Source organism: Vagococcus allomyrinae, from assembly GCF_017829975.1.
Taxonomy (GTDB): Bacteria; Bacillota; Bacilli; order Lactobacillales; family Vagococcaceae; genus Vagococcus_D; species Vagococcus_D allomyrinae.
In genome coordinates this window covers 287,487-332,405 of sequence record NZ_JAEEGA010000003.1, presented here as the reverse complement: position 1 = coordinate 332,405, position 44,919 = coordinate 287,487, and the positions used below count along the sequence as shown (strand labels likewise).

Below are 44,919 nucleotides of genomic sequence, written 5' to 3'. Positions count from 1 at the left end.
GATCTACATCAAGAACAAATTGAGTTTGAAAATACAGAAGAATTCAAAGAATTAGCTAAAAATCGCTATATGATTGAAGCGAAAAATAGTGAGATAAAAAACCGGCATGGATACGCGACCAGTCAAAATGATGGTCTATTTGGCATGACCGTTCAGGCAGCCACGACGTTGTTTGTAACGAATTTAAAAAGAATCATGACTCTGATGAATGAATAAAAGAGAATAAAATAAGGTTCCAATCCCAAAATCAGGGATTGGACCCTTATTATTTTATCTCTAAAGATTAAAACGAAAGAAATCTATTCGTTTTTCAGCAGCTTAAATTTTTCGGCTTTTTTTTTATTGACAATGTGATCGGAAAAGGTTATATTTTAATTATGAATAAAAATAAAAAAATATTCACAGAAGAGGTGAACAAATGACAAAAGGACCAAAAGGTTTTTCTGAAGCAGAAAAAGTGGACTTGCGGGGCAAGCTTCAGTTTGAATGTGAACAAAGTTGGGCACTATATGGTTATAAGAAGACGAGTATCAGTAAGCTAACTGCTAGTATTGGCATTTCAACGGGCGCCTTTTATTTATTGTACCCGTCAAAAGAGTCGTTGTTTTGTGAAACTCTGGCGAGTGTTCAAAAGTCATTGACGGAAACGATCAGACAAAATATTTTAGATATTGGTGGTATGGAGGGCTTTCGTCAGGCACTGATTAGTCACTTTGATGAGTATGATAAACGTCCCTTTTTGTACGATGTTACTTCGGTCGATTTCTTAGCATTTATCAATAAGCTACCACAAGAAAAAATTGAACAACTTAAATTTGACAGTGTGGCTTCGTTTGAAGAGCTGGTAAAGCTAACGGGTCTCCCACTGGCTGTCAGTCAGGAAAAAGCGTTTGCTGTGACTAGTTCTCTTTTGTATACCGTGACAAACAAAGAGCGAGTGGCATATGATCATCGAGAAGTCTTCATGTTTTTATTAGACGGAATTTTGCCTCAATTATTTAAATGAGGTTTCCTAACACCAAACTAAACGAGTTTTATTAGTAGAAAGAAGGATAAGTAAATGAGTATTTATGGCGAAGTTATGACATTTTTGTCAAGGGTAGCCCCTTTTTCGATGATTGTAAATATTATTTTGGGAGTGATACTACTCCTTGTTGGTAGTTTATTATTGTCGTTTAAGCAAAAGACAAAAGGAAGAAAAATTGGTGGGGTGACGTGTGTAACGCTAGCCATTTTAGCTTTTCTAGGATCAGCGTCTACGTGGTTTGTGTCAACTTTTATTATTTAGAAAGAGGAGGAACACGATGATTAACACAATGTATTCAGTAATAGACGGCGTTTGTCAGGTGACAGGTGAGTTAACAGGGGTAAAAATAAGTATTCCGAGGCCCAGTAAGAGGGCATTAACAACCAGTTATATTGCAAATGGGGTAACGGGTACCAGTCTCGTTTTATTCGGGCTATTAACACCTCATAAATGGGCCATTATTTTAGGCGGGACGGGTATAGCAGCTAGTCTGGCGATGAAGGCAGAAATTAAAAAAATGGGATAAGAAGCAAGCTGTAGTGCCTCGATTACTCTTCGGGAAGCACTACAGCTTTTTCTTATGGCAAAATAGCAAAGGCGCGAGCAGTAAAGCCCGGTGCGTCTTTAATCTTAGGGACACTGGTGATGATGATGGCGCCTTTGGAAGGCAATTGTGTTAAATTAGTCATGACTTCAACTTGATAGACATCTTGGGAAAGGACGTAATACTCTGCTTCAAGAGTGCCGTTTTTTTGGTAGTCAAGGGCACAATCTGTGTCTAATGTTTCATGACCAATGGCATCAATCTGTCGTTCTTCACAAAGAAATCTCAGTGCCTCTAGGGACCAACCAGGTGTGTGATTGTTTCCATCGTGGTCTTTATTGTCAAAGGCCGCTTGATCGGGCCAACGCTGACTCCAGCCGCTGGCTAAGGCCACAAAGCTATGAGGGGGAATGTCGCCGTGTTCGGCTTCAAAGGCCAAAATATCCTCTTTAGTCACAGCATAGTCATGATTAGCAGCGACTTTATCTTCCACATGTAGGACGACTAAAGGCAAGATCATCTCTTTTAGAGTCAATTCATGAAGTAGTCGTTTGCCTTCAACAAAGTGAGCAGGGGCATCCACGTGAGTACCATATTGCGTAGGAAGGGTGTATTCTTTGGCATAAAAACCATCTTGATAACCGAATAAGGTTTTTTCTTGAGAGGCGTTAAAGGCCGAAAATCTCGGGATGGTGGCAGTTACATCATGTGTTAAGTCAACCCATTCTTTTTCTTTTAGTTGAGTTAGTAAGTCGGTAAGTTCCATGGTCAATCCTCCAGTATTTTTTATCATTGTTTCCACAGTATAATCTAATCATATCGTTATTATTCGTTCAGTCAAGTTAAAAATGATTTTTTATTCAAAGGTTAAATCTAGTATTATTTTTTGAAATAGTTATAATGAAAAGTAGATAGGTTTAAAAAGGGGGGATCGGGAACTAGTATGGTTACGTTAACAGATGTAGCTAAAAAAGCGAATGTCTCGAAAATGACAGTCTCGCGGGTGATTAACCACCCGGAGCAAGTGACAGATGAATTAAAGGAGTTAGTCTTTCAAGCCATGAAAGATTTGGACTACAAACCTAATGTGGCGGCCAAGGCTTTGGCAAATAATCGAACTCAAGTGGTTAAGATGTTCATTTTAGAAGAAATGGATACGACAGAACCTTATTACATGAATTTATTGATGGGGATTTCAATGGAGTTAGACAAGCATCAGTATTCCTTGCAATTGGTGACGGAAAATAGTTTTGACGTTGGCTTATCAGACGGCTATATCATCACTGGGATGAGAGACAAAGACTATGAGTGGATTGGTCGAATTGAAAAACCAGTGATCCTTTTCGGGGAAAATCGTTATGGCTATGATTTTGTTGATACCGATAATAAACAAGGAACAACTTTATCCACTGAGCACGCCATTAAGATGGGGTATGAACGAATCGTCTTTATTGGGATTGATGTCAAGGAGACCTTTGAGTTTTCTCGCGAAGCAGGTTATATCAATACGATGCAGAAACATCAACTTCTCCCTGAGATTCACCGCTTTGATAACCGATCCCGTTATTCAGCCGCGTTTATTGAAGAAAATTTTTATGAGTTTAACAAAAGAACCGCCTTTGTCTGTAGTTCAGATCGATTAGCGATTGGAATAGAGCGCGGGCTATTAAACATGAAGGCTAAAATACCCATTGATTATGGGGTCATTGGATTTGACGGTGTGTTCCTTGATCAAATCGCTTATCCGAGATTGACGACAGTCAAGCAGTCAGTGATTGAAATGGGACAAGCATGTGCCAGAATGCTATTAAACAAAATTGAGCAAAAAGGGGCCCCTCAAGGCAATGAGTTTTTTGAACCTGAGCTAATCGTTAGAGAAAGCACACAAAAAAGTGACTAGACATATGACAATCAGTTTCCTAATCAGGAGGCTGATTTTTTTGATCTTGTTACCGGTAACAGGCTTTCTGTGGTTGCTGTTACCTGTAACATTTCGTATGCTTGTGTTGACTATGAAGGAGGGGACTGCATGGCAACTAAATGGTGGCAAGAAGCAATCATTTATCAAATTTATCCTAAAAGTTTTAAAGACAGCAATAACGATAGTGTTGGTGATATTCCAGGGATTACCAGCCAGCTGGATTATATTAAAAGCATTGGCGTCAACACCCTGTGGCTAAACCCGATTTTCATTTCACCACAAGTCGATAATGGCTACGATATTTCAAATTATTATGCGATTGATCCACTATTTGGAACAGAGGATCAATTGTCAGAGTTTATTGAGGAAGCTCATAAACGACAGTTAAAAATTGTCTTTGATTTGGTGCTCAATCACACCTCCACTCAACATCCGTGGTTTTATGAAGCTTCTAAAAGCCCAGATAACATTTATCGTGATTATTACATTTGGAAAAAGGGGCGAGGAACATTGCCACCTAACAATTGGGCGTCATTTTTTGGTGGCTCAGTTTGGGAAAAAGACAAGCAGTCAGACGATTATTACTTTCATCTTTTTGATAAGGAAATGCCTGATTTAAATTGGCAAAATCCAGAAGTTCGTCATGCCATGCTTGACATTGCAAAGTACTGGCTAACGAAAGGGATTGATGGGTTTCGTTTTGACGCTTTTATTCACTTAGAGAAAGCGGACTTTTCGCTGCAAGTACCTGATATTCCAGAGGGGCAAGTAGCCATTGCAGAAGAGTATTACGCGAATTTGCCCAAAGTAAGGGACTATCTCTCTGCTTTTATTGGCGAGTTGCGAGCCATTAAACCTGATCTCTTTATTTTAGGAGAGGCTGCTTCAGCAAATGAAAGTTTAGCCAGACAATATACGGATCCAGCCAATCATCAATGTGATACGGTTGTCAGTTTCCGCTACTTCCCTGAGGAGTTCAGTGAAATTACCGATCAGTTACCTGAAGGGTTACAACAGAAACGACTAGCGGTGAAAGAGTTTAAGGCGACCATGGCTTCTTGGCAAGCCCAATTAAATGGGGAACGTTTTCCAACGCTTTATTGGAACAATCACGATATGCCACGTTTAGTGTCCCGTTTTGGCGATGACCAAAAGTTTCGAGATGAGAGCGCCAAAATGTTGGCCACCTTGATGTACTTACAACGTGGATTGCCGATTATTTTGTACGGTGAGGAGCTGGGGATGAAAAACGTGGTGATCGATGATGTTGATGTTTTTCAGGACCCAGCCGCAAAAGACTACTTTAATGAAATGTTAGCTAAAGGGATGGCGCAACAAGATGCCTTGGCAGTGATTGCTAGCGTGAACAAAGAAGCCAGTCGAGGGGCTATGCAGTGGAATGCTGAGGCGTATGCTGGTTTTTCTGAAGTAGAACCCTGGAGTGATGTCAATATTGAAGCGGTCTACAATGTAGCGGATCAGGAAGCATTGAGCGAGAGCGTTTTGCATTACTATCAAGCTCTTTTGGCTTTAAAGCAGCAACCACTCTTTGGTGAAGCCGCATTTGAACTTTTGGAAACCGGTGATGATACCTATGTTTACCAGCGAGAGCTGGCGGATCAGTTGGCGCTAGTTGCCTGTAATTTAAGCAAAAAACCAGTGATAATCGAGGTGCCGGACGAGCTAACTGGTGGTCAAGTCGTTCTTCATGGGACACCTTATGTTCTGACAAAAAATCAATTAGAGTTGCCACCATATGGGGCAGTTGTCATCATTAATTAATGAAAGTAGGAAGTTAACAATGGAAAAATCAGCATTATTGCACCGACCGGACAGTGAGTACGCTTATTTATATGAGCAGGATGAATTTCATATCCGTTTAAGAACTAAAAAAGGCGACGTCACGTCGGTCAATGTCATTAAAGGGGATCCTTATTTAATCGGTGAGGATCGGTGGTATTTAGATTCTGAACCGATGACGTTACTAACTAGCACAGAACAATTTGACTATTGGTTGATTAAAACTACTGCCGCTTTTCGCCGCTTACAGTATGGCTTTCATGTTGTCGGACATGATCAAGAAGTTTTTTATGGTGATCGTGGGATTTTTGACTACGATTCGGAAGTGATTGCCAAAGCAGAAAATTATTTTAGAATGCCATATTTTCAGGAAATGGATCGCTTTAAAGCACCACAATGGGTTAAGGAAACTGTGTGGTATCAAATTTTTCCAGAGCGTTTTGCTAATGGGGATCCAAGCAATGATCCGAAAGGCACGTTGCCATGGTCCAGCAAGGAACACCCTGGTCGAGAAGATTTTTTTGGTGGCGATTTACAAGGGGTAATCGACCATTTAGATTATTTAGTGGATTTAGGGATTAATGGTATTTATTTCTGTCCAATCTTTAAAGCTCACTCCAATCACAAATACGACACGATTGATTACTTTGAGATTGATCCAGATTTTGGAGATAAGGCCACCTTTAAAACGTTGGTGGATGAAGCCCATAAACGAGGCATCAAAATTATGTTGGACGCGGTGTTTAACCATATGGGGTATCACTCTCCTCAATGGCAAGATGTCATAAAAAATGAAGGTCAATCCCAGTATGCTGATTGGTTTCACATTCACAGTTATCCAGTGGAGTTTGGGACTAATGGTAATCAAGAAGGGGCTAAAACCGTGTCTTATGATACCTTTGCTTTTACGCCAAGAATGCCTAAGTTAAATACGGCAAATCCAGAAGTACAAGCTTATTTACTGGAAATTGCTACCTATTGGATTGAAGAATTCGACATTGACGCTTGGCGGTTAGATGTGGCGAATGAAGTGGATCATCATTTCTGGAAAAAATTCTATAGTGAAACAGTCGCTATTAAAGAGGACTTTTATATTCTAGGTGAAATTTGGCATTCCTCACAAAGCTGGTTAAATGGTGATGAGTTCCACGCTGTCATGAATTATGCCTACACTGAGACCATTGCTAATTTCTTTGTGGCGCAATCGATCTCAGCTTCAAAACTGGTCAGTGGCCTCAATGAACAGTTGATGTTGTATCGCCAACAAACCAATGAAGTAATGTTTAACATGCTGGATTCTCATGATACGGCTCGTCTATTGACCATTGCAGATGAAGACAAAGCGGTTGCTCAGATGACTTTGGCCTTTACATTTTTACAACACGGCTCACCGTGCATTTACTACGGGACGGAAGTTGGCATGACTGGTGAAAATGACCCGGATTGCCGCAAGACGATGGTTTGGGAGCAAGAACGGCAAGATCAGCAGTTCCTAGCGTTTACCAAAGAATTGATTCAGCTGCGAAAAGATTATCAACCTGTTTTGTCGTTGGGGACGCTTGACTTCATCTTGGCAGATGATACCCACCAGGTCGTTGGCTTTAAGCGTGAAACGGATTCCCAAATCTTAACGGCTTACTTTAACAGAGGGACCGACAGTCAAAGCTATCAGAAAACAGCTGATCAGAAAGTGGTGATGAGTCGCCTAGCAGATACATTGATTCAGCCAAAAGGCTTTGTTGTCCTAGTCCAAGCCAAATAAAAAACCGTTGTGATTCTTGTTAACGGTAACAGCTGTAAAGCGATTGCAATGGTACACGTAACAGATAATAATAAGGGTGTAAGCGAAAACAAAAAAATGCAGGGGGTATTCGTAATGAAGAAGAGTTTTAAAAAAGTTGGCTTAGGGTTATTAGTAGCCGGTATTGCTTTAAGTTTGGCAGCTTGTGGTGGAGCGAAAGAGAAGGCTAAAGAAGAAGCCAGTCAATCAGATGGCAAAACGTTAAACGTTTCCGTTGATAAAGGGTATATCAAATATCTTGAAGCGATTAAAGGTGACTTTGAAAAAGAGCATGACGTGACGGTTAAATTAACTGAGCGAGATATGTTTGAACAGTTAGAAGCATTACCTTTAGATGGACCAGCTGGTAAAGCACCAGACGTGATGATGTCTGCTTATGACCGTTTGGGACCTTTGGGACAACAAGGACATTTGGCTGAAGTGACGCTAGGCAATGAAGCAGATTACAATGACACTGATAGATCTCAAGTCACTGTTGACGGCAAATTCTTCGGTGAGCCAGCGATAATTGAAACATTAGTTCTTTATTACAATAAAGACTTAATCGATACGGTTCCCGCAACCTTTAAAGATTTGGAAGAAATCGCTAAAGATCCTAAATTTGATTTTACTGCTGAAAAAGGCACCAATGTTGGCTTCCTTGCTAAATGGACTGACTTTTACTCAGCTTATGGTTTATTAGCTGGTTATGGCGGTTATGTCTTTGGCAATGATGGCACTGATCCGACTGACGTTGGCTTGAATTCGCCGGGAGCGGTTGAAGGAATTGAATATGCTAATACATGGTTCCAAAAAACATGGCCTAAAGGAATGCAAGATGTTAAGAGTGCTGGTGATTTCATTACCGATCAGTTTGTTAATGGTAAAACAGCAGCTATCATCGATGGTCCGTGGGCAGCAGCTAACTATAAAGAAGCCGGTGTTAACTTTGGTGTTGCCAAGATTCCAACTCTAAATAACGGCAATGCTTATGAAGCCTTTGGTGGTGGTAAAGCATGGGTAGTTAGTAACTATTCTAAAAACAAAGAAGTGGGTCAAAAATTTATTGATTTTCTAACAACAGAAGCTAATCAAACTAAATTATATGACGTAACAAATGAAGTTCCTGCCAACAACAAATCACGTGAATTGGCTGCTTCAGGTGATGATCAAATTACATCAGCTGTTATCGCCCAATATGCGGATGCTGATCCAATGCCAAACATTCCTGAAATGGGTGAAGTATGGGCTGGTGGTGAAAACTTAATGTTTGATGCGGCTTCAGGCAAACAAACAGCTCAAGAAGCAGCAGATGCAGCGGTTAAAGTCATTAATGACGCAATCGCCCAAAAATACACGAAATAAAGTTAACTGGTTTTCGGCAGGGTTCGCTCTGCCGAAATTCGTTTAAAGAGGAGAATCAAGATGACTACTGCAATCAACAAAAAAAATGTTAAACGAGCAACTCTCTTATCTCTTATCCCAGGATTAGGCCAATTTTATAATGAACAGAAATTTAAAGGATTTATCTTTTTAGGTGTGTTTCTCTTATTTCTATTTGAAATGGCCACATTTGGGATTGGGGCGTTACACGGTTTTATTACCCTTGGAAGTGTGCCAATCGAAGATCATTCGCTCTTTTTAATGATTGAAGGAACTTTACAAATTATCATTACGGTTATCTTTTTAATTTTTTATGCCATCAATCTTCGTGATGCCCGCATGGTAGCGAAACAATGGAATTCAGGAATGAAAGTAAATGTGACTGCAAAAGAAATTATTCATAATATGTTTGACAATGGTTTCCCCTATGTTCTAACATTACCGGCTTATATTGTAATGACATTTGCTATTATTTTCCCTGTCCTGGTGACCTTGTTTATGGCCTTTACAAACTACGATTTTTACCATATTCCACCAGCTAATCTGATTGATTGGGTCGGCTTTAAGAACTTTTTTAGTATTTTCTTTTTAAGTTCATATCGTGACACGTTTGGTTCAGTGCTTTCGTGGACGTTGATTTGGACCATGTGTGCGTCGACTTTACAAATCACGCTCGGTGTTTTTACTGCGGTGGTGGCTAATCAGGAATTTATCAAGGGGCGTCGTCTGTTTGGCGTAATCTTCTTATTGCCGTGGGCCGTCCCCGCTTTTATTACTATTTTAAGTTTTTCCAATATTTTTAATGACAGTATCGGCGCGATTAATGCGCAGGTGATTCCTTTTCTTAATCATTTACCTTTTGTTGATATTAGTGCGATTGCATGGAAGACCGATCCGTTTTGGACCAAAGTGGCGATCATCATGATTCAAGGCTGGTTAGGTTTCCCCTATATCTATGTTATGGTAACAGGCATCTTGCAATCAATTCCAGCAGATTTGTATGAAGCGGCTAAGATTGATGGCGCGAATGCGATTCAACGTTTTAGTCAAATCACCATGCCGATGATTTTATATGTGGCGGCGCCGATTTTCGTCACTCAATACACTGGGAATTTTAATAATTTCTCGATGATCTATCTCTTTAATATGGGGGGGCCTGGTAGTGTTGGTGGTGGCGCAGGTTCAACGGATATCTTGATCTCCTGGATCTATAAATTGACAACTGGGACATCTCCACAATATTCTGTGGCAGCAGCTGTGACACTGATGATTTCAGCGATTGTGATTACGGTGTCGTTAATTGTCTTTAAACGTACCAAAGCATTTGATATGGAGGGAATGTAATGAAAAATAAACTTCATTCACAGAAGACAGCCCAGTTTTGGACGAAGTTCTTCACCTATTTGTTTATGGTTATTCTGTCCATCATTATTATCTACCCATTGTTAATTACCATTAGTTCTGCCTTTAAGGCTGGGAATGTCAATGCCTTTAGCTTAAGTCTGAACGGCAAATGGACCTTGAATAACTTTCAACGTCTGTTCACGGAAACCTTGTACGGTAGTTGGTATAAAAACACCTTAATCATTGCGTTCTTCACGATGGTTTGTCAAGTGGTGATTGTGACCCTGGCTGGTTATACCTATAGCCGTTATCGCTTTGTCGGGCGCAAAAGCAGTTTGAAATTCTTTTTAATTGTGCAAATGGTGCCGACGATGGCTGCTTTAACAGCCTTTTATGTTATGGCGTTTCTATTGGATGCTTTAGATCAGTATTGGTTCCTGACGATGATTTACATCGGCGGCGGGATTCCGATGAATACTTGGTTAATGAAGGGGTACTTTGATACCGTGCCGATTGATTTGGATGAAAGTGCCAAACTTGATGGGGCAGGACATTTTAGAATTTTTTGGCAAATTGTGTTGCCGCTGGTTCGCCCAATGCTAGCAGTACAAGCGTTATGGGCCTTTATGGGACCTTTTGGTGACTTTATGCTAGCTCGTTTCTTATTGCGAACACAAGAAAAATTAACAGTAGCCGTCGGGTTACAATCATTTATCAGCAATACTAAAGACCAAAAGATTGCCTTGTTTGCGGCAGGCGCCATCTTGATTGCTGTGCCGATTACAACATTGTTCTTCTTTTTACAGAAGCACTTTGTATCCGGCTTGGTAGCTGGGGGAACCAAAGGCTAGATCGGTCCCTTACTAAGGATTGAGTATGTTACAACAAAGGATGAGAAAACTATGACTAAACTACCATTTCCATTTAGCTATTTTGCTAATATCGTCACACCTAGGCGCGTTTTTTTAGGTCGGAAGTCTTTAACTAAGTTCCAGCTAGTGGTGATTTTTATCTTCATTACTGCCTTGGCGTTAATTCCTGTGACAGTCAATATGGCACGGTCAACCAACTTTCAATTGGCTGAAATTATGCCAGATATGTTTAAACAGGTGGATCACGACACGCTTATGACAATTCAGGCGGCTGGTTTTAAAGATGGTCAGCTTGCTGTTGAAGGCAGCCAAATGATTAACAGCCGAGGCACAATTGGGGTTAATTTAAGCGAGGATCAGTTTAAAAGCGTGAAAAGTGGCATTAGTTTTGGTGAAACGGCCATGATCTTAAAAGACGCATCCGGCTATGAGTTTAAGGTGAGTTATACCAAAGACTTTAATCCACAGGATTTTACCACTGTCGAAGAACTGAAACAAGGGATTAGTTCTCAGTGGCTAAAACAGAATAAAGCATTTGTTGCCTTTACCATGATGCTGATGAGTGCCTCACTGATTTTAGTTAGTAACGTCATATTAATTGTTGGCGGAGGGTTCTTTGTTTGGTTGACGAAAAAGAATCATCTATCATCAATTAAGACGTACCAAGAGTCTCTGAATCTGGTTCTAAACGGATTAGGATTAAGCACCATGTTGGGAATGGTAGTCGGATTAATCAGTTTTGATATGACGCTTGTGCTCAGTATCCAATCATTTGGGTTAGTTCTGATGCTGCTTGGCGTTTTTGTCACAACGCGTTTTAATGACAGCTATGCTAAAAGTAAAGTCAGCAAACTACAGAGAGCTTAGGATCTGCGGAGTTAGCAGTGGCCAGAGAGGGCAAGCTTACAAAGAAAAGGAGATTTACTATGTTTAAACGATTATTTGAAATTGACCCATGGAAGATTAAGACAACTCAGTTAGACGTTGAAAATAAACGACTGCAAGAGAGTTTAACATCAATTGGAAATGGTTATATGGGCATGCGCGGTAACTTTGAAGAAGGGTACTCAGGTGACAGCCATCAAGGTACGTATATTGCTGGTGTTTGGTACCCAGACAAAACACGAGTTGGTTGGTGGAAAAATGGTTATCCTGAATACTTTGGTAAAGTGATCAATGCGACTAACTTTATTGGGGTGGATGTTACGATTGATGGGCAGGTGATTGATTTAGCTGCTAGCAATTATCATGATTTTTATTTGGAATTGGATATGAAATCAGGTATTTTAAGACGACATTATACCGTTGAGTTAGCTGGAGTGGCGGCTCAAGTTCGTTTTGAACGTTTTGTCAGTATTTCAACTCAGGAATTGTCTCTAGTCAAAGTAGCAGTGGAGCTCTTAAAAGGCCAAGGCATAGTTGAATTAACCCCTAAATTAGATGGGAATGTCACAAATGAAGACAGTAACTATGAAGAAGTTTTCTGGCTAGAAAAAGCGCGACAAGTCGGCGATTTTTCAGCGTTAACATTGGAAACTATTGAGAATCCATTTGGAACTCCTCGCTTTAGTGTGACCACTGGCATGAAAAATTGGGCATCCACAACGGAAGTCAGCCAACATGAATCAGCTAAATACGTGGCAGAAACATACACATATAATTTGACTGAAGGACAGACTGCTCAGCTGGAAAAATACGTGGCAGTTGTCACAAGCCGTGACGTATCCGAGGTGGATCAACTAGCTAAAGCAGAGGCCATCACGACGAAAGCACTTGAAACAGGCTGGGATACCTTAAAAGCGGCCCATAGTGAAGGGTGGCGTCAGCGTTGGGAAAAGGCTGATGTGGTGATTGATGGAGATGATGAAGCTCAGCAAGGCATGCGCTTTAATATCTTCCAATTATTTTCTACCTATTACGGCGAAGATGCCCGACTAAATGTTGGACCCAAAGGCTTTACTGGTGAAAAATATGGTGGCGCAACATACTGGGACACAGAAGCTTACATCGTGCCGATGTATTTGTCTGTGGCCGGCAAAGAAGTTAGTGAGCAGTTGTTAAAATACCGTCATCAACAATTACCTGGTGCGTTTCATAATGCTAAACAACAAGGCTTAAAAGGGGCACTTTATCCGATGGTAACCTTTACGGGTGTTGAATGTCATAATGAGTGGGAAATTACCTTTGAAGAGATTCATCGCAATGGAGCCATCGCCCACGCTATTTTTAACTACACATCCTATACAGGAGATGACACATACTTAATAAATGAAGGAATCGATGTTTTAGTAGGGATTTCTCGTTTCTGGGAAGATCGGGTTCACTATTCGAAACGAAAAGATCAATATATGATTCACGGTGTCACAGGCCCTAATGAATACGAGAATAATGTTAATAATAATTGGTATACGAACACCATCGCCACATGGGTCTTGCGCTATACTTTGGAAAGTTTGCAAAAAGTGACAGCTGAAAAGACCTCAGCTTTAGGAATAACTGAGGGTGAAACAAGCAAATGGCAAGAGATTATCGACAAAATGTATTTCCCAACTGATGAGGAATTAGGGATTTTTGTTCAACATGATACCTTCTTAGATAAAGATCTTCAACCTGTTTCTTCGTTACGCAAAGAAGATTTACCGTTGAATCAAAATTGGTCATGGGATAAAGTGTTGCGCTCGCCATTTATCAAACAAGCCGATGTTTTACAAGGGTTGTATTTCTTGAATCATGAATACACTGCAGCAGAAAAGCAGCGCAATTTTGATTTTTATGAACCGATGACGGTTCATGAATCCTCATTGTCCGCATGTGTTCACAGTATTTTGGCAGCAGAACTTGGAATGGAAGAAAAAGCTGTCGAACTATATGCTCGAACTGCCCGCTTAGATTTAGATAACTATAATAATGATACGGAAGATGGCTTACACATCACCTCCATGAGTGGTGGCTGGTTATCTTTAGTTCACGGATTTGCTGGGATGCGTACCTTGGATGGGAACTTAAGTTTTAGCCCATTTACACCAAAAGATTGGCAAGGGTATTCCTTTAAAGTGACCTATCAAGAGCATTTGTTACAGGTAACAGTTAACCATGAAGCAGTCCGCTTGGCAATTTTACAAGGAGCACCTTTAGAGCTAAGTCTTTTTGGTGAGACAGTGATAGTTGCTGATGAGTATGTTCATCAGGTAAAATAGAGATAGTCCAAAAAAGCAATCAGTTAGTTGGTTGCTTTTTTGAAAGGAGACAATAAGATGACAATTAAAGGCTTTATATTTGATTTAGATGGGGTTATTACTGATACTGCTGAATATCATTACCATGCGTGGAAAAATCTTGGTAAAAAAATGGGAATTGAAATTGACCGTGAGTTTAATGAAAAACTCAAGGGAATTTCGCGAATGGATTCTTTAGAGCGGATTTTGGCTTACGGTGGTAAAGCTGATCGTTATACGGATTCAGAGAAGGAATTACTGGCAGCGGATAAAAATGGAGAGTATGTTAAACTGATTGAAGATATTACTCCAGCCGATCTATTGCCTGGTATTCCTCAGCTGTTGCTGGATCTAAAAGCGTCCGGTATTAAACTTGCTCTGGCGTCTGCTAGTAAGAATGGGCCGGTTATTTTAGATCGTTTAGGCATTACCGCTGATTTTGACGAAATTGTTGATCCTAGTTTACTGACGAAGGGAAAACCTGATCCGGAAATCTTTGTTAAAGGGGCTCAACAATTAGGGTTAGAGGCGTCTGAGTGTATCGGTGTTGAAGATGCTGAAGCTGGAATTGCTGCCATTAATGGGGCGCACATGTTTTCTGTTGGGGTGGGCGATCCCGAATCAATGAAAGAAGCTGATTATCGAGTGGCTAATACTAGTGAATTGTCTTTGCAAAAAATCTTAGAAGCCGCAGGGGAATAAATAGGGATTAGTTATAACAAGCACCGACGAACTTGAAAAAGGGGGTCGGTGCTTTTTGCTGCCTTTAAGACTATCTTTTATTATTAATCAAGTAATAATAAAAGATATGTGATTATTTGACAGATATCACGACGTTTGATTGACATTAAGCAAGGCTTTTAGTAAAATAAAAACCGACTGTTCGTTTTGTTTTTTTATGATGAATGAAAGAAGGTGCAAGATGGCAAAAGCTGAAGAAAAACGACGCCATATTTTGCAAAGCGCTGAGCAATTGTTGGCAAGCCGTGGCTTGGCCGATATAACCTTAGATGAGGTAGCGAAACAAGCTGGGTATAGTAAAGGTGGCGTGACTCATTACTTCCCGAATAAGAATGTGTTGCTCTTAAGCTTAGCTGATATGTTAAATCAAGATTATCTGGATCGCATTGAAGCGAGACGGTCAAAAGAGCAAATTGAGATTGGCAGTTGGTCAAGAGGGATGGTCGATGTTTCGGATCATGATTTACACTCGTCATCAGTTGTAAATGTGGCGTTAGTAGCAGGTGCTTTAGCAAGTAAAGAAGTCAGCGAGTCAGTTTCAGATAGCTTTAGGCTGATTCAACAGAAAATGACCTCTGATGGCTATGATCCTGTTTTGGCCACGATTATTCGCTTAGCAATTGATGGCTTATATTACTCTGAGTTGTTTAACGCTTCCCCTTTAGATGATGAACTGCGTGGGGCAGTGCTGGAAAGAGTGCGATCGTGGACGTTTCAACCGATGGAGTAGAATAATTAATTAAGAGGTGACGTATGACGAAGGAATGGTTAAAGGTATTATTTGCTTCAATTTTTGAACTTGTTTGGGTTAGCGGGTTAGGTCATGCTGAAACGATTCTTCAGTGGTTATTAACTGGGGCCGGTGTGGTGATCAGCTTTGTTCTATTAACTAAAGCTGCCAAGACCTTGCCAATCGGCACGGTTTACGCTGTGTTTGCGGGTATTGGTTCAGTTGGTAGCATTATTGTAGGAGTCGTCTTTTTTGGTGAACAGATTAGCTTCTTAAAGCTGGTTTTTATGGGAACGTTAATCATGGGGATAGTCGGCTTGAAGCTGATTGAAACACCTGCAAAGGAGGAAGGCTAAAATGGAATGGTTAGCGTTGATTGGTGCTGGGTTAATGGAAATTATCGGCGTCTGGAACATTAAGCGCTTGGCTGAAGGAAATCGGCGAGCGATTATTCTCGCCTTTATAACGATGGGCAGTAGCTTATGGATGTTATCTTTTGCTTTGCAAGTGATCCCCATGGGAACCGGCTATGCGATTTGGACGGGAATTGGAACGGTGGGAACTGCGATAGTCGGCATCGTTTTATTTAAAGATTCCACAGATATTAAACGACTGTTATGTATTGCGGTGATCTTAGCCTCGACGATTGCCTTAAAGTTATTGACATAGAGAACTGAGCAAGGGGGAACCTCTCTTGCTGTTTTTTTTATAGAAACCGTTTTTTTAAGGCGCAGAATGACTATCACTTTTAATGGGCGTTTAGTAAAATGAAGTCAACTAAAAAAATTAGGAGGCGTTATCCATGAAAGTAATTGCCAAAAAAGATGTTGAAGCGATGAGTCAGGGGTTAGCTCAAATGATCATTCCTTACTTGACGACAGATCAGAAAATGAACCTCTCGTTAACAGCAGGTTCAACCCCTTTGCGTGCGTATGAAATTATTAAAGAGTTACTGGTAGCTAGTGATAGTCGGGTATCGGAGACGGTTCATTTCTTTCAACAGGACAATCTCTATTTAAGTACGAAACCATTGGAATACAAGCGTTTTGAGTACATCAATGAAAGTTTCTTTAAAGCTAATCAAATTGAGGATGAGCAAATCACCTATTTAACTGAGGAAACGTATCCCAAAATCGAAGCACTTATCGAAGAAGCTGGCGGCCTTGATTTCGCGATAATGGGGATCGGTGCTGATGGCCATATTGCGGCTAATATGCCTGGGACCCCCTTTGAGAACCAAGGCTATCGGGTATTACTGGATGATAAATTTAAGGCGATGTTAGCAGAATCGGATGAATTTAAAGAAGAGATCGATTGTTATGTCTCGATCGGGATGAAAACATTGATGAAAACGAAAAAAATCATTGTGATTGCCAGTGGGCAGGGGAAAGCCGAGATTTTGGCTAAAGCGTTTAATGGGGCATTGACCCCAGAGATCCCAGCTTCTATTTTGCAATTTCATCCAGATGTCACGGTTTTGTGTGATGAAGCGGCTGCTAGACTAATTAAATAATGAGGAATACGGAAAGCTGGCGTTTAGTCGTCAGCTTTTTTATATGTGACAAAACTGTTAGGTCAGTTGTAAAATCTGTAAGAACATTCGAAGGACGCTTGTCTCGTTTTGGCGTAAACTAAGGTCATCAGGTAGTTGGAAATAACAAAACTACCAATTAACTGGAGGCCGATTATGAATACAACAGTATTAGAAGTAACACATATACAGAAAGTTTATGGGAAAAAAGGGGAAAAACAACACGAAGCTCTTAAAGATATCTCTTTTGAGATTCAAGAAGGGGAATTCGTCGGCATTATGGGACCTTCTGGTTCAGGAAAAACGACCTTGCTAAACATCCTCTCGGCTTTGGATAGTCCAACAAACGGCGATATCAAAATATCAGGTTCCACGCTAAATGGGTTAAAGGAAAGTGAATTATCGGATTTTAGAGCGAAAAATATTGGGTTTATTTTCCAGGACTTCAATTTATTAGAAAATTTAACCATGCAGCAAAACATTGGTCTGCCTCTTTCACTTCAGGGTGTTTCGGCAAGTAAAACGAAAAAGAAAGTGAAAGAAATTGCCAAAGTGCTAGATATTGAGCGGATTTTAGGAAGTTATCCAACAGAAGTGTCTGGCGGGCAAAAACAACGGGTAGCTGCTGCAAGAGCGCTAGTCCATAACCCCAACTTACTTCTTGGCGATGAACCAACAGGAGCCTTGGATTCTAAAAATGCTAAAAATTTGTTAGAAGCCTTACGGGGATTGAACGAAGATTATAAAACCACTATTTTGCTGGTAACCCATGATGCGGTAAGTGCAAGTTATTGTAAACGAATTTTATTTATCCAAGATGGGCTAATTTATCGAGAATTGCACCGTCGCGGAACACAACAGGAATTTTATCAAGAGATTTTGTCGGTACTAGCAGGTCTTGAAATTGATGCAGAAAGTTTGGTGTAAAGCTGATGATGTTTAAACTTTCTTTAACAAGTGTTAAAAAACGTTGGCAAGATTATCTCGTCTTAATGTTGGGATTGATGATTGCTATTTCTATTTTCTATATGTTTCAAACTTTATCATTAAATACGAGTTTTCTGGAAGAGAATATTCCGTCTGTTTCCATGGTGGCGATTGTCTTTCAATTAGGAGCCTTCTTGTTATCGATTATCACCATTGTCTATATCTTTTACGCCAATTCTTTTTTACTTTCCATGCGCAAAAAAGAGTATGGGATGTACATGATGCTGGGAGCCAAAAAGAAAAAAATTGGTCAAATGATGGCGATTGAAACCCTTTTTATCGGTAGCTTTTCCATCGTTGTCGGGTTGCTTTTAGGAACTGTTTTGGCAAAATTAATGGGAGACTGGTTAAGTTCAGCCATTGATTTGCCTTCTAATACCTACGAGGCGTTTGTACCTAATGCCCTGCTGATTACCTTGGTATTTTTTTGCATTCTATTTGTCATTACCACCATTGTCAATGTGACAAAATTTATGAAAACACGGACGCTAGACTTGCTGTACAGTGAAAGTCAGTCTGAGCGGTCAAAAGGGAAACCGCTGATGACCATTGTCAAAATATGTCTGTCATTGGTGTTGATTGGCATTGGCTATGCCTGTATGGTAAACATTATGACAGTTCAGATCATTGGGATCGTGGTAGCAATTTTAACGATTACGCCTGGGACGTTTCTATTTTTTAGCGCTTTAGTTCCCCTGATCGTGGGCAAATTAAAGTCATGGGAAGCGCTAAGTGGCAAAAAAATTCGCATTTTTACTTTATCTCAACTGAGTTTTAAGGCGTCTTCCTTGGCCCAAGTTTTAGGGTTAGTTACGATGTTATTGGCTTTATCTTTAGGGGCAGTCACCGTTGGTCAAGCGTTTAAAAATTTTGCAGCAGATTTATTAAGTACAAATGTCAATGACGCAGTTGTTTATAATGCAACGCCAGAAATTCAAGCTGTGATGGATAAATTAGAGACTAAAGAAGCCTTTACTTATCATTCAAAGAAGGTCGGCGAGACCGCCTATTTTATTCAGGAAGAGCTGGCCAATCATCCTTTATTAGTTCAGGAAAAGCAGGAGATTGGGGCGCCGTTTAAAGAACTGAAGGAAGTAGAATTAAATCATGTTTATGCTTACCAAAATGAAGGTGAAGGCAGAATTGCTCAAGGCTTTAATCAAATAGCGGACGGTTATAACAATAGCGGCTTATATGAAAATAGTTATGCCGTAGTGTCTCAAGCTGAATTTGACCAGCTTGTTGGGGAAGTTAATACGATTCAAGTTATTCGTGTGGCAGACTATCAAGCTCAGCTAGCGAACTTTAAAGAGTTGCATCAATTGGAATTAGCTCGTCATCCAGGTTTGGAATACAGTAATGGAAAATATGAGATGTATCAACAGATTCAAAGCATGGCCAATGGTTTTATGTTTATGGGCTTTTTCTTAGGCATTGCTTTCTTAGCAATGTTAGCCAGTTGTCTGATGTTTAAAATATTAACAGGGGCTTATCAAGATATTGCTCGTTACGACATGCTACATAAAATCGGTGTTAGGCGTCAATTGCTAATGGGCTCGATTCGCAAGGAAATTTTAGCCATCTTCTTAGCTCCGGCTTTTCTAGGCGTGATCCATGTCTTAGTTGGGTTGAAGATGTTTACTCTTTTTATCCCGAATCCCTATGCTTACATTGCGATGCCCTTTGGGATTTATGGGTGTATCTACTTAGTTTATTACTTTATCACTGTCTATTTATACAAAGACATTGTCTTACCTAAAAAATAACCAAAAGGCTAACTTCTCGATGAGAAAGTTAGCCTTATTCAGTGCTGTCAAACGCTTGTCGATTAAAATTAATCTCTGTCTCATGGGCTTTAAGCCATGTTTTTAAACTTTCCAAAACAACTAAGCTGCTTTTGCCAAGCTCCGTTAATTCATAGCTGACAGGAAATCCAGTAGAAGGTTGCCCATTTTTTAATATCAATCCAGACATTTGTAGTTGGACTAAATTTTCATTTAATACCTTCCTTGAAATGCCGTCGATGGCTCGTTCTAAATCGGCAAAACTATGAGACTGTCTGGCTAATAGGATTAAAATAAAGGGCACCCATTTACCCAAAAAAGGCAGAGCCAGTTCACGCAAACGGCGATCTTGTTCACATTGATTAGTAGTAGACACGTAAAGGTACCTTCTTTCCAAGTAGAGGTTTATTCCATATACTTTTAATTATAGTAGAAGTGGAAAGGGAATGATAGAATGAGGCGACATTTTTTCAAAAATTTTGAAATGGAGTTTGAAGCGACACGTTTAATGTGGTATGGACCAAGTGGAGGAGCAGATTATGGAGAAGTGGCAGCTGTGACAGAAAAAATAAAGGATGGCAATTATGAATCATGGTACCGAGAATGGCGGACTTTTGCGGCTGATTTAGCTAATCGAGCTGAAGCATTTCAGGCTAAAGAATCCCAGGGAAATGCTTTTTTAAGAGCGAGTCGCTACTATCAAGCGGCCGAATTTTTTTTACCTCCGGGGGATCGTCGCAAAGAAGAGGTCTATCATCAGTCGGTTAGCTTGTTTTACCGTGGTTTGACATGCAAACAACTGCCATTTTCTCAACATAAGTTAGCCTATCGTGATGTGACATTACGGACACTTTTTTTCCGAACCACTCATTCCTCTTTAGGTGTGTTATATATTTGTGGTGGTTTTGACGCCTTAATGGAGGAGCTTTATTTCACTAATGTCGTGAGTGCTCTGGCCAACGGCTATGATGTGGTGCTCTATGAAGGTCCAGGACAATCAAATGTCATTAGATATTATCAGCTGCCTTTTGAAGCCGATTGGCAGCATGTGGCAAAGGTAGTGGTGGATTTTTACCAGCATCACTATCAGCTTAAGGGACCTAAAATCGGCATCGGAATTTCATTAGGAGGCCTTTTGTTATCGCGTGCGGCTAGTTTAGATGAGCAATTATTCGATAAAATCGTGTTGTATAATTATTTTCCTTCGATGATTGACTCTATAAAAAAATCGTTGCCCGCTTTTTTACACGGTTATTTAAAGAAAGGATTTCCTTTATTTTTAGAAGGGATCTGCTCGACATATATCAGAAACAACAAATTTTTAAATTGGCAAATTGAACAAGCAAAGTGGGTATTTGGTGGGACTGGTTTAAATGATTTGCTGCGTATTTGTCAAAGGTTTAGTGAAGAGATCGCTTACCAGCAATTAACGACAGATTGTTTAATCTTTCTTGCCAAAAGGGATAATTATTATGATTATCGGCTGGGACAACGATTTTTTGCCAATATTCCAGCGGAGAATAAACACTTAATTTTATTCGATAAAGAGACCTTTTCGTCAGAGCTCCATTGTCAAAATGGTGCGTCATATGACAGCAATGACCAGCTGTATGAGTGGTTGTTAAAAAAATAAAGAAACTCACGTCGTCGTGAGTTTCTTTCTTAGTTGTTTAGTCGGGATAAGGCTTCTTTAGGAACTTGGTCTTTCGTTACTTCTTCCCAGCTGACAACGCCTTTAATGCGGTTGACTTTCAGTTTAATATAAGCGTTGAGTTTTAGGGGGCGGCCGATTGCGCCGTTGAACTCAAGCGATCGCTCGTCACCTTGCTCGTTAAAAGCGATTTGAGAATACTGATAGTCTTTTATTTCTTCCTTTGTCTGGTCAACAATCAGTTGGATTTCTTTGCCAGAGTCGGTGATTTCAGTATAATAAGCACTTCCTCCATAATAATAGTAATAGAAGCCGAAGACGGCGCCAATAATAAGAACACTTAAGATTGCCATGATTTTTTTCATTGTTTTTCTCCTTCTAATCTGTGATCTAACCCTGATATTAGTATGGGACAAAACAAGGGGGTTAACCATAGAAGGATCTAACGTAGAACTAACATTTTTGTAAGATATCAGGCTGTTATTTGAGGGTAAAAAAACAGGCTGATCAACCATCAACCTGTTTTATTTATTTTGAAACGAGTGAGACTCGCTCTTTGTTATGGTCGCCGCTTTCAATTAAGTCTAGCAAGCCGCTGGCATAATCGGCATAGCTAATATAACTGTCACCTTGGCTGTTGACTGTTAAGGTTTCACCAGCGAGTTGGTATTCACCAGTTTTCGCTCCTTCAAAATCGAAGTTTGCAGCAGGGCTGACATAAATCCAATTCGTTCCCTTACTGTTTCTCAATTCATCTAAAGCTGCTGCCATGCTATCAGCTGTTCGTTTAAATGACTCAGGAAAGTCTGGAGTTTCAGACAGACGGGTTGTTTTGCCAGAGTCAATATATAAGCTACCAGCGCCACCGACAACATATAGTTTGGTATCTAAATCTTTTACTACTTTGGTAATATGTCTCAAAGAAGTTTGATGAAGTTGCGGCATATTTGCAGGTGCGTTAAAAGCATCAACCACAGCGTCAAATCCCTCTAATTCAGCCGGTGTTAGGTCATAAAGCTCCTTTTCAATATACGGTACCTCATGCTTAAGCTTTTGTTGATCTCTGATGAGTGCTGTTACGTCGTGACCGCGTCGATACGCTTCAAGTAAAATTAGATTCCCCTGCTTACCAGTTGCCCCAATAATTCCAATCTTCATTAAATCCCATCCTTTCGTAATAGCCTTATCTTTAATGCTAGCGGTTATTGGGCAAAAGGTCAATGGTTATCGAGAAATAAAGTTATTTTGCTGTCTCTTTTTTTATGATGGAACGGGGTCAGGGGAGATCTTGGTCACTGGGGCGTGTGAGTGTGAAAAAGACGGATGATAAGTTATTAGTCTTTATCTGTTTATAAATACTAAATGATTATCAGTTTCATCCAAATAGACGCAATAATTTTGCGGCAGTTAGTTATGAGGGGACTCAGACATGGAATTGGAGTAACTGCTCTTTTTTACCCAAAGAAAAAGTGAATTTTGGTAAAAAAAGAGAGGTCACGAGTTGGTAAAGCTGTTATGCTTAATAAAGGGGAGACCATCAGGGTGTTTAAGGTGAAATTGATTGCGAGGAACAGCAACATGGTAATAGATTATTTGCTAAGTCGTAATCGTTAAAAAAGATGAAAGTAGGGATAATAATGATTTGGATCGATGATATGAAAGCTGCCATAAGGTATATCGAGTCACATTTGGAAGAAGCGGTTGATTATGAAAAAGCGGCTGATTTAATGGGGTATTCAGTTTATCATTTTCAGCGTTTGTTTATGCTAATCGCCGGTGTTTCTTTAGCTGAATATATTCGCAACCGCCGCTTAACAAAAGCGGCAGTAGATCTTCAAGAGGGTGAGCAAAAAGTGATTGATGTGGCCTTGAAATATGGGTATAAGTCTCCCACTTCTTTTAATCGAGCGTTTCAAGCAGTTCACGGGATGGCACCCAGTGAGGCTAAAAAAACAGGGGTTACGATTAAAGCTTTTCCGCCACTTTCTTTTGATTTGACGATTAAAAGCAGTGGCATGCTTGACTATCGAATTGAGGAGAAGGCGGCGTTTCGCATGGTTGGCACTAGCATTCAGACAACGACGGAAAATGGCGAAAGTTATCAACGGATTCCTGCCTTATGGGGTGACCTTCAAAAAAATGGAAAAATAATGGAATTTTTAGCTTTGATGAATCAGCAGCCTTACGGTCTTTTAGGCATAAGTGACTATAACCCAGATTTAAGTACTAGTACGTTTGATTATTACATTGGGACGTCGTCAGATAGTCCATTGATTGAGGGCATGACAGAGTTAGTGATTCCTAGTGGCACTTGGGCGATTTTTACTTGTCAGTCTCCTCAAGAGGTGGGACCTTTGCAACAGCGAGTAATAACAGAATGGCTGCCTTCCTTTGGTTATGAATTTGCTAAATTGCCTGATGTTGAGCTATACAATGCAGATAATTCGGCAGAAATTTGGTTGCCCATAAGGCGAATAAACTAGTTAAAAAGAAGCTAGATAGCATGCTGGCACGGCAAACGATGTTTGGGAAACGAGCAAAATATACCATGTTTCAATCGTGGGCGTTAGTTATAATAAAAATCCAATGACCATTGGAATCCGCTAGCTGAGAGTAGCAAAAAGTTGTTATTTAGTGGGTATTGCAGTGGAAAGTGGCTTTGAATTTTTAGAGGCCTGTATTAGAATTGCAGAAGAGTTGCCCGCTTAGTTGCAGGCAACTCTTATTTTTTCTGACAAGACTTTATAATAGTTGCTGGAGGTCTGCGGGAATAAAGTCTCCTTTATAAGTTTGTCGATATTGTTTGGGGCTGATAGCCGTAATTTTTTTGAAAATTCGACTGAAATAAGTCGGATCGGTATAGCCAACGGTTTCAGAAATTTCTGCTAGTTGCTTATCGCTGTTACGCAGTAACAACTTGGATTGTTCTACTCGATATTGGTTTAAATAAGAGATGTACGTCATGCCAACTTCTTTTTTAAACAATTGGCAAATATAATTTTTATTGAGATGCATAAAATCAGCCAAGGAATCTAGACTGAGTTCTTCTCGGTAGTTATCGTGGATATACTGAATCATCGGTAAAATGGTTTCATTTTGTGTTGGTAGGGCAGTTTCTGATCGGTGATTTAATAGCGAAACCTGATTTAGCGAGATGATGGCTCGATGAATACTGTTCAGGGTTTCGCTTTCAATTAAAGGCTGGACCAAGTAATCAATCGCACCAAAGCGAATGGCTGTTTGAGCATTTTTACAGTTTTCCTCTTTGTCAATCACGATACTTCGTAGATTTGGATGAGACGCTAATAAATCTCGTTGACACGAATAAGCGTTTTCATTTTTTAAAGTCAGATCAAGGATAATAATTTCAGGCTGATGACTTTTAGCGATTGCCATTGCTTCCGGACCAGTCTTAGCATGAGGTAAGATAAAAACATTTACGAAGTATTTGTTCAATAAATTGGTTAATGTTTTTTTTAGCTCAGCATCAGGTGTAATCATTAAAATATTGCACATCACATTTTTCCTCTTTTCTTTTTGACCTTCAGTCGTGTTTTTTTATTGCGATAAATATCACTAACTAAAACATTAAACATCATTTAAATGAAAAATGTTAATATAGTGAAATCATCTATAGAGCGACAAATAAATCCCATTACATCCATTATAGCACAAAAAATGCTTGTGAAGTAAATAATTAATTTTCTTAAAAATGTCCAATAACGGCTGAAAATTGTCCTACCCTTAAGTTTGTGAATTTTGCTATCATGAGGGTAGAAAGATCACACACAATCATCTTTCACAATTCTTTTTGAATAAGAATGTAAGGGCTTGTATCTTTATTGCTTTCAATACAAGCGCTGCTACTTATTCAAGGCTACAAAATCAGGAGAGGGTTCATTGAGCTTGCTTGTTCTTTTGGGTATGACGAAAGTTTAACAGTACTCGCAATGAATGCTTAACCGATAATATCAAGGAGGAATAGTATGGCAAAAGAAACTAAAAAAGTTTCAAGTGTAGAAACAGTTATCGATTCTCTAGCGAAAAAAGCCTCAGTTGCATTAAAAGAAATGGAAGCGTTTGATCAAAAGAAAGTGGACAATATTGTTTACCAGATGTCCCTTGCAGCCAACGACCAACATATGCCTTTGGCCAAGTTAGCCGTTGAAGAAACAGGTCGTGGCATTTACGAAGATAAGGCCATTAAGAACATGTTTGCATCTGAATCTATTTGGAATAATATCAAAAATAATAAAACCGTTGGGGTGATCAGTGAAGATAAACAGTCGGGCTTAATGGAAATTGCGGCACCAGTGGGAGTATTATGTGGTGTTACGCCGACGACTAATCCAACCTCAACCACTATTTTTAAAGCGATAATTGCGTTGAAAACCCGTAATCCAATTATTTTCGCCTTTCATCCAGCGGCTCAAAAATGTTCAGCCGAAGCAGCTCGTGTGGTTCGTGACGCGGCTATCAAGGCGGGGGCACCAGAAAATTGTATTTCATGGGTAGAGGAACCTTCATTAGAAGCAACTAGCGCTTTGATGAATCATCCAGAAGTAGCTGTAGTACTAGCGACTGGTGGTGGCGCGATGGTCAAAGCGGCTTACTCAACTGGAAAACCAGCTCTTGGAGTTGGACCAGGGAATACACCGGCTTATATTGAAAAATCAGCGAAGATCAAGCGAGCAGTTAATGATTTAATCGTATCGAAAGCGTTTGATAATGGCATGATTTGTGCGTCAGAACAAGGGATTATTGTTGATAAAGACATCTATGATGAGGTAAAAAAAGAATTCCAAGCTCATCAAGTTTACGTGGCAAAAGCCAATGAAGTGGCGAAATTAGAAGCAGCTGTCATGAATGAAGCTAAAACAGCTGTCAACCCAGCAGTAGTTGGAAAACCAGCTTTTGAAATTGCTGAATTAGCAGGCATTAAAGTGCCAGTGGGAACGAAAATTTTAATTGTCGAGCTAGAAGGCACTGGAGCGAAATACCCACTATCGTTGGAAAAATTATCGCCAGTCTTGGCTATGGTTAAGGCTAAAAACCGCGAGCACGCCATGGCGTTGTGTGAAGGAATGTTAGAGTTTGGTTTAGGACATACAGCTTGTATTCATACTGAAGATGAGGATCTCCAAGTGGACTTTGCTTTGCGGATGAAAGCTTGTCGCATCTTAGTGAATACCCCAACGTCACAAGGGGGAATTGGCGATATTTACAACGAAATGATTCCATCATTAACCTTAGGATGTGGCTCATACGGTAAAAACTCTATCTCCAGAAACGTCTCAGCAGTCAATTTGTTGAACATTAAAACAGTTGCGAAACGGAGGAAAAATATGCAGTGGTTTAGACTTCCATCACGAATTTTCTTTGAGAAAAACTCGATTCAATATTTGCGAGCAATGGAAAAAGTAGAACGTGTTTTCCTAGTTTGTGACCCAGGAATGGTTCAATTTGGTTACGCTGATATTGTCATGGACGAGTTACGTAAACGTGATAATGACGTAAAAATTGCTGTCTTCTCAGATGTCGAACCCAACCCGTCAACTAATACGGTTTACAAAGGAACTGAGCAAATTGTTGAGTTTAAACCAGATACGATTATCGCTTTGGGTGGTGGTTCTGCAATGGATGCTGCCAAAGGCATGTGGTTGTTCTATGAGCATCCTGAAACGGAGTTCTTTGGCGCTAAGCAAAAATTCTTGGATATTCGTAAACGGATTTATAAGTACCCTAAAGCGGAAAAATCCCAATTGGTCTGCGTTCCAACCACATCTGGAACGGGTGCAGAAGTGACACCGTTTGCTGTTATCACTGACAGTGAAACCAATGTTAAGTATCCTTTAGCAGATTATGCTTTAACCCCAGATGTCGCCATCATTGATGCGCAGTTTGTCCAAACCTTGCCGCGTTCAATTGCTGCTGATACCGGGATGGATGTTTTAACCCATGCGTTAGAGTCATATGTATCGGTGATGGCTTCTGACTACACACGCGGTTTAAGTCTTGAAGCGATCAAACTGGTTTTTGAGAACTTGGAAGAGTCAGTTAAAACTGCTGATTTTGATGCCCGTGAAAAAATGCATAATGCCTCCGCTTTAGCTGGAATGGCTTTTGCTAATGCCTTCTTGGGAATTTGCCACTCTGTCGCCCATAAAATTGGTGGCGAGTATCATATTCCTCATGGTCGGACAAATGCAATATTATTGCCGCATATTATCCGCTACAATGCCAAAGATCCGCAAAAACATGCGATGTTCCCTAAATATGAGTACTTCCGTGCTCATGAAGATTATGCTGAAATCGCTCGTACTTTAGGATTAAAAGGTAAAACAACCGAAGAATTAGTGGAAAGTTTGGTCCAAGAGATCATTAAGTTAGGAAAGGCCGTTGGAATTGAGATGAGCCTGAAATCTCAAGGCGTCACACAAGATGTTTTAGACAGTACTGTGGATCGGATGGCTGAGTTAGCCTATGAGGATCAATGTACGACTGCCAATCCGAAAGAGCCACTAATTAGTGAATTGAAACAAATTATTATCGATTCATTTGAAGGCGTTTAGAGCAGTGATTTTGTTCTAGGGCTCCAAAAAAACAACCTGTAGAGTTCTAGTTACAGGTTGTTTTTTGACGGAAAAAATCTTTGAGACAAGAGCTCAGTGATCCTCGTTATCGTCTGGTTAATTCTCAGTTTATTCAGTATACTGTTAGATAGAACTTAACTTAAGGAGGCGGCATTGTGAAAAAGCTTATTCTAATCGGAGGGACTATGGGAATAGGGAAGACGACAATTAGCCAAGAGCTAAAACATCTGTTGCCTAATAGTGTGTTTTTAGATGGGGATTAGTGTTGGGATATGTCACCGTTTCAAGTGAATGACTTAACCAAACAGCTAGTTATCGATAATATTAGCTATTTATTAAACAACTTTAGCAGCTGTCCTAGTTTTGAGTATGTTATCTGCTGTTGGGTGATGGACAGTCAGGATATTCTTGATGCTCTTGAAGCCAAATTAAAGGTGACAAAGGAACAACTGGTCACTATTTCATTGGTTTGTCAGGAAGAACAGCTGATACAGCGTCTTCAAAAAGATATTGAGCACCATCGGCGTCAGCCAGATAGCATTCCCAACAGTTTGGCTAGAATAGCAAACTACAAGGAGCTAAACACTATAAAAGTAAACGTTTCCGATCTGACACCACTAGAGGCGGCCAAGGCCATTGAGCAAGTGGTTGTTGGAATGGTTCCCAAAAGTAATTCATAAGATCTGCTGGGATTTGTTTTGGTGAATAGGGGGGAACTACTGATAAATTGCGAGAAATGAAAGAAAATTGCAGCTGTAAAGAAAAAACACTTTACATCTCTTTTGAAAACTGGTAAACTAACATTTGTAATAAGTTAATGGAGGTGGAAATATACATGTCAGTTAAAATTCGTTTAAAACGTATGGGTTCTAAGAAAAACCCTTTTTACCGTATCGTAGTTGCAGATTCTCGTTCTCCTCGTGATGGACGTTTCATCGAAACTGTTGGAACTTACAATCCTTTGAAAGATCCTGCGGAAGTAGTATTAAAAGAAGATTTAGTGTTGGACTGGTTATCAAAAGGTGCACAACCTTCAGATACAGTACGTAACATCCTTTCTGGTGAAGGCGTTATGAAAAAACATCACGAAGCTAAATACGTTAAAAAATAAGGAGGGCTGAAAATTGACAGATGTAAAAGAGTTAGTTTTGACAATTGTGCGTCCGTTAGTCAGTCATCCTGAACAGATTAAGTTGGAAGTTGAAGAGTCGGAAGATTTCTTTGAGTATAACTTATCTGTTGATCCCGAAGATATTGGGCGGATTATCGGTAAACAAGGGCGAGTTGCGAAAGCCATTCGAACGATTGTTTACAGTGTCCGCTTAGATGGACCTAAGAAAGTTCGCTTGAATATATTAGACGGAAATTAAAATAAACGTAATGACCCCGAAAGCAACTGTTTTGGGGTTTTTTTGTTTGTCTATAGTTAGAGTAAAGGCGAGGTGCAATGGGGAACTCCTTAAAAGGCAGTGATAACTAAATTTCAACCTTTTGCTCGTTGGATACGTCTAACAAGTTGAGGAGGTAAGCAATCGCTAAAGTTGATTATCATCGTATCAAAACGTGTTGATTAAAGGAGGTTAATATGAAAAAAATAGGAATAGTGCTGGGCTTAAGTGTCAGCTTGTTATTACTGCTGAGTTGTGGTGAGCCTGATGTGGATGAGCCGGTGGTCGAACCACTGCAATCATCCACTGAAGTGGCTTTATCAAGTATTGCAGGTGCTGAAAGTTTTAACCAGTTTGCTGCTGCCAGTGGCAGCCTTATCTTACAAGAAGAAGGTAATCAATTATATGGTCCAGTCGGACCTTATCAATTGTTAAGCCTGTTAAGTGAAGGGACAGTCGGACAGAGCAGACAAGCTATCTACAACGTTTTACAGACGGATGCAGAACGTTACCCGTCCTCGAGGACTTTTAATCAGGCATTATTAACGGCTTATCAGGACAAAGCAGTTGCTAGCGTGGCTAATTCTCTTTGGTTGGATCAGCAACAACAGTTGACTTCATCCTTTGAGCAAGTGGTTAAGGGACCTTATTCAGCAAGCGTTGAGGCGGTACCTTTCGCTAAAAATCCTAAAAAAGCTGCTGAAAAAATTGCCAGTTGGGTAAAGCAACAATTGGGGGCCGATTTATTTGATAAAAGTATGGTCAATCAAGAAACGCGTTTGATGTTAGTCAATACCGTACGCTTGAATTTAGCTTGGCTTGAGACCTTTGAGACGTCTCAGACAGTGGAACAATTCTTTTATGCTGATGATCAAAAAGTGGCAACTGATTTTATGCAACAAGAACAAAAGAATCATCAGTACTTTCAAGGTAATTGTTATACAGCCAGTTCTCTGACATTGGAAAAAAATCATCGGCTGCTGTTTATACTGCCAGATGCAGGAATATCGGTTAATCAATTAATTGCAACGCCAGAAAGTCTTCATGAGTTGATTGAGATCGACGAACAGGAGCGGGCAGATGTTAATTTTGCGATTCCTAAGTTTAAATTGACCAATGATCTTGATTTAGTAACGGTGATGCAGCGACTGGGGCTGACAAGTATTTTTGATCCTGAACAAGCTGATTTGAACCAATTGATTAAGAGCGATTTGCCTTTATTCATCGCTTCTTTTAAACAGACCAATCAATTGGAATTGAATGAAAACAACGTCAAGGTTGAAAGTGTCACTTCATTAGGGGGAGACGCATCAGCAGCTATGCCGCAAGAAGCGGAACGCCTTGATTTTACGCTTGATCGTCCCTTTATTTTTATTATTCAAGGGGAAGATGGGCTACCCTTGTTTATGGGAGTCATTAGGAATCCGACAATCGAGGAATAGTTTAAACGGTAAGTAAGCCGAGATCTTTTAGTTTGCTTGCCGTTTTATTGATTTTAGGTTGAAAAATCTGTTGTTATTAGTGAAAATATGATATCATAACAATATAATGAATGCGTTTTACAACATTTGTTAAATGAATGAAAAGGTGGATGAATAGTGAAAAAGAAAATAGTTAGGTTCAGTTTTGGGGCGTTTATAATTTGCTTGAGTGCTATTTTGCTGGTAGGTTTAGGAGCTACTGGCGGGGAAGCTGCAAGTCAGGAGACTTATCGCAGTATTATGTACTACGGTGATTGGTCAATTGAAGATAGTGAAGGCAACTTTATGCCAAAGGATATCCCAGCAGATCAGTTGACGCATTTAAATTTTGCCTTTTTAGATTTTGATGAAAAAGGAAATTTGGCATTCACAGATGAATTTGCTGCCGTTAATTCCAGTATCGGTAATGGTGAATTGGCTGAAGGGAAGGCTTATGCAGGAATATTAAATGGTCTAGAAGATTTAAAAGCTAGAAATCCTAACTTGAATGTCGGCATTTCTTTAGGTGGTTGGACTAAGTCGGGTGATTTTAGTCAATTAGCAGAAAATCAGCAGACACGAAAAGTACTGATTGATAATGTGCTAAAATTTATTAAGTATACGAATATGGACTTTGTGGACATTGATTGGGAATATCCCAACATGCCTCGCGAGGGAGATTTAGTCGACAGTGCCAAAGACGAGGGAACCCCTCATGCGAAACCTGAAGACAAAGCCAATTATGTCACCTTGCTAAAAGAATTTCGAGTAGCGTTGGACAAACAGGGGAGCCAGTTAGGAAAGACCTATGAATTATCGGTTGCCTTGCCAGCAGGTGGTTGGGCCTTAGGTCAAGGGATTGATGTAGCGGGGATTTTTGAGATTGTCGATTTCGCCAATATGATGACCTACGATATTCACGGTGCCTGGGAAGGGCAGTCGAATCATCATACAGCTCTCTATACCAATCCGGCAGCCAACGATCCTGATAATGGCATTTGGGCGTGGAGTGCTGACGATACGGTTAATTACTTGTTAAAAAATGGCGCTATCGCTAATAAGATCAGTATCGGTGCCGCTTTTTATACTCGTGGTTGGGGGAATGTTGAAGCAGGAAACAATTCTGAGTTACCCGGTCTCTTTCAAAAAGCTGACATGGCAACCGTCGATGCTGATGGCGGTAATAGTCGTGGCGCAGCTAATGAAAAGCCATTGATCAATGGCGATGGCGGTCGTAACGGTGGGATTTGGGCTTTTCGTTCTTTGGATAAATTAAAAGTACAAGTGCCTGACTTAACTGAATACTGGGACGATGTTGCCAAGGCACCTTACCTTTACAGTAAGGAAAAGAAACAATTTTACACCTTTGAAAATGAACGCTCAATTGAGGCAAAAACAAATTACATAAAAGAAAAACAATTAGGGGGGATGATTGTCTGGATGCAATCCCAAGACAAAGGGACTGTCGATGGGAGTCAACGTCGTGATCAATTAACCACGGCCATGAAGCAAGGCTTGTTTGGTGATAAGCAGTTAACAAAACAAACGATTGCTTACCCAGCTCAAAAGATTAAGGCAACAATTGAAGCAACCGCAGTCAACCAACAAGAAGTCTACCAGTTGACGATTTTAAACGAAGAAACCGTCAGTGAAACAGATACTGTTTTAAAAAGGTTGGAGCAAAATGCTAAAACCATCAAATTACCTGTGTTAACGGTTGTGACAACTAGTGGTGAAGTTCTTTCAAAACCAGTTGTAACTGGAAAGACTACCGGCCAGTTACTGGACGATAATCAAATCGACTTATTTGTCGGGGGGCTTGAGACGCTTTCACCAGGGGAATCAGCAACGATTCAATTGGCCACCTCAGCAGCGGTAGCAGATGTTAATGCTATTTCAAGTATTGCCCTTAGCCAGCGAATGGGGACCTCTGCCAATTTACTAGGGAGTCAGGTGATTTATGCTAAAACTGGTGAAGTTGAAACTTTGGGAAGAGTGACGGTTCACTATCAAGACGCCAGTGGTAAAGAATTGGCTAAAAGTAAGCTTCTCGAAGGACAGATTGGAAGCAACTATGAAGCAAAACCGCTTGACATATCAGGTCATAAATTAAGTGCAGCACCAGAAAATAGTCACGGGATCTTCCATAATTATCAGCAAGATGTCATTTTTGTTTATGTTGAAAATGGAACAAGTGATTCTTCAACAGACGCCACGTCGGCTCACCCGGAAAAAGATAAGCAGATTGAAAAAGATGGGCCCAAAAATAAGGTCGAAACCTTACCTAAGACAGGAACAAGCCGTTCCTTTGTCGGGCTACTGAGTGGCAGCTTACTGCTATTAGGAGTGGCTTTATTCTGGCGGAAACGATCAATGAATCATTAATAAACCAAAAGAGAGTGTGGATTGTTCTCACAGTCTCTTTTTGTTATAATACGGGTATCGAGAAGCGAGGGTGTTTAAAAAAAATGAGGTGATCAGGTGTTAGTCGAATTAACAACAGAACAAGAATTAGCCGCGGGATATGAGGTAGTCAACGAATTGCGACAGAGTTTAAGCTTAAAAGAGTTTATCGAAAAGGTTGCCGACTGTCGCAGAAGAGGCAACTATCGTTTATTCGCTTGGGAAGTAGGGGGCCAGTATGTTGCTTGCTGTGGTGTTATGCCCATGCCGACGTTGTATTATACTGATTGTCTGTGGGTCGCTGAATTAGTCGTAATGGAGAAGGTCAGAGGCCAAGGAATTGGTGGGCAGCTACTGGCTACTGTTGAAAAGTGGGCGAAAGAACAAGGGTATCAGGAGATGGCGCTATCTTCAGGAATCCAACGAAAAGCAGCTCATCGTTTTTATCAAGAAAAAGCGGCATATCATTTAGTCAGTTATCAGTTTCAAAAAAAAATATCAGACTAATTCAGAGGGAACTGTCGGTCAATTTCTAAGCTTGGTCAGTATCAGTCGTCTGTGCCATGCTTATCGGTTCGATAATTTCAATTATAAGAGAGGCCTGTGGCTGAATAAGCGGGATTGGCAGTTTGAAGTGGCACATTTCTCAAAAGCTAAAAGAAATGAAAGGCTTGTTAGAGAGAGGACTGGCTGAAACTACGGTTACTGGCCTAAAAACCTGACTCAAATTAATGGCGAGATTGGCTTAAATTTTGACAGTGTTTACTTTTTTTGCTGATTGAAAGAGAAAATAAGATAGAGGGGTAATTGGAAGCTAACTGAGGATTGGCGGAAGGTGACTGTAAAAAATGACAAAAATATCGTAACAGTCGATTTCCCATAAAAAATCGATTGTTATTTAACGATTTGTGAATAAAATATCTAAAATAAAAGTTTGACTTGATTGGCTTGATTTGAAAAGGCTTAAAAAAGCTACTTTATAACAATATTAGATTGTGAAAAACAGATCAAGTGTGTTATAATATAGATACTAAATATAAATAGGGGGAACAATATGAAGAAGTTAAAATTAGGTGTAATTGTAGTAGCGGCAGTATTGCTAGTGGCAGGATGTAAAGCTGATGATAAAAAAGGAACCGCTTCATCTACTAGTGAAAAAACAGAGGAGACGACTAAAGAATCATCAAGTGAAGCAGCATCCGGCGCTTCTGAGTCAGTGGCACTAGAAGTACCGGCAGGCACATTAGCGATTCGTCAATTATATACCGCGCCTCATGGTGATAAATCTTTTGGCGTGACGACAGTTGTAATGGATGGCGATAAAATTTTAGCAGCTGCAACAGATGAGTTTCAATATGTTGCCAAAGCGGATTTTAAAGGTGTTCCTAGCTCGGATGGTGGTTTTGGAGAAAATTATCCAGCAGATTTGGTATTAGCATCTAAATTGGAGAACGACGATGCTTACAGTAAAATGATGGCTGAAAAAGGCAAGGCGACGAAAAAGTATTCTGAATCAATGACTGCTTTAATGGAGTTTGCAGCAGGTAAAACGATTACTGAATTGGAAAAAGAATTAGCGGATAATGAGACAATTACAGATGTGGTAACAGGTGCGACGTTTGCAGATGCTAACGGCTATTTAGAGGCGGTAATTGATACTGCTAAAAATGGTTTTGGCCTTGCAGGAATAGAAGCGACTGATGGAGATATTAAGTTAACTCATACGTATGCCGCGCCACATGGGGATAAATCCTTTGCGGTTATTAGCGTAGCCAAAATAGACGATAAAATTGGGGCTGCTTACGTAGATGAGTTCCAATTCCTGGATAAAGGCGATGTGGAAGGGGTACCGAATTCAGATGGTGGCTTTGGCGAGAATTTCAAAGAGGGAACGATTTTAATTTCTAAGATGACGAATAATGGCGCTTATAGCAAGATGATGGCTGAAAAAGGCAAGGCGACTCAAGAATACGCAGAGTCAATGAATGCGATTCTTGACTATGTCACAGGTAAAACAGTCGCAGAAATTGATGAAGATTTAACCGCGAATGAAGACATGGTTGATGTCGTAACAGGTGCGACTTTCAGCGATACTACCGGTTATGTTAAAGCGATTGTTGAGGCTGTAAAATAGCATATCAAAAGGTAACACAAAAACACGTCTCAATTTGAGACGTGTTTTTGTGTTAGCATCCAGACAGTGGCTACTTGTGATTAACGGCGTTTAGCAGTGAGTCCAAAATAAAGGATTCTGGATGGGAGTAGGTCGATTTTTTTAAGCGTGCTAAAATAACTGTCCAAATAACGGGTTGTTCAATTGGCCGACAGGTGACACCTTCAATTTGATACAAGTCTTGAATTGGTTTTGGTAAAATAGTGGCTACCTCTTTATTGATGCGGGCGGCGTTCAGCATATAGTCCCAAGAGCCAGATGTCAGTAGGATATTGGGATGGACCTGATGCCTTCCAAAGGCTGCTGTTAAGAAGTGATTAATCATAAAAGAGTCATCGAATAGGGCAAGGTGTCTATTATTTAAATCTTGCCACGTGATGTTCTTTTTTTGCGCCAAGTCATGTTTATCAGAAAAGAAAGCGGCTAGTTCAGAATGTTGAATTTCATACGTCTCCACAAGTTGACTGTTAAAACCAGCAGGTGCTAAGAGAACGGCTAAGTCCACATTGCCAAGCAAAAGTTCATCCTTTAATTGATAGGCTCCCAGCTCTTTAACGTCAATGGTCATATTAGGATTCTCAAGAATCAAGGTAGGCATGATCGTTGAAAAAACAACGGACAATACAAGAGGGGGAATCCCGATGGTAATCGTGCCTTCGTTGTCAGTGTGGTTGTTGTGAAGGTTGCTGATCATGTCATGATAAACAGTTAAAACTTTGAGGGCATCTTCATAGTAGCGTTCACCAATATAAGTTAAGCCCGTGATCCGACTGCGCTCTCGCTTAAAAAGTTTGACGCCTTCTTTTTTTTCAAAGTCATTGATCATCATACTTAAAGTTGGTTGCGAGATATAGAGCATTGTCGCAGCATGGCTCAAATTATAGTTATGCTCAACAATGGCGGTGAAATATCTTAATTGTTTGATGTCCATCAGGAAAAGCTCCTTTATTTTTCATTATCGACTATTGTAATTATTAATACTTTATATAAAATTATAGTTGTTATATGTTGATATATCAAGGGGGTTTTTATATAGTATCAATAAAATTTATAGTTATCTAAAATATTTGTATTTCATTTAATGGGCTTTCCTTGTTATTCTTTAAACAGAAAGCGCTTTAAGAATAATCAAGTATGAAAGGAAGCAAGTAAATGACTAACAAAAAAGAGATCGTCATTGTTGAAGCATTAAGAACAGCTGTAGGTTCATTTGGAGGAGTTTTTAAAAATGTTTCTGCTGTTGACTTAGGTAAAACAGTGTTAAAAGAAATCGTTTCGCGGACTAAAATCGACCCGGAGGCAATTGATGAGGTGATTCTTGGAAACGTTCTCCATGGTGGGCTGGGCCAAAATGTGGCCCGTCAAGTGGCGATCCATTCTGATATTCCGAATGATAAAACGGCATTTACTTTAGACATGGTTTGTGGCTCAGGATTGAAAGCGATTCAGTTAGCTGTTCAAAGTATTCAGTGTGGTGATTCAGAAGTGGTGATCGCTGGAGGGACTGAAAACATGAGTCAGGCGCCATATGTACTGCCAAATCTTCGGTTTGGGCAACGTTTAGGAAATGGTACGGTGATTGATAGTTTGGTTAATGATGGCTTGACTGATGCCTTTCATCATTATCATATGGGGATTACTGCTGAAAATATTGCTGAGAAGTTTGCTATTTCAAGAGAAGAACAAGATGCCTTTGCTCAGTCCAGTCAAGAAAAAGCAATCAAAGCAGTCAGTGATGGCCGCTTTAAAGAGGAGATTGTCCCAGTACTCGTTTCTCAAAGAAAGCAGAAGGAACCGATTCTCATAACGGAAGACGAGTATCCGAAAAAAGACTCAACAATTGCCACACTTCAAAAATTACGACCTGCTTTTCGGGCAGATGGCACGGTTACAGCCGGGAATGCCTCAGGGATAAATGATGGTGCGGCAATGGTGTTAATGATGACCAGGGAAAAAGCTGAAAGTTTACAGCTACCAATTCTGGCGTCCATTGTCAGTTATGCCAGTGCAGGGGTAGCTCCTGAATTGATGGGGACAGGCCCCATTCCAGCTAGTAAAAAAGCTCTGGAAAAGGCCCAATTAACTATTGCTGATATTGAGCTAATTGAAGCCAATGAAGCATTCGCCGCTCAGGCAATTAGTGTGATGAAAGAGCTTAAACTTAATCCTGATAGAGTCAATGTAAACGGTGGTGCGATTGCTTTAGGTCATCCAATAGGTGCCAGTGGCGCTCGGATTTTAGTGACCTTAATCCACGAGTTGAAACGCCGGAAACTTTCATTAGGATTAGCGACATTATGTATTGGTGGTGGCCAAGGAACAAGTCTTATTATTAAGAATGAAGCTTAAATTGAGCAGAAAGAAGTGAAGAATATGTCAAAAGAGATTGCTATGGATGAAGCGGTTCGCTTAATTAAAGATGGTGACACTTTAATGGTTGGCGGATTTATGACCAATGGAACACCGGAATCCTTGATTGATGCTCTCGTAGCAAAGGGTGTTAAAGATTTAACCTTAATCTGTAACGATGCCGGACTTCCTGAAAAAGGGGTGGGTAAAATGATCGCCAATAAACAATTTTCAACCATTATCGCCTCTCATATTGGCCTTAACAAAGAAGCTGGGAGACAAATGACTAGCGGTGAAACCACAGTTAACTTGGTTCCTCAAGGGACGTTGATTGAACAAATTCGTTCCGGTGCCTTTGGTCTCGGTGGTTTCTTAACACCGACAGGCAAGGGAACTCTGATTGAAGAAGGCAAACAAGTCATCACCGTTAATGAGCGAGATTACCTACTGGAAGAACCGTTGAAAGCCGATGTTGCCTTAGTTTTTGCGAATAAAGCCGATTCAAAAGGCAACCTTCAGTTTAAAGGGTCTGAAAATAATTTTAATCAAATGATGGCTGCCAATGCGACAACGACGATTGTTGAAGCCAGAACCATCGTTGAAACTGGCGAAATTGACCCAAATTTCATTCATACACCTAGTATTTTTGTTGACTATCTTGTTCAGGGAGGTAATTAAGATGACAGAGGTAACAGAGCTTTCTAAAAGTGATATTCAAGGGCGAATTGCCAAGCGGGTTGCCCAAGAGTTGGCTGACAATTCCTTGGTCAATTTAGGGATCGGGTTACCGACAAAAGTGGTAAATTACATCCCAGACAATGTTACGGTGACGTTACAATCAGAGAATGGTTTTATTGGACTGACGACTGCTGATCCAGATAATAGTGATCCGTCGATTGTTAATGCTGGCGGTCAGCCGGTAGGCATTATACCAGGTGGGGCATTTTTTGACAGTGCCACATCTTTTGGAATTATTCGCGGCGGTCATGTTGATGCGACTGTTTTAGGTGCTTTACAAGTTGATCAGTACGGCAATATTGCTAATTATTTAATTCCTGGAAAAATGGTGCCGGGAATGGGTGGTGCTATGGATTTATTAGTCGGGGCAAAAAAAGTGATCGTGGCCATGGAGCACACCAATAAAGGTAAGTTTAAGATATTGAATGAATGTACATTACCTTTAACAGCTTCGAAGGTGGTCGGGATGATCATCACTGAAATGGGTGTCTTTGAGGTGGTAGAAAAGGGGTTAGCGGTCACTGAAATCTACGAAGGGTATACCTTTGAAGAGGTTCAAAAAGCAACAGAAGTGGCGTTAATTGATCAAACAAAATAGACATACTGGAGGAAACAATCATGACAAACAAAAAAGAAGTCGTCTTTATTACGGGAGCTGCTAGCGGTATTGGTAAACAAATTGGGGAAACGTTCTTAAAAGAAGGAAAAACAGTGGTGTTTTCAGATATTAATCAAGCTAAACTTGATGAGGTCGTGGCGGAATATCGCAAGCAAGACTTGGATGCAGACAGTGTTCTCTGCGATGTAAGCAAAGAAAGTGCCATTAATGCTGCCATTGATTCAGTGATTGAGACTCATGGAAGAATTGACATCCTAGTCAATAATGCTGGTTTACAGCATGTTTCACTAATTGAAGATTTTCCAACTGAAAAATTTGAGTTTATGATCAAATTGATGTTAACAGCACCGTTTATCGCAATTAAGCGAGTATTACCTGTCATGAAACAACAAAAACATGGTCGAATCATCAATATGGCTTCGATCAATGGGGTAATCGGTTTTGCTGGCAAATCAGCGTACAACTCTGCTAAACACGGCCTGATTGGCCTGACAAAAGTAGCAGCTTTAGAAGCAGCAGCTGATGGGATCACCGTAAACGCTATTTGTCCTGGTTATGTTGACACCCCGCTAGTTAGAGGGCAATTTGAAGATTTATCCAAAACACGTAATATTCCTTTAGAAAATGTCCTTGAAGAAGTGTTATATCCATTGGTTCCTCAAAAACGGTTGTTAGATGTTCAGGAAATTGCCGATTACGTGTCATTTTTAGCTAGTGACAAGGCGAAAGGTGTGACTGGACAAGCTTGTCTTTTAGATGGTGGATATACAGCGCAATAAGCTTGGTGTATCTGGGAATCAGGTTAACAGCTTGATTCCCATCACCTGAAGATCGGACCCATAAGTAGAAGGAGGAACGTGTCGTTATGGAAGTTATTGGATCAGTTGGTGTGTTATTGGGTGTGATGGCGATTATTTATTTTTCTCTAAAAGAGATCAATATTATGGTTGCGGCGCCACTTGCCACTGCAATTGTCGTTTTGATGAATCAAATGGACCCAGTTACATCTTTATTGGGAAAGGAACCCAATCAATTTATGGGGGCTCTTTCCACGTATATTTTAAATTATTTTGCTATTTTTTTACTCGGATCCATTTTGGCAAAATTAATGGAAGTCAGTGGTGCGACGACATCTATTGCTGATTATATTTTGAAAAAAGTGGGGTATGACAGTCCTTATAAAGTACTAGTGGCGATCTTTTTAGTCAGTTCCATTTTAACCTACGGTGGTATTAGTTTGTTTGTGGTGATGTTTGCCGTTCTCCCACTAGCCAGAAGTTTATTTAAAAAGATGAATTTATCGTGGAACTTGATTCAAGTCCCTCTTTGGTTAGGAATTGCGACCTTTACTATGACGATATTGCCAGGTACACCAGCTATTCAAAATGTTATTCCGATTCAATATTTGGATACGTCACTAACAGCAGCGGCTATTCCAAGTATTTTAGGCAGTCTTGGGTGTGTTGCTTTCGGCTTGTTTTACATGAAGCGTTGTTTGGCCAAAAGTTTGGCGAAAGGTGAAAATTACGGAACTTACACAACAGATAACCATGAGGAAGTGGCCGAACAGTCCCTCCCTCATTTTTTCCCAAGTATTGCGCCATTGCTCTTGTTGATTATACTGGCTTTGTCAGGTAGTATTTTTGGTAATGAATTTATGAAGAAAAACGTTATCTATATCGCCTTGTTATCAGCCATTATTCTTGGCTTGATTCTCTTCCATAAGTTTACACCAGATAAAATTAGAATATTAAATCTGGGAGCAACGGGTTCTATCGGGCCGATTTTTGCTACAGCGTCGGCGGTAGCTTTTGGTGCCGTGGTGATGATTGCCCCTGGGTTTAAAATCTTTTCTGATATTATTACCAATATACCGGGAAACCCCTTGATCAGCTTGACAGTGTTAACGTCTTCAATGTCAGCTATTACCGGATCATCATCAGGCGCGTTAGGGATTGTTATGCCGAACTTTGCTGAGTATTATGTGAGCAAAGGTCTTGATCCACAGATGATCCACCGAGTTGCAGCTGTCGCTTCGAATATTTTGACCATTGTTCCTCAAAGTGGTGTCTTCTTAACCTTTCTAAGTCTTACTGGCTTAACTCATAAAAATGCCTTTAAGGAGACGTTTATTACCGTGTCAGTTGGCACGTTAATTGCAGTGATTATTATCATTTTGACTGGTTCATTTTTTTATTGAGATACTTATTTGACTGAAAAGGACTTCTTAATCAATCGAGAAGTTTTTTTCTTTGACTTAAGTAATAAGAAGGGGTCTGTTATTTTTAAAGTTATTTTAAGTAAAGGGCGTGGTATAATAAAAGAAATACGCGATACGAGGAGAGTAAAATGAAGATAGAGAATGTGGCACCAGCAAGCTTTAGTGGCGTTGTTGGCTTGTATCAAGCGGATCAGCCGGTGTTAGAAAGGTCTTTTGGCTTCCGTGATTTACCGAATCAAATACCAACGGATTTAGAGACCTTATTTGGGACAGCTTCTGCTGGCAAGGCTTTTGTAGCAGTTGGCATCATGGCGTTAATAGAGGAGGGGAAGATTCAGCTGACCTCCAATTTATCGGAAATTTTGCCTGATGATTTAGGCAAGGTTGATCGGAGTATCACGATTTATGAGTTATTGACTCATACGTCGACTATCCAAGATTATTTTGACGAGTCTATCATGGAGGCCTATGAGGAATTGTGGCAACAGTTTCCCAATTATCGCATTCGACAGAACCAAGATGTATACCCGTTATTTATAAATAAGCCAGTTAATTTTGACAATCAAGGGAAGTTCCAATACAATAATTCAGGCTTTGTGATGTTGGCAGCGGTGATTGAAGCGGTGACAGAAATGCCATTTGATCGCTATCTGCAAAAAGTAGTTTTTGAACCAGCAGGCATGAGTCGAACAGGTTATTATGAGTTGGATCGCTTACCTGGTAATACAGCCAGTGCGTATTGTTTTGATGAAGAAACTGAAAGTTATTATAGCAATATTTATAGTGTTGATGTAAAAGGAACAGGGGCAGGAGGGTGTTTCACCACTTTAGGAGATGTCCAGCGCTTTTGGCAAGCGTTGTTGAATGATCGATTGACCAGTGCTGCCAGTCGCGACGAGATGTTTACCCAGCAGGCAACCAATGGGGAAGAAATCTATGGACTTGGTTTTTGGTTAACGGAGTTAAATGGTCAATTGGTTCCTTATTTTGAAGGGATGGACCCAGGCATTTGTTTCTTTAGTTTATTTGATGTGACCCGTCAGACGATGGTTGTTGCCATTAGTAATAAAGCTGATAATGTTTGGCAAATAGGGATGGATTTTTTTAAGCAATTATAAGAAACGTCTAAAAGAGATGACAAGGGTCATCTCTTTTAGGCGTTTTATTTAGATCGTTTTCTTTTTGTAAATCAAGCGGAGGGCTAGGCCTAAGACCAATAGTCCCAAGTAAGCTAACGATGGGGTAATCCTCGCGCCTGTTTGAGGTAAAATACTCTTTTTAGCGGCAGGATCCAGTGTTTTTTTATTACTTGAAGAAGGGGGTGTTGCTGATTCATTGGCCTTCTTATTGGAAGAACTTGACGAACCCGTTTCACTGGTAGTTGAGGTTGAATCACTGGTCGAACTGGATGTTTCAGTATTTTTAGCATAGAGATAGCTAACACTTTGAGGGCTATCAGTGAATGTGCCAGTGGCATTTGCTGGCAGTGCTTTAAGGGTATACCCCTGAAACTCTTTGTTTTCTGTTTCATAAGTTGCTCCAACTTGACCTGTTAAGACGACTTTAGGAGATAACTCTGTTTGATCCTCAGCGAGATATGAGACGGTGACCGAGCCACCAAGTGGTTCAGGTGTTTTAATCAATGTCGGTTCAGATTCAACTCCAGCAGCATCGACGGCGCTTACGTAGTAATTTTTGTCAGCCGTCTTGGTAGAGAGCAGTGGGTAAGAGAATTCTTTTTGATCTCCTGCCCAAATTCTGTCAACGATGTTGCTGGCTGATGTTGTTGTTTCTGTAGCCGTGCCTTCTCCGCTGTACAAAATGTAATAACGAGTGGTTTGATTAGTGGTAGCATCAGACCATTTTAAGGTAGTGGCGTCTTTGCTGATAGCAACAGGTGCAGCTAATGTTTCGTGAGATAACCACGGTTTTTCTGGTACAAGAGCGGGTAAATTAAAATACCCTTCTTTTAATAAGGCGATCGAGGCATTTTTGGCTTGGTGTCTCTCGCGCAAGTTCTCAGCCAAACTGTTGATATCCGAAGGTTGGATATCGTTATAGCTAAACAAGGCACTGCCTTTAATGTTTGAATAACCTTGATTAAATTTCAATTGGTTAGGTACTTCCTCTGGATTAAGCCAAGAGGCATCCCAGCCTCCGTTGCTCACATGCTTATAATTAGCATGACCGACATATACTTGGGTGTGACTGCCTTCAGCCGCATTATTCCACCAGCGAGCCAATTCACCGTAAGGCGCGGCTGCTTGATCAAAGCTCCAATAAATTTGAGGAATTACATAATCAAGACTGTCTGCTTTCATCCATTTATAAGTATCTGCATAAATACTAGAGGAATAAGATTGAGACGAACCTGTCGGTGTATTGGATCCTAAAGGATTATTTGCTTTGTGTTCCCAAATGCCAAAGGGGCTAATACCGAACTGAACAGCTTTCTGATTGGTTTGATTGTGCTGATCAATGACTGTTTTAAGACCGTCAACTAGTGCTGTGATATTATCACGGCGCCAAGCTTCAATATCGCTATAACCTGCTCCGTACTCTTTGAAAGTGGCAGCATCTTCACCTTTGTCGCCGAAAATTACATTAACCCCATCAACTGTAATGCGATAAGGATAAAAATAGTCGTCAAAGTGAATAGCGTCCACATCGTAATTATGAACCACTTCAGCAATTGAGGCGATGACATAGTCTCTAACAGCTGGAATTCCTGGGTTTAAAAATAATTTTTCATCAAAGGAAAGCACGTTTTCAGGGTGGAGAAGGGCGTAATTATTACTGGCTAAAATCCCTGCTTTACCTAAAGCTTTGACTTGTTCCACAGTGCTTAAGGCGAGAATTTCTTCTTTCGTCATGCCGGTTTTTTTCAGCACACTGTCACTGGAAAGTTTGGTATTTGTTACTCGGTAAGGGTTGAACCAGGCATGATATTCCATGCCGGCTTCGTGAGTAACATCGATCATCCATTTTAACGGGTCATATCCCGGATTTGCCCCTTGTTCCCCAGTGATAAACTCTGACCAAGGGTTAAGTTCTGATGGGTAATAGGCATCTAACAATGGTCTTACCTGAAAGATCATGGCATTCATGTTCCAATCAGAGAAGTCTTTTAGCACATTCAAATAATTTGCTTGAAAATCGGCCTGAGAAGTGGCTTTTGGGAAATTTAAATTGCTAATAGTTGCGACCCATGAACTCTTAAATTGATTTTTAGGTTGTTCATAATGAGTCGGGATGTTAATAAAATCACTTGAATTGCTATAAAAGGGAACAGGTGTTGCACTATCATAACCTAAAGTCCCATCTGCCTTTTTTCCAAATTTATAAAGCGGTTGAGATTCCGCCAACGCTCCAACTGGCAGTAGCAAGGTGCTAAGTGTTAACAACGCGGCAACGCCAAACTTTTTTTTCAACGATAAAATCCTCCATTTTTCGAAATACTTGATAACGTTATCAGTAGATTTAATATATCACTTACGAAATAATATTTCAAGTTATTATACAAAAAAACGAAATATAATTTAAGGGTGTAGGTTTATTCAAATAAAGTACAACATTTTCATAGATTAATAATCCTGCCAATGATACAATATGAGAAGAATTTAGTCGCAGAGGAGATTAAACATGATAGAGTATTTTAATGTAGG

Annotated in this window: 43 protein-coding genes (1 of these 43 cut by a window edge); 36 read left to right on the top strand and 7 right to left on the bottom strand. The window is 40.2% G+C overall.

The annotated features are described in order from the left end of the window. The 4 genes from I6N95_RS07050 to I6N95_RS07035 all read left to right on the top strand — a co-directional run. Nucleotides 1-216 (top strand): transposase (locus I6N95_RS07050; RefSeq protein WP_209526086.1); only part of this gene is annotated, 216 nt, incomplete at its 5' end. A gap of 202 nt (nucleotides 217-418) precedes the next feature. Then, complete coding sequence (locus I6N95_RS07045) at nucleotides 419-1,006, top strand: TetR/AcrR family transcriptional regulator (protein WP_209526084.1); 588 nt, start codon at nucleotides 419-421, stop codon at nucleotides 1,004-1,006. A 54-nt stretch (nucleotides 1,007-1,060) separates the two neighbouring features. Continuing rightward, the gene (locus tag I6N95_RS07040; RefSeq protein ID WP_209526081.1) at nucleotides 1,061-1,288 is read left to right on the top strand and encodes a hypothetical protein; all 228 of its coding nucleotides are present in this window, start codon (nucleotides 1,061-1,063) and stop codon (nucleotides 1,286-1,288) included. A 16-nt stretch (nucleotides 1,289-1,304) separates the two neighbouring features. Further along, nucleotides 1,305-1,553 carry a hypothetical protein gene (locus tag I6N95_RS07035; protein ID WP_209526080.1) on the top strand — a complete coding sequence of 83 codons (249 nt, stop codon included), beginning with the start codon at nucleotides 1,305-1,307 and terminating at the stop codon, nucleotides 1,551-1,553. A gap of 52 nt (nucleotides 1,554-1,605) precedes the next feature. On the opposite strand, the gene I6N95_RS07030 is transcribed toward I6N95_RS07035, so the two are convergent. After that, on the bottom strand, nucleotides 1,606-2,337 hold the full coding sequence (locus tag I6N95_RS07030; RefSeq protein ID WP_209526079.1) for a cyclase family protein: 732 nt from the start codon (nucleotides 2,335-2,337) through the stop codon (nucleotides 1,606-1,608). Nucleotides 2,338-2,514: 177 nt separating this feature from the next. On the opposite strand from I6N95_RS07030, the gene I6N95_RS07025 reads away from it, so the two are divergent. The 15 genes from I6N95_RS07025 (at nucleotide 2,515) to I6N95_RS06955 (ending at nucleotide 19,641) form a co-directional block, all read left to right on the top strand. After that, nucleotides 2,515-3,471 carry a LacI family DNA-binding transcriptional regulator gene (locus tag I6N95_RS07025; protein WP_209526078.1) on the top strand — a complete coding sequence of 319 codons (957 nt, stop codon included), beginning with the start codon at nucleotides 2,515-2,517 and terminating at the stop codon, nucleotides 3,469-3,471. A 129-nt stretch (nucleotides 3,472-3,600) separates the two neighbouring features. Then, nucleotides 3,601-5,274 carry a glycoside hydrolase family 13 protein gene (locus I6N95_RS07020; protein WP_209526077.1) on the top strand — a complete coding sequence of 558 codons (1,674 nt, stop codon included), beginning with the start codon at nucleotides 3,601-3,603 and terminating at the stop codon, nucleotides 5,272-5,274. A gap of 19 nt (nucleotides 5,275-5,293) precedes the next feature. Next, nucleotides 5,294-7,054 (top strand): glycoside hydrolase family 13 protein, encoded by a 1,761-nt coding sequence (locus I6N95_RS07015; protein WP_209526076.1) that lies wholly within the window; start codon nucleotides 5,294-5,296, stop codon nucleotides 7,052-7,054. 114 nt (nucleotides 7,055-7,168) lie between these two features. Beyond that, nucleotides 7,169-8,437, top strand: coding sequence for an extracellular solute-binding protein (locus I6N95_RS07010; RefSeq protein WP_209526075.1), 1,269 nt, complete (start codon nucleotides 7,169-7,171; stop codon nucleotides 8,435-8,437). A gap of 60 nt (nucleotides 8,438-8,497) precedes the next feature. Next, the gene (locus I6N95_RS07005; protein ID WP_209526074.1) at nucleotides 8,498-9,799 is read left to right on the top strand and encodes a carbohydrate ABC transporter permease; all 1,302 of its coding nucleotides are present in this window, start codon (nucleotides 8,498-8,500) and stop codon (nucleotides 9,797-9,799) included. After that, nucleotides 9,799-10,650, top strand: coding sequence for a sugar ABC transporter permease (locus tag I6N95_RS07000; protein ID WP_209526072.1), 852 nt, complete (start codon nucleotides 9,799-9,801; stop codon nucleotides 10,648-10,650). Before I6N95_RS07005 ends, I6N95_RS07000 begins: the two co-directional genes overlap by 1 nt. 51 nt (nucleotides 10,651-10,701) lie before the next feature. Next, nucleotides 10,702-11,538, top strand: a complete 837-nt coding sequence (locus I6N95_RS06995; protein ID WP_209526070.1) for a DUF1189 domain-containing protein — start codon at nucleotides 10,702-10,704, stop codon at nucleotides 11,536-11,538. A 59-nt stretch (nucleotides 11,539-11,597) separates the two neighbouring features. Next, nucleotides 11,598-13,868: a glycoside hydrolase family 65 protein gene (locus tag I6N95_RS06990; protein WP_209526068.1), complete on the top strand. Its 2,271-nt coding sequence runs from the start codon at nucleotides 11,598-11,600 to the stop codon at nucleotides 13,866-13,868. A gap of 57 nt (nucleotides 13,869-13,925) precedes the next feature. Then, the gene (gene pgmB, locus I6N95_RS06985; protein ID WP_209526066.1) at nucleotides 13,926-14,588 is read left to right on the top strand and encodes a beta-phosphoglucomutase; all 663 of its coding nucleotides are present in this window, start codon (nucleotides 13,926-13,928) and stop codon (nucleotides 14,586-14,588) included. A 220-nt stretch (nucleotides 14,589-14,808) separates the two neighbouring features. Beyond that, a complete protein-coding gene (locus tag I6N95_RS06980) occupies nucleotides 14,809-15,357 on the top strand; it encodes a TetR/AcrR family transcriptional regulator (protein WP_209526064.1) in 549 nt (182 codons plus the stop codon). Between the two features lie 23 nt (nucleotides 15,358-15,380). Beyond that, the gene (locus tag I6N95_RS06975; RefSeq protein WP_209526062.1) at nucleotides 15,381-15,713 is read left to right on the top strand and encodes a DMT family transporter; all 333 of its coding nucleotides are present in this window, start codon (nucleotides 15,381-15,383) and stop codon (nucleotides 15,711-15,713) included. A 1-nt stretch (nucleotide 15,714) separates the two neighbouring features. Then, nucleotides 15,715-16,026: a DMT family transporter gene (locus I6N95_RS06970; RefSeq protein WP_209526060.1), complete on the top strand. Its 312-nt coding sequence runs from the start codon at nucleotides 15,715-15,717 to the stop codon at nucleotides 16,024-16,026. 133 nt (nucleotides 16,027-16,159) lie between these two features. Further along, nucleotides 16,160-16,870 carry a 6-phosphogluconolactonase gene (locus I6N95_RS06965; RefSeq protein WP_209526058.1) on the top strand — a complete coding sequence of 237 codons (711 nt, stop codon included), beginning with the start codon at nucleotides 16,160-16,162 and terminating at the stop codon, nucleotides 16,868-16,870. Between the two features lie 174 nt (nucleotides 16,871-17,044). Further along, entirely contained in the window at nucleotides 17,045-17,815 is a 771-nt protein-coding gene (locus I6N95_RS06960) for an ABC transporter ATP-binding protein (RefSeq protein WP_209526056.1), read from the top strand. 5 nt (nucleotides 17,816-17,820) lie between these two features. Next, a complete protein-coding gene (locus I6N95_RS06955) occupies nucleotides 17,821-19,641 on the top strand; it encodes an FtsX-like permease family protein (RefSeq protein WP_209526054.1) in 1,821 nt (606 codons plus the stop codon). Nucleotides 19,642-19,675: 34 nt separating this feature from the next. Here I6N95_RS06955 and I6N95_RS06950 read toward each other — a convergent pair whose 3' ends face one another. After that, on the bottom strand, nucleotides 19,676-20,035 hold the full coding sequence (locus I6N95_RS06950) for a winged helix-turn-helix transcriptional regulator (protein WP_209526052.1): 360 nt from the start codon (nucleotides 20,033-20,035) through the stop codon (nucleotides 19,676-19,678). Nucleotides 20,036-20,113: 78 nt separating this feature from the next. Between I6N95_RS06950 and I6N95_RS06945 the strand changes: the two genes are divergently transcribed. Next, the gene (locus I6N95_RS06945) at nucleotides 20,114-21,292 is read left to right on the top strand and encodes an alpha/beta fold hydrolase (RefSeq protein ID WP_209526050.1); all 1,179 of its coding nucleotides are present in this window, start codon (nucleotides 20,114-20,116) and stop codon (nucleotides 21,290-21,292) included. 29 nt (nucleotides 21,293-21,321) lie between these two features. Here I6N95_RS06945 and I6N95_RS06940 read toward each other — a convergent pair whose 3' ends face one another. Together I6N95_RS06940 and I6N95_RS06935 are read right to left on the bottom strand one after the other, a co-directional pair. Further along, a complete protein-coding gene (locus tag I6N95_RS06940; RefSeq protein WP_209526048.1) occupies nucleotides 21,322-21,675 on the bottom strand; it encodes a YxeA family protein in 354 nt (117 codons plus the stop codon). A 163-nt stretch (nucleotides 21,676-21,838) separates the two neighbouring features. After that, on the bottom strand, nucleotides 21,839-22,468 hold the full coding sequence (locus I6N95_RS06935; protein WP_209526045.1) for an NAD(P)-dependent oxidoreductase: 630 nt from the start codon (nucleotides 22,466-22,468) through the stop codon (nucleotides 21,839-21,841). Nucleotides 22,469-22,947: 479 nt separating this feature from the next. Between I6N95_RS06935 and I6N95_RS06930 the strand changes: the two genes are divergently transcribed. Then, nucleotides 22,948-23,793 carry an AraC family transcriptional regulator gene (locus I6N95_RS06930; RefSeq protein WP_209526043.1) on the top strand — a complete coding sequence of 282 codons (846 nt, stop codon included), beginning with the start codon at nucleotides 22,948-22,950 and terminating at the stop codon, nucleotides 23,791-23,793. 259 nt (nucleotides 23,794-24,052) lie between these two features. Here the strand turns inward: I6N95_RS06930 and I6N95_RS06925 are convergent, their stop codons facing one another. Continuing rightward, a complete protein-coding gene (locus I6N95_RS06925; protein ID WP_209526041.1) occupies nucleotides 24,053-24,826 on the bottom strand; it encodes a response regulator in 774 nt (257 codons plus the stop codon). Between the two features lie 470 nt (nucleotides 24,827-25,296). Between I6N95_RS06925 and adhE the strand changes: the two genes are divergently transcribed. The 8 genes from adhE to I6N95_RS06885 all read left to right on the top strand — a co-directional run bounded on the left by adhE (nucleotide 25,297) and on the right by I6N95_RS06885 (nucleotide 35,288). Further along, on the top strand, nucleotides 25,297-27,882 hold the full coding sequence (gene adhE, locus I6N95_RS06920; protein WP_209526039.1) for a bifunctional acetaldehyde-CoA/alcohol dehydrogenase: 2,586 nt from the start codon (nucleotides 25,297-25,299) through the stop codon (nucleotides 27,880-27,882). A gap of 293 nt (nucleotides 27,883-28,175) precedes the next feature. Further along, complete coding sequence (locus tag I6N95_RS06915) at nucleotides 28,176-28,583, top strand: hypothetical protein (protein ID WP_209526036.1); 408 nt, start codon at nucleotides 28,176-28,178, stop codon at nucleotides 28,581-28,583. 155 nt (nucleotides 28,584-28,738) lie between these two features. Then, nucleotides 28,739-29,014: a 30S ribosomal protein S16 gene (rpsP, locus tag I6N95_RS06910; RefSeq protein WP_209526034.1), complete on the top strand. Its 276-nt coding sequence runs from the start codon at nucleotides 28,739-28,741 to the stop codon at nucleotides 29,012-29,014. Between the two features lie 13 nt (nucleotides 29,015-29,027). Beyond that, nucleotides 29,028-29,273: a KH domain-containing protein gene (locus I6N95_RS06905; protein ID WP_209526032.1), complete on the top strand. Its 246-nt coding sequence runs from the start codon at nucleotides 29,028-29,030 to the stop codon at nucleotides 29,271-29,273. A gap of 215 nt (nucleotides 29,274-29,488) precedes the next feature. Continuing rightward, nucleotides 29,489-30,733, top strand: coding sequence for a serpin family protein (locus I6N95_RS06900; RefSeq protein WP_209526030.1), 1,245 nt, complete (start codon nucleotides 29,489-29,491; stop codon nucleotides 30,731-30,733). 156 nt (nucleotides 30,734-30,889) lie between these two features. Then, nucleotides 30,890-33,136, top strand: coding sequence for a glycosyl hydrolase family 18 protein (locus tag I6N95_RS06895; RefSeq protein WP_209526027.1), 2,247 nt, complete (start codon nucleotides 30,890-30,892; stop codon nucleotides 33,134-33,136). 96 nt (nucleotides 33,137-33,232) lie between these two features. Further along, a complete protein-coding gene (locus tag I6N95_RS06890; protein WP_209526024.1) occupies nucleotides 33,233-33,661 on the top strand; it encodes a GNAT family N-acetyltransferase in 429 nt (142 codons plus the stop codon). Nucleotides 33,662-34,208: 547 nt separating this feature from the next. Beyond that, entirely contained in the window at nucleotides 34,209-35,288 is a 1,080-nt protein-coding gene (locus tag I6N95_RS06885; RefSeq protein ID WP_209526022.1) for a peptidoglycan-binding protein, read from the top strand. Nucleotides 35,289-35,358: 70 nt separating this feature from the next. On the opposite strand, the gene I6N95_RS06880 is transcribed toward I6N95_RS06885, so the two are convergent. After that, entirely contained in the window at nucleotides 35,359-36,258 is a 900-nt protein-coding gene (locus I6N95_RS06880; RefSeq protein WP_209526020.1) for a LysR family transcriptional regulator, read from the bottom strand. Between the two features lie 221 nt (nucleotides 36,259-36,479). On the opposite strand from I6N95_RS06880, the gene I6N95_RS06875 reads away from it, so the two are divergent. The 6 genes from I6N95_RS06875 to I6N95_RS06850 all read left to right on the top strand — a co-directional run bounded on the left by I6N95_RS06875 (nucleotide 36,480) and on the right by I6N95_RS06850 (nucleotide 42,372). After that, complete coding sequence (locus I6N95_RS06875; protein WP_209526018.1) at nucleotides 36,480-37,676, top strand: acetyl-CoA C-acetyltransferase; 1,197 nt, start codon at nucleotides 36,480-36,482, stop codon at nucleotides 37,674-37,676. Nucleotides 37,677-37,700: 24 nt separating this feature from the next. Then, a complete protein-coding gene (locus I6N95_RS06870; RefSeq protein WP_209526016.1) occupies nucleotides 37,701-38,354 on the top strand; it encodes a CoA transferase subunit A in 654 nt (217 codons plus the stop codon). 1 nt (nucleotide 38,355) lies between these two features. Then, the gene (locus I6N95_RS06865) at nucleotides 38,356-39,012 is read left to right on the top strand and encodes a 3-oxoacid CoA-transferase subunit B (RefSeq protein WP_209526014.1); all 657 of its coding nucleotides are present in this window, start codon (nucleotides 38,356-38,358) and stop codon (nucleotides 39,010-39,012) included. A gap of 20 nt (nucleotides 39,013-39,032) precedes the next feature. Continuing rightward, complete coding sequence (locus I6N95_RS06860; RefSeq protein ID WP_209526012.1) at nucleotides 39,033-39,812, top strand: 3-hydroxybutyrate dehydrogenase; 780 nt, start codon at nucleotides 39,033-39,035, stop codon at nucleotides 39,810-39,812. A gap of 86 nt (nucleotides 39,813-39,898) precedes the next feature. After that, complete coding sequence (locus I6N95_RS06855) at nucleotides 39,899-41,233, top strand: GntP family permease (RefSeq protein ID WP_209526010.1); 1,335 nt, start codon at nucleotides 39,899-39,901, stop codon at nucleotides 41,231-41,233. A 149-nt stretch (nucleotides 41,234-41,382) separates the two neighbouring features. Next, nucleotides 41,383-42,372, top strand: coding sequence for a serine hydrolase domain-containing protein (locus I6N95_RS06850; RefSeq protein ID WP_209526008.1), 990 nt, complete (start codon nucleotides 41,383-41,385; stop codon nucleotides 42,370-42,372). A 48-nt stretch (nucleotides 42,373-42,420) separates the two neighbouring features. Here I6N95_RS06850 and I6N95_RS06845 read toward each other — a convergent pair whose 3' ends face one another. After that, on the bottom strand, nucleotides 42,421-44,685 hold the full coding sequence (locus I6N95_RS06845; RefSeq protein WP_209526005.1) for a family 10 glycosylhydrolase: 2,265 nt from the start codon (nucleotides 44,683-44,685) through the stop codon (nucleotides 42,421-42,423). Nucleotides 44,686-44,896: 211 nt separating this feature from the next. Here I6N95_RS06845 and rimM point away from each other — a divergent pair, with 211 nt between their 5' ends. Beyond that, nucleotides 44,897-44,919: the beginning of a ribosome maturation factor RimM gene (rimM, locus tag I6N95_RS06840; RefSeq protein ID WP_209526003.1), read on the top strand. The gene runs 502 nt beyond the window's last position; 23 of the gene's 525 nt are visible here — the first part of the coding sequence; it begins with the start codon at nucleotides 44,897-44,899; its stop codon lies off the right edge, out of view.

What these genes read in the sequence shown, in the direction of transcription:
- I6N95_RS07045 (WP_209526084.1), top strand. Translation starts at nt 419, where the DNA reads ATGACAAAAGGACCAAAAGGTTTTTCTGAAGCAGAAAAAGTGGACTTG.
- I6N95_RS07040 (WP_209526081.1), top strand. Translation starts at nt 1,061, where the DNA reads ATGAGTATTTATGGCGAAGTTATGACATTTTTGTCAAGGGTAGCCCCT.
- I6N95_RS07035 (WP_209526080.1), top strand. Translation starts at nt 1,305, where the DNA reads ATGATTAACACAATGTATTCAGTAATAGACGGCGTTTGTCAGGTGACA.
- I6N95_RS07030 (WP_209526079.1), bottom strand. Translation starts at nt 2,337, where the DNA reads ATGGAACTTACCGACTTACTAACTCAACTAAAAGAAAAAGAATGGGTT.
- I6N95_RS07025 (WP_209526078.1), top strand. Translation starts at nt 2,515, where the DNA reads ATGGTTACGTTAACAGATGTAGCTAAAAAAGCGAATGTCTCGAAAATG.
- I6N95_RS07020 (WP_209526077.1), top strand. Translation starts at nt 3,601, where the DNA reads ATGGCAACTAAATGGTGGCAAGAAGCAATCATTTATCAAATTTATCCT.
- I6N95_RS07015 (WP_209526076.1), top strand. Translation starts at nt 5,294, where the DNA reads ATGGAAAAATCAGCATTATTGCACCGACCGGACAGTGAGTACGCTTAT.
- I6N95_RS07010 (WP_209526075.1), top strand. Translation starts at nt 7,169, where the DNA reads ATGAAGAAGAGTTTTAAAAAAGTTGGCTTAGGGTTATTAGTAGCCGGT.
- I6N95_RS07005 (WP_209526074.1), top strand. Translation starts at nt 8,498, where the DNA reads ATGACTACTGCAATCAACAAAAAAAATGTTAAACGAGCAACTCTCTTA.
- I6N95_RS07000 (WP_209526072.1), top strand. Translation starts at nt 9,799, where the DNA reads ATGAAAAATAAACTTCATTCACAGAAGACAGCCCAGTTTTGGACGAAG.
- I6N95_RS06995 (WP_209526070.1), top strand. Translation starts at nt 10,702, where the DNA reads ATGACTAAACTACCATTTCCATTTAGCTATTTTGCTAATATCGTCACA.
- I6N95_RS06990 (WP_209526068.1), top strand. Translation starts at nt 11,598, where the DNA reads ATGTTTAAACGATTATTTGAAATTGACCCATGGAAGATTAAGACAACT.
- pgmB (WP_209526066.1), top strand. Translation starts at nt 13,926, where the DNA reads ATGACAATTAAAGGCTTTATATTTGATTTAGATGGGGTTATTACTGAT.
- I6N95_RS06980 (WP_209526064.1), top strand. Translation starts at nt 14,809, where the DNA reads ATGGCAAAAGCTGAAGAAAAACGACGCCATATTTTGCAAAGCGCTGAG.
- I6N95_RS06975 (WP_209526062.1), top strand. Translation starts at nt 15,381, where the DNA reads ATGACGAAGGAATGGTTAAAGGTATTATTTGCTTCAATTTTTGAACTT.
- I6N95_RS06970 (WP_209526060.1), top strand. Translation starts at nt 15,715, where the DNA reads ATGGAATGGTTAGCGTTGATTGGTGCTGGGTTAATGGAAATTATCGGC.
- I6N95_RS06965 (WP_209526058.1), top strand. Translation starts at nt 16,160, where the DNA reads ATGAAAGTAATTGCCAAAAAAGATGTTGAAGCGATGAGTCAGGGGTTA.
- I6N95_RS06960 (WP_209526056.1), top strand. Translation starts at nt 17,045, where the DNA reads ATGAATACAACAGTATTAGAAGTAACACATATACAGAAAGTTTATGGG.
- I6N95_RS06955 (WP_209526054.1), top strand. Translation starts at nt 17,821, where the DNA reads ATGATGTTTAAACTTTCTTTAACAAGTGTTAAAAAACGTTGGCAAGAT.
- I6N95_RS06945 (WP_209526050.1), top strand. Translation starts at nt 20,114, where the DNA reads ATGAGGCGACATTTTTTCAAAAATTTTGAAATGGAGTTTGAAGCGACA.
- I6N95_RS06940 (WP_209526048.1), bottom strand. Translation starts at nt 21,675, where the DNA reads ATGAAAAAAATCATGGCAATCTTAAGTGTTCTTATTATTGGCGCCGTC.
- I6N95_RS06935 (WP_209526045.1), bottom strand. Translation starts at nt 22,468, where the DNA reads ATGAAGATTGGAATTATTGGGGCAACTGGTAAGCAGGGGAATCTAATT.
- I6N95_RS06930 (WP_209526043.1), top strand. Translation starts at nt 22,948, where the DNA reads ATGATTTGGATCGATGATATGAAAGCTGCCATAAGGTATATCGAGTCA.
- I6N95_RS06925 (WP_209526041.1), bottom strand. Translation starts at nt 24,826, where the DNA reads ATGTGCAATATTTTAATGATTACACCTGATGCTGAGCTAAAAAAAACA.
- adhE (WP_209526039.1), top strand. Translation starts at nt 25,297, where the DNA reads ATGGCAAAAGAAACTAAAAAAGTTTCAAGTGTAGAAACAGTTATCGAT.
- I6N95_RS06915 (WP_209526036.1), top strand. Translation starts at nt 28,176, where the DNA reads ATGTCACCGTTTCAAGTGAATGACTTAACCAAACAGCTAGTTATCGAT.
- rpsP (WP_209526034.1), top strand. Translation starts at nt 28,739, where the DNA reads ATGTCAGTTAAAATTCGTTTAAAACGTATGGGTTCTAAGAAAAACCCT.
- I6N95_RS06900 (WP_209526030.1), top strand. Translation starts at nt 29,489, where the DNA reads ATGAAAAAAATAGGAATAGTGCTGGGCTTAAGTGTCAGCTTGTTATTA.
- I6N95_RS06885 (WP_209526022.1), top strand. Translation starts at nt 34,209, where the DNA reads ATGAAGAAGTTAAAATTAGGTGTAATTGTAGTAGCGGCAGTATTGCTA.
- I6N95_RS06880 (WP_209526020.1), bottom strand. Translation starts at nt 36,258, where the DNA reads ATGGACATCAAACAATTAAGATATTTCACCGCCATTGTTGAGCATAAC.
- I6N95_RS06875 (WP_209526018.1), top strand. Translation starts at nt 36,480, where the DNA reads ATGACTAACAAAAAAGAGATCGTCATTGTTGAAGCATTAAGAACAGCT.
- I6N95_RS06870 (WP_209526016.1), top strand. Translation starts at nt 37,701, where the DNA reads ATGTCAAAAGAGATTGCTATGGATGAAGCGGTTCGCTTAATTAAAGAT.
- I6N95_RS06865 (WP_209526014.1), top strand. Translation starts at nt 38,356, where the DNA reads ATGACAGAGGTAACAGAGCTTTCTAAAAGTGATATTCAAGGGCGAATT.
- I6N95_RS06860 (WP_209526012.1), top strand. Translation starts at nt 39,033, where the DNA reads ATGACAAACAAAAAAGAAGTCGTCTTTATTACGGGAGCTGCTAGCGGT.
- I6N95_RS06855 (WP_209526010.1), top strand. Translation starts at nt 39,899, where the DNA reads ATGGAAGTTATTGGATCAGTTGGTGTGTTATTGGGTGTGATGGCGATT.
- I6N95_RS06850 (WP_209526008.1), top strand. Translation starts at nt 41,383, where the DNA reads ATGAAGATAGAGAATGTGGCACCAGCAAGCTTTAGTGGCGTTGTTGGC.